We start from the raw sequence: 57,671 nt of genomic DNA, 5'->3' as shown, positions 1-57,671 counted from the left end.
TTAAAAAATCTTGGTGTTTCAATCCCCTCGCGAGGATTAGGTTATTCCGAGCAACTCGTACACTGCATGTGAACGGTATCGAGGTGGGAAAGTTTCAATCCCCTCGCGAGGATTAGGTTATTCCGAGGCCTAAATGGGCACCCCGGACGAACACGTACACCCAGTTTCAATCCCCTCGCGAGGATTAGGTTATTCCGAGGAACTCGGGGTGGATTCTTTCAAGGCTTACCTTCCAATGCGTTTCAATCCCCTCGCGAGGATTAGGTTATTCCGAGCTACAAACTCTGATTTCTCCACCAAGTCGGAAAAGTGAAGTTTCAATCCCCTCGCGAGGATTAGGTTATTCCGAGCTCTATACACAGCGCAGCGGCGCAAATTGATTCAGTACGTTTCAATCCCCTCGCGAGGATTAGGTTATTCCGAGCTACGATAATTTTAACACGGAAGTTCTGATAGACCTTATGTTTCAATCCCCTCGCGAGGATTAGGTTATTCCGAGGATACACGACGGCAGGGAGCTTGGCAGCCCTTCAAGTCGTTTCGTTTCAATCCCCTCGCGAGGATTAGGTTATTCCGAGATTGTAGCTGAGATCGGCCAGAGCGTTAGTTAACGTTTCAATCCCCTCGCGAGGATTAGGTTATTCCGAGCATCTCCGCAACAACGGAACGCATCGCCGCAATCATTACGTTTCAATCCCCTCGCGAGGATTAGGTTATTCCGAGGCCATCTAGAGCAGATCTACATCCCGGCGGCGCTGGCCAGTTTCAATCCCCTCGCGAGGATTAGGTTATTCCGAGAGGAGAGCGGTGACACGACGGATTACTCGGCTGCATGGTTTCAATCCCCTCGCGAGGATTAGGTTATTCCGAGAGCATTCGCGCGAGCGCGGGCAGCGTCTCGGTTGCGATGTTTCAATCCCCTCGCGAGGATTAGGTTATTCCGAGCAAATCTATGCGATGGTCGCCAAACTTTACGAAGTTTCAATCCCCTCGCGAGGATTAGGTTATTCCGAGACACCGTATGCGACGGTGTAAAACGTACGCTCCAACTTTGTTTCAATCCCCTCGCGAGGATTAGGTTATTCCGAGGGAGTTACTGTATCCGATGAACACCAGAGTTGTATCTGGTAGTTTCAATCCCCTCGCGAGGATTAGGTTATTCCGAGAAAATGCAGGTGTGTGGGTAGTGGTATGGGCGAATGAGTTTCAATCCCCTCGCGAGGATTAGGTTATTCCGAGATTGTTCGTGCGCTGTCCAATGTTGAGAAGCGCAATGGTTTCAATCCCCTCGCGAGGATTAGGTTATTCCGAGATTAAGCGTTACGTTGACGTAGATGATGAGTTTGATGATTGTTTCAATCCCCTCGCGAGGATTAGGTTATTCCGAGAGCGCCCCTATTCTAGCGCATTGGGACGCCCTTGGCAAGTCGATTTGCGCGGCATGGCCAAAATTGGCCGATTTTTCCTAACGTCAGTCAAAGAAAACGGTGTTATCAGGCATTGCAGAGCCAAGCGCGGCATATTGGCCTAGGTCACATGTGGTATTGTGGGCACTTTTCCGCATCCCAATGCGCTTTTGAGCCTATTCAGACAATGTACACATCCTGGCGCTGCTCGACCGCCGGGCCGCTGCCGATGATCGCCGTCTGCTGGGCGCAGGTGGCGCACAGGCGGTAGATCCGCAGGTTGTCGCCCTCCTTCTCGCGCACAACCTTCTTCAGCTTTTTGGCCAGAAGGCCATACTCGCGCTGGTCGAGATCGCACTCGAACACGCTCCACTGCACCCGCTGGCCGAAGCCCTCCAGCAGCTTGGCCAGCTTCTGCCGCCGCCGGTCGTTCGAGATGTCGTAGGAGATGAGATAGAGCATGGTGGTGGGGTACGCCACGGCCATCGCCCCGGCGCACGGTAGGTCTAGCGGGCGGTAAACGGCGTATAGTCGCCACCCTCGCGCACGCAGCGGGCCATGCGCCGCGCCTGCAGATCCAGGCAGCGCATGTAGCTCACCTTGCCCGGGCTGCCGTCGGCCCCCTCGGGGTGGGTCAGCATGGTGCGCATGCGCTCCTCGAAGGCGGCCACGAAGCGGCGCTTGCCCGCATCCAGCAGCACGATCGGGTGGTCGGGGTCGTCGCTGGGCTGGAAGTCTTCCCGCGTGATCCGGCCATCGCCGCAGCAGCGCAGCACCAGCGAATCGACCAGCAGCGGGCGGAACTCCTCCATCAGATCCAGCGCCAGCGACGGGCGGTTGTACTCGTTGGCGTGCAGGAAGCCCTGGTAGGGGTCGAAGCCCGCCGCCTCCACCGCACCCAGCACCTTGTGGCTCAGCAGCGTGTAGCCCAGCGAGAGCAGCACGTTGATCGGGTCGGTGGGCGGGCGGCGGTTGCGGCTGTTGAAGGCCCAGCTTTCATCCAGCAGGGCGCGCAGGCCGCCGAAGTAGCAGGCTGTGGCGCTGCCCTCCACCCCCAGCAGGCTGGAGAGCTTGGTGGTGCGCTCGACGCGCGCCAGCCACTGCTCGATCTGCTGGCTGGCCTGCTCGGTGGCCTCGGGCGGGCTGGCGCGGCCACGGGCGAAGCGCTGCAGCAGCGCGCGGCAGTTGCGCAGCTTGCCCGCCACGCACTGCTGGGCGGCATGCAGCGCCCAGGCCGCGTCGTCGGCGCGGCGGTACTGGGCGCGGCGCAGCTCGACATGGGCCGAGGCGCGGCCCACCAGCCGCCCGTGGTAGCGGCCATGCACCGTCAGAAACGTGACGGTGGCCGAGGCGTCGAGCAGGCGCTTGAGCGCGGGCGTGGTGATGCCGACATTGCCGAACACCACCACGTCCTCCAGCCGAGCCAGCGGCAGGCTCTGCAGCACCGCCTCGCCGCTGCTCACGATCAGGCGCTCCCCATCGCAGTGGAGCGCGGCCCCCTGCTCGACCAGGTAGAGCGTGGACATAACGTTCTGGCTCCTTTCTGCTAGCCCTCGCGCAGGCGGGCCTGGCCCAGCCCGCGTGTGGTGGCCGCGCCCACCCCGCTGTAGAAGGCCAGATGGGCCAGCACATCCACGCAGGCCATCCAGTAGTGGTCGCGGTTGACGGCGGTGTAGCTGCACAGTCCCACTGCGCCCACCTGCATGGCCCCGGCCTTGGCGGGCACCGGGGCCGAGCGCAGCTCGAAGCGGCTGACGGCCATGCACTCGCTGGCGAAGCGCCGCACCTCCTCGGGCAGGGCCAGCGGCGCGAAGGCGTTCCACTTCTCCAGCAGGCTGCCGAACACCAGGTCGGGCGTGGGCAGCGGGGCGTTCATGCCGCGCTGGCGGAAGGTGACGGGCGCGGCGAACTCGATGTCCCAGCGGCGCGGCGGGTCGGCGGCGCGGGCCAGCGCGGGGCCGGCCAGCTGCTCGTAGCTGGCGCTGCCCGCCCAGGGGTGCTGCTCGGGCGTGCGCGCCACGGCCTCTACCTGCCACAGGTGGCCATCCAGGTCGATGGGCGGCAGCGCGGCGGCCTCCCACCCGGCGGCGGCCTGCTCCAGCTCGGGGGTGAGCAGGGTGACGCGCAGGCTGTGGGCCTGGGCGGGGCTGACGCGGGCGGTGGGGCTGCGCCCGGCCAGCCCGCTGACGCTGGAGACGGTGAGCGGCTTGGGGCCAAGCTCGTCGTGGATGCGGGCGGCCAGCGGCGGGCTGTGCTGGCCGATCAGGCGCAGCACGGCGGCGTGGGCGGCGCGGCCCAGGTGGGCGGGCACATCCGCCGCCACCTGCGGGCGGATGCTGAGGACGAGTGCGGTGGGCATGGTGTTCCCCCTTTCGAGGATTCATGTGATGGTAGGCAAAGGGTATGGGAAAAGAAGACGTTCTGGTACGGCGGGCCTGCCGTGAACAAGCTTGATTATGGCCAGTTTGCACGCGCGGCACCTTCGCCGCATGGGATGGGTGGGCGTGGGGCGGTGCGGCATTCTGCCACGCAATACCGCCCCACCCGATGGGGGCGGGCACAAAGCCTGCCCGCGCCGTGATGCCGCGCCGCGACATCGGATCGTCTATACATTCTGTGCTGTTAAGGTGCAAGCCTACCGCGACCGCTAGGCCTCGGTCAGCAGCCTGCCGACCAGCGCGTTGACCCGCTGGAACGGCGTGGTGGCGCTGGGCGTGCGCCCAGTCAGGGCCGTGAGGCATGCCGCCAGGTGCGGCAGGATCTGGGCGGCTTGCCTGCCGCCAAACGCCTGCGCCAGGTCGCTCTCGTGCACGCCCCGTAGCGAGTGGGTGAGGCCGTTGCGCAGCCGCGCCAGCCCCTCTAGCTCGCCCAGCAGCGCCATGGTTGGGCGGATGTTCTCGCCGCTGCGGCGGGCCAGGTGCTCGATCAGGCGCTCCATGCCCGTGCGGCCCAGCATGTCGGAACGAGGGCTAAAGCCCACCTGTGCGGCCCACGCCATATCGAGTTTTGCCCCATCGTCTACGGGGTTGCCAGAGAAATCAAGGAACCGAACGCCGCGCTGCAGGCACATGGTGCGAAACGCGTTCTCCTGAAAGCGCACCACCTGGGTCAAGAAGTCGGCCCAGGCGCAGGTGTCGAAGCGCGCCGCCGCGCCGTAGAAGACCTCGGCCAGCGTGGTCTCGCGGTCGGGGCGGGCCACCTCGTGGTGCAGCGCCAGCAGCTCGGCCCGCCAGCGGCCATCGCCCGCGCGGTCGACCCCGCCGCCCAGCGCCGCGTGCGCCCCTGGGAAGTCGAAGTTGAAGCGGCAGGATGCGTAGCCCAGCAGCGCCTCCAGCGCCTCGGCGGCGCCGGTGTGAAGCCTATCGGTGATGCTGCCCCGGTGCTCCTTCAGCAGCGCCAGCGCCGCGCTGTAGTCGTAGCTGCGGGCGTGGCTGCGCAGCGCCGAGCGCAGCGGCCCGGCGGCCAGGCGGCGGCTGGTGTTCAGCGTGGCGGGCTGCTCGTAGCGCTCTTGGATGTACAGCGCGGTGGCGCGGTCGCCGAACACCGCGCTGCCCGCGATCAGCAGGCCGATGCTCATGGCCGGGGTGCCGCCCGTCACCTCTAGGTACACCGGCCCCTCGGGGTGCTGCTGCGCCAGGGCGGGCAGCTGCGCCTCTAGGAATCGGCGCACGCCGTCGTAGTCCGACGGGTCGCGGCCCTCGTCGCCCGCGCCGATCAGCCACACCGCGATGCGCTCGGGCACGATCGGCGCGCAGCCATCCACGCCCATGGCCAGCAGCCGCGCCAGCGCCTGCGCGATAAAAATGGTGTCCGACTCCCAGGCCTTCCGGTCGCCCTCGCTGGCAGGCGCGTCGCCCTGGTCGGACGCGATCAGGATGACCTGGTCAATGGCTCCTTTTCCCTGGATAGAGCGCAGCGCCTTGCCAACCATGGGTAGCCGCACGCGCGCGGCCAGCGCGTCGAGCTGCGCCAGGAGCTGCTGGCCGCTTGCTCGCGAGCTTCTGCCGGTGATCTCGGGCAGCTTGTTCCACGCGATGTCGCGGCTGCCGATATTGCAGAGAAGGATGGTCATAGCATCGCCTCGATCAGCTCCCTACAGAGCGCATTGACTTGCCCATAGGCGAAAGTCATATCATCATGTGCGTTAAAAGCCGCATGGTAGGCTGTGTGCATTGCCTGGATGAGATCTTCGATAGCGCACTCAGCCTTCTGCTCGATCTCCTTCTGCGAGACTGGCGCGAAGCGGTGGACAATGTTATGCCGTAGCCCGATTGGTCGCCCGACTACATCCAGCGCCGCAATCAGCGTATCGGCCCGCCCGGCATCGGTGGCGAAGAGCTGCACTACCACTTTCAAAACCTCGCGGTCGATTTCGCGCTCCTCGTTTGTGAAGGAGCTTTTGGTCTCAACCTGTTCGCTATGTTCTTTCCACCAGCTTTTGTGGAACTTCTTGCGGCCTTTATCATGCCACCGAACCCCAGCAGCCTCGGCGGCAAGCTGAAGGCTGCCCTCGGAGAAGCGGTGCAGCCGCGCCAGCAGGCTGGCCCAGTCGCCAGTCTGCTTGGCGATCTCGGCAAGGTAGATGGTCTCGCGCAGGCAGACCCGCTCGTCATTGCTATCGATCGCATTCTGTAGATGCTCAAGCGCGGGGCGATGTTTCGGCAGAGCCTTGATCGGCTCTCTCAGTTTTTTGATAGCCTCATGGAAGGCAAAGTTTCGGCGCAGATCGGCGTATTCGAGCACATCGATCAAATATCTGGCCTCGGGCTGGGCAAGCTGCGCCGACACCACCAGATCGCGGGCGCTAGTGTAGGCATAGGTTTCAAGCAGCGAAAGGAGGTTGCGGCGCAGTGTTGCCCCCATAATCTGGCGGGCGATGTCAAGCTCAATGGCGCGATTGCTCTCCTCGGAGACATACAGCGGGTGTGCCTGGGCCTCGAACTGCTGGCTGCCCAGAAAGAGCAGCATCGTGTTCATCTGCTGAGTGCCGCCCACCACCAACAGAAAGACAGCATCCCCAGCGTGGATGTTTTTCGCGATCTTCGGCAGGCTGGTGCTGTAGAAGGCGTGCATAAGATCATAATCTGAAGGCCGTTCCTGCGCAGTCTCGATAAAGATATCTTTCTTCTTGGCGAGCGTGTACCGATCAAACAGCAGTTCGCGCATAAGGTGCGCAAAGGGTAGCGTGTCGTTGTTGCGGTAGTGATCTTGTACGGTCTCGGGCTGATCGGTGGCGAACAGCACGATTTTGAGGTCGCTCCCCTCGCCCTTCTCTGCCCTGCGCGGCACATCAAGGTAGCGCAGGGCCTTTTCGATCATGGGCATGGTGATCTGTCCCTGGGATGCTTTGTAGATCTCAGGTTTGAGGAGATAATCGCCTAGCTTCCTCGCCCAGAAGGTTTTGCCATTACGCAGATCATCGGGAAGCTCCGTGTCGTGCACCTGCACATCGCGGGTGCCAACATTGGCCAGCAGCCATGTGGTCATCGCGCCACCTCCGCCACATCCACGCGCACCCAGCCGAGGGGTTCGCTAAGCACGTTAGCATCGTTTTTAATCAGCTTGCGGCTGATGGGGAAGATATCACCTGGCTTAATCGCTTTTCCTCGTTTGAGCTTATAGTCCTTATAGTTGGCAATCTCGTTAAACTCCTCTGTATGTTCGGTGAGTCGTTCATCGAGTGTTTTGCTATGCCATCCTGTACCCCAGCCGATTTGAAGCATAAAGCTGTTTGGATCAAGGCGTTGTGCTTTTTGTGAAAGATCCTGATAGAAGCTGGCAACGTTTGGCAACGTTTGCTTTCTCTCATTATAAAAAGCAAGCTCATGCTCAATAAGTTGCATGCCTCGTTCTCGACAAGCTGCGACAAAGTTTGTGAGAAGCTCGGCTTTGCTGCTGAAATCTTGCCTTGTACCATGTGGGAGAAGGGCATAGCGATCAAATTGAAGATGCATGGTGCATTCAGCCAGCTTGGGAATGGTCTCGATGTCGGGCAGCGGGATTGGCTTTCGGTGATTTTGTACGTTGGTGCTGCTCCTCCACCGGTTGCCGAGCTCGGTAGGTTGGGAGCTGTCGGTGGTACTCCCAACCTGCCGAAGAAGGAGTTCTTTGGTGATCGGTGTGCTATCGCTGATGCGCATTGCGCGTAGCACATCGGTGTGCGCATCGCTTGGTGATCCGTTGCTGCTTTCGCTATGAAATAGCTGCTGCTCATAGTTCTGCGCTGCAAACTTTGCAATAGGCAACGTCCCGTTCACTCTTAGCGCGGCAAGAGATACATCCAGATTGCTGTTTGGAAACGCACTCCAGGCCAGCGCGGTACGGATCGCGCCTTTCAGTGATGATCCGGGGATGTAGGCACGGTCAAACACATCCTTGATTTGCTCAAGGAGCGGCTGAAACGGCGAGTTTGTCTTGCTAGAAGGTGCTCCCGTCAGCATGTAGCGAACAAGTGGGAGGCCTTCAACTTCGAGCGTTGGTGCGTTTTGCCGTGTTGGTTTGATACCTGCCTTTTTCAGGATGTCGCTCAGTGATAGCCATTCTGGATGCTCCTCATCCTCTAGCAGATAGGCAACAGCGTTATCGTTGAGTACAAAGGATGTCTTATTGCTCGATGCATCATAGAGAAAATCGACATCTCGTGTGAGCGTATTGCCGCTGCTGATATGTACATGAGAAAGAGCGGTGATCGTGAGCTTGAACGTGGGATCCCTTTTATCGTCGGCCACGTTTTTTCTCCTTACTCTTGCTTGCCCCCCCAGCGGTGTTATTGTTTTGAGATGAGTTTGTCGTTCCAGCGCGGTTATTGGTTGTAGGTGGCACAACAGGCACGGTGAGCGCTAGACCGCTGCGTAGCACCGGATGTGATGGGTATTCTGGTGAGATCCGCACATCCACCACCTGCCCTCGTACTCGTTTGGCAAGCACAGAGCCTTCAGAGAGCATGGTTATAGGTTTTCGGAGAAATGATGCCCCTTCGTGTGTTAGCGCCCAGCCATCAATATCGCTGAGCTGGTAGCTTGAGTTAGGGTCTTGGATGGTGGCAATTTCGTTGTCTTGTGGCAGAAAGCGAGAGAGGGTTACCACACGTCCCCCGTTGAAGTCAGGAAAAGTTAATAATGGCCCTCGTGCCCACGAAAACTGACCATAGCCGATGGAGCGCCGTCCGCCTATCCCGCTGTTTCCCAGCAGATCCAGTAGTTGTTCGAAGAAGGCTTCCCACTCTTGGCGTAGACTGATGATAAGGCCCAGCCCGCATTGGTCTGCAAAGCTGAATCGGCCTGTTTCATAATAAGCCGATGTGCTACTGCTGCGGTCAACAGCTACATGTGGTATAGACTCTTGTTTCCATAGCTCTTTTGCTCGGATTGTGGCTTGTTGTTCTTTGCTATTGGGATCTTGCACCTTCCAATCTTTTGGAAGCTGTGCAGTCTCTTCTGCACTGATCCATACTTCGCCATGTTGGAGTGTGATATGGTTAAATGCATTGAGTTCCTGTTGCATGCATACTGCATTGAACAGTATGGGTGAGAGCCAGCGCACTTTCTTAAATCCCTTGCCGATGTTGTTAATTGTCTCCTTGTCTTTATCATCAAATGGGAGCTTTATCATAGGACGTGGTAGCAGAATCATGGTGCCGATGCGTGGAAACAGCGAGCTGTGGCGTAGCGGTGGATTTGCCCCTTTCATTTCATCAATGAAATGTATTCCTTGGCTGCCCATCAGCGCGGCCTGAGCAACCAGCGCAGCAAACAGCGAGTCCGATGGCCATGTGCCTCTGGCGTTTTCTAACCCTATTCCTGTGATGCCAAAGTGAGGAGATAGGGGGAGTTGGTTTGTGGGGCCTGAGAGCAGGTATGTCTTGAGCGTTGGCATAACCAGCTCCTACTATGATTGGCTGTCGGTATCGGCAAAATGCTTCGCAAGCCTTTGTGCGAGTTTGGTTCGATCAATCTGGTGTATTTCGAGCGTATTAGAATCAATGTCTTCGGAGAGTGGGATAATGGTTTCGCGGCCATATCCTTCGTTCCCTATTTTGCGGGTGGTTAGTTTCAAATTGATAAGTTTCACCCTCCCATTGCCTCGCGTGCCCATGCCGCCCAGATAATCATCCTCCAGGTGCTCAAGCGCTTCGATGACGTGCTCGAACCAACTTGCTACCTCTGGAGCTTTCTCATCATTACCGACATACACGCTGTAGATCAGTTTGGCTGGTCCAAACACCATGCCTGCAGGTACGCGCTCGATCTGGCGTGGCGACGCAGCAGATGTCACGCGGTCGATGCTGGCTTCCCATTTCACTTCGCTGTAGGGCAGATCCGTAGCGACGCGCTTGGGGTCGAACATTTTGACACTATCTTCGCTTAATGCGATATCACACACAACAAGTCGTGTAGGCGTACCGATGCTAAACTCAGTTTTTCCCTCGGTGCGAGGTTTGACTGTGGGTAGGCTCCCAAAGATCTTGCTGATAGGAAAATCCTTGTATTCTTCCGGCGAGGTGGCAAGGTGCATAAAGACACCGTTTGCCTCATTGATGGGGAAATTCTGGGGCGCATGGCGTGCCTTCTCCATCAGTGAGCGCATTTTGCCTTTGAGCGAGGAGCCAGGGATATAGGGTTGGTTGTTGAGTGGATTCCGGATGACGGGTTTGTCGAGTCCGCCGATCTCCATTGCCGTTGCCGCGCCGCCAATGTGGAGGCCTGAGAGGAGCTGTATATCGAACGACAGGAAGATTCGGCCTGCAAGCTGGATCTCTTTGATAGTCATAGCATTCTCCTAACTATTCTTGCCACCGTAGTATCGATGGTAGGCGAGGATCGCTTCAAAAAAGCTCACGAACCGCTGAAATGCTGCTGCATCGTCATTGACAATGGCGACAGCATTGGAGAGGACTTGCTGGAGGATACCCATCGCGACTTTTTGATTGTCTTTCTCTTTTCCGCGCTTATCCTCGCCTCCGGTTCGCCCATATTGATAGGCGAGCTTGGGACGCAGCAGGCGGAGTTCTGTATAAACCGGAAGCGATAGCTTGGATTTGATGGACTCCTCGCTTGAACCATTTTTTGTATCAACATCTGGTACATTAACCATCTGCTCAATGGTTCGAACGCGTCCAAAAACGGCCCTGATTTGTGATGTTGTAAAGTTGAGACTGTGTAGTTCCTGGCCAATGATCTCGGCAGTCTGATCCAATAGCTCTATTGCTTTGGATGATTCCTCAGTCAAGATCTGCTTAAGTGTTGTATCTGAGACTTTCGTTTTTACCCATTGAGAGCTTGCAGCTCGTTCATCGGACATGCTTTTCTCCTTATCTTTTATCTTCGCCTCGGAGCAGGAGCTGCGCCCAGCGCGCAGCCATGCCTGCGAGGATGATGGGCTGATTGGCCGAATGTTCCTTCAGCGGGTGGCGGATGTAGTGGATGAGATCTTCGATCTCTTTTCTCGACTTCTCTCCCCCTTCGCGCTTGCCGACGCGCTCGGCCAGCCGCGTGAGCATGTAGGCACCGCGCCACATCCACGGGCCGTGGCTGGCCTGCGGCCTACCGTCGCGGTTGAAGCGCTTGGGCCGCGCCTGCTGGGCCAGGGATTGCAGCGTGATCAGCAGGGCGGTAGGTGCGCCCTGTTGCACCAGGTCGTAGAGCTGCCGCTGTCGCTGCTGCAGCTCGGCGTAGTCCTCCCAGCCGATGGTGATGCCCAAGAAGGTCAGCGCGTCCTTCGGTCGGCCCTTCTTCTCACCCTTTTGGGCTGGCCGCGTGAATGCCTTAGCGGCCTCCAGCGCCTCGTGGGCCATGTCGGCGGCCTGGTAGATCGGGAACTTGCTGGTGTGCAGGGTGATGCCAGCCGAGAGCGTGATGGTCGACTCGATGTATGCGCCGCCCTCGCTGGTTTTCCCCGTCACATAGCGGGCAAATTCCTGCCGGATGGTATAGGCCAGATCGGGCAGCAGGTGCCACGACCCGACGATAAACAGGTCGTCGCCGCCGCTGTAGACAGTGTAGATGCCGCCATCTGGCTCTTCCTTGCGGCTGATCGCACTGTTGATGTTGCGGCAGAGCGTGCCCACATAGCCCTCGAAGAAGCGGCCCAGCGCCGCCGAGAGCGCCGCCGTCTCGGCCAGATCGGCGATGCTGCGCTCGGCCTTCTCGCGCCCACCAAACAGCGCGCCCAGGTCATCCACATCCATGCGCAGCACGCCCAGCCGCTTGATGCCCTGGCTCTGCTCGGCCAGCATGCCGAAGGGCTTTGGCTCGCCCTCGCGCGGCTCATCGCCGGGGATGTACGCCTGCTCGTCGTGGGTCTGCGCGAGGTCGATGGCCGTCACCAGCGGCACCTCGTTGACCGTGTAGCGCCGCCCGAGGGTGCCGCTTTGGCCGAGCTTGTTTCTTGCCACCTCCTCCTCTTCTGGTGTGAGATCGCGCATGGCTCGTAGGCGTGAGGGTCGATCATCAGGCGTACGCTGCTTAAGCTGCTCCTGGCTCTCTGTGCGGAGGCCGCTGCGAAAGGCGTTCAGCACGTGATGCCAGTGCGTTGGTACGCGCTGCATTTCAGGGTGTTCGTAGCGATTGATTTTCCAATCCCGAAGATAGAGCGCCTGGCCGACTTTTCCGCCCATTTCTGCGATGGATCGTCCAAAAGCATCCGTTTCAGCCTCGCCGAGATCGGGCTGTGGCTGGTGCTGCTCGCGCGGGGTGAACAGCAGATTTTGCAGCGTTTCTGTCTCTAGGTCGGCGAACTTGCGCTGCTTGGCCTGGTTGATCTGCTCATGCAGCTTCTCCCAGAGCTTGCTGTAGTCGCCTGCAAGCGGCTGCCAGCCCAGCGCCAGGTAGGGCGCGACGCCGTGACGCTCCAGCAGCACTTGGGCGATTCTTGTTTTCATCTCGTCCAGCTTCTCTTGTTTGTTCGGCAGCACCGCGTAGAAGCGCCCGCCGCCGCAGTAGAGCAAGCAGACCTCGGGCATGCCCAGCTCGCCAATGATGTAGCGGGCGATGGCCTCGGACAGCAGCTGGAGGTAGAGCGAGCGCCCGCGCAGCTGCTTGGCCGCGCCCTTGGCGGGGATGGTGTAAATGAAGTCCTGCACGCCCGAGACATCGCCGCCCACCAGCAGCGTCGCCCCGCCGTGCGCCCGGGCTGCTGCCAGCGCCGCATGCACGCGGGCGAAGTCGTAGAGCGGGATGCCTGGCAGCGGCGAGGGTAGGCACCACGCCTCGCGCTCCAGCAGGTCGGCCAGCGCGGTCAGCTGCTGCGGCTCGGGGGACGCCGCGATGATGCTGGCAGCGGCCTGGTTCAGCCGCTGGCGCTGCGCAGTCGGGTCGTTTGGTTCGGTTGTTGGGAAGATGGTCTCCCCGCTAACGGTCAGCGGCGCTGGCCTGACATAGGTTAGCTTCTTTTCCTCACCAGCATCTTTGGGGAGCTGGCTAAAAATGCTGGTGAGGCGTGGCTCGACGGCCTTACGCCTGGTAAGCTCTGCGAAAATCGTTGGGGAGGGCACCGGATCGGGCGGCTGGCCCGCATAGGTGGCCCAGTAGCGCAGCACCTCGCAGGCTGCGCCCATTGGATCGGCAGAATCGGCCATTGCTTCTCCTTTTGCTTAGCGGTCTTACCCGACTATAGCACGCGGGATAGGGCACAAACGCGCCCTAGTGAACATGATTTTGCGCTTATGTGCGATCAAGCTCCTTTTGCTCGCTGATATTGCCAGACTATAGCATGTGGGGTAGGGCACAAATATGCACACGGGCTGCATCGTTTGCAAGCGATCATCTCCCGTACGTGGGTGGCAAGATTATGGCGGTGCTCCCCGCGCGATTCCTCTCAATCTATTGCAGCGCTGACTATCCTATATGATCTGGCCTGTTCTGTAAAATAGACGCCGCTGCGAAGGTTAACGCCGCAAAGACCTGTCGTATAATAGCTGGCGTCTCCATGTATCCACCCTACACTCAAAGGATCGCTATGCGCATCGCTCTCCGCGCCCTGCTGTGCCTGCTTGTGGGTGTCTTCGCCCTGCCGCTGCATATGCTGACCCACCCTCCGACTGCCGCGCTGGCTGCAAGTGACTGCACATCGGATCTTCCCTTTGGCGAGACGCTGCTCTGCGCGCTCGCGACGGCGGGCGAGGTCGATCAGTTTAGCTTCGCTGCCAGTGCGGGCGACCGGGTGTTTGTGCGGGTTGCGAGCCGCACCAGCGGCCTATACCCGCAGGTGCGGCTCTACGCGCCGGATGCCACGCTGCTCTGCCAGTCACCCAACTATGGCGCTCTGGCCGATATCGATGGCTGCATGCTGCCCACCACGGGCACCTATAGTGTGGCGGTGAATGCCTACAGCGGCACGGCTGCGGGCAACTATGGCATCTCGCTGCAGCGCCTGAATGCGCCAGTGGCTGCGACCGCGCTGGCCTTTGGCACGCTGGCATCGGCCTCGCTGATCGCTGAAGGCGAGATCGACACCTATACCTTCAGCGTCGATGCCGATGATGTGCTCTTCGTCGCCGCGACCAGCAGCGCCAGTGCGCTGCGGCTCGCCGTGCGGGTGTACCGTCAGGATGGGAGCGCGCTCTGCCAAGATTCCACCTACAGTGTGGTGCTTGAGCTGGAGAGCTGCGCCCTCGCGGCGGGCCAGACCTATACCCTGCTGGTGCTATCGTTTAGCAACGCTGCGATGGGCAACTATGGGGTGGTGGCCCAGCGCACGCGAGCACCGGGGAACAGCGCAACACTGCCGCTGGGGGTGCCGGTGGCGGCGACGCTGGCGGGCATGGGCGAGGTGGACACCTACAGCTTCAGCGCGTCGGCGCAGGATATGCTGCTCGTGCGCATGGGTACCAGCGGGTTCCAGCCGCGCTTTCGGCTCTATGGCCCTGATGGGGCGCTGGTATGCTCCTTATACCGCTATGGGGTCGAGGTGGAGCAGGATAATTGTCTGCTGCCGAGCACAGGCATATATACCCTGCTCGTATCGGTATTTAACCAGGCGCTGACGGGAAGCTATGGGGTCGAGGTGCAGCGTGTCAACGCGCCAGCGCGCGCCGTGCCGCTGCTGCCGGGCGTGCTGGCCACGGGCGCATTTACCGTGACCGGCGGGCTGGGCACCTATGCGGTGGCAGCCACGGCGGGCGACGCGCTGGTGGTGCGCATGGGCGCGACCACGGCGGGCATGCGGGCGCAGGTGCGGGTCTTCGGCGACGATGGCGCGAAGCTCTGCGACAATGCGTCCTCCGCAGTGATCGCGCAGGCGGGGCCGTGCCTCATCCCGCGCACCGGCAGCTACACGGTGGTGGTGACGCCGTGGAGCCGGGTGCTGATCGGTGAGTTCGGGGTGTCCTTCCAGCGGCTAAATGCTCCGGAGCAGGCGCACGAGCTGTACTTCGGGCGCGCGGCGAGCGCCGCGCTGGCCCACGCGGCGAGCCTGGACACGTGGACGTTCCACGCGGCGGGCGGCAGCACGGTGCTGCTGCGCATGGGCGTCACCTCCGGCGCGGCGCGCCCGCAGATCTCGCTGTTCGACCGCGATGGGACGAAGCTCTGCTCCAATGCCTCAAGCTACAGTGCCACCACCGAGATCGGGCGCTGCCTGCTGCCAGATGACGACACCTACACGGTGGTGGCCGCGAGCCAGAACGGCGGGGTGGGCAGCTATGCGCTGAGCCTAGCCTGCCTCAGCGATACCTGCGGCGGCGTGGTGCCCCCCGAGGAGCGGGTGTTCCTGCCGTTGCTCCAGCGCTAGGTAGGCTTGGCCTGCGCTGCGGCTCCCTGCATTCGATGAAATTGTGGGAGTCTGCTATAATTCGTCAGGATTTCCCGTTTACATAGATACCCACAGACAAATGTCTTGAAGCAGCGTTGGCCTGGCGATGGTTCTCGCACTGTCGCTACTGATGCTGAAGAGGATAGGGCATGCCTCAGACATACGGCCATGTCATGGTGCCTTGTACATATCTTTCGGTGTCGCTCACTCGATCGGTCTTGGTATACATAACACGTTAATGGCAGAGACAGACGTTCCGCGCTGGGTTTCCCAGACGCGGTGTTTTCCATGGGCGCTGTGCTCTTCTCGTGATCTTTGATGGGAAATGAGATATGGATACGGCTGACCTCGACGCACTGAAGCAGCAGCGAGATGGGATGGCTCGGCGGCTCCGTGAGTTTGAGCGGCAATCCGCGTATACGGGCTTGAGTACGGAACCCCATATCACGTTGCAGATTCAGGATCTCAAACGCGAACTCCGTCTGATCGATAATCAGATCTGCGAGTGCCTTCCCCGCGATGCGCGGCGGCTTGCGCTGGCGACCTACGCCGGGGGACTCCTCGCCGATCCACTGTATACAGCGTTTGACTGGTCTGGGTCTTTCCCGGAGGGCCGCCCCGCCGCGACGACCTGGACTGGTGGCCTCTGGGCCGACCTGCGCGGGCTGAAGCAGCAGTGCGATCAGCGTGCCCAGACGAAGCTGGCGGTGCATATGAAGGCGCACCTCAGCGTCGGGCTGGCATTCGGTTTTCTCTTCTCGCAGCAGACCACCTATGATCTCTGGATCGCTGCGGGGCAGGGGCAGTGGTGGTGCACGAGCAGCCAGCCGGATGCGGATGATCGGCTCGTGTGGGACCGGCAGGTGCTTGATCCGGAGCAGCCGGATGTGAGCCTGGAGATCTGGGCATCGTCTGCCCGCAATGATGCGATCGACCGCTGGCTCGTCGAGCGCCCGCTGCCGCTGCGGGAGCGCCATTGCTGTGCGCTGGAGCCTGCGAAGGTCATGGGCAGCGCGCATGCGGTGGCGATCGCCCTGGCGATCGGCACGTACATCCGCTCGCATCTGCGCGTGGCCCAGCGGACGCCGCGCCGCATCCATCTGTTTATGGCGGCCCCGATCCCCCTCGCGGTGATGATTGGTCGGATGCTCAACGCGTGCGGGCCGGTGCAGTGCTACGACTACGACAAGCTGGACGGCACCTATGTCCCTGCGTGTGAGCTTAAAGGATAATGCGCTATGACCGAGACGTCTTTTGCCCAGGCGGTGACGGCCTGCCTGCTGTGGGGTGCCGCTGACCGCTCATCGGCGCATGAGGGGCGCGTGCGGGCCGTGGTCGAGCAGGTGCTGGGAGACAACGCCGATCCTGACCGCGCGCAGCTCCAGGCGCGGCTCGATCAGATTCACGCGGTGCTGCCCGAGGATCAGGCGCAGATCGCGCTGGTGATGGGCGGCGCGACCAAGATCAAGGGCTATGTGTTTGAGTCGCCCAAGCTCCCCGAGATACGCGGGGCCAGTGCGCTGCTGGACTGGGTGAATGAGGATGCCGTTCCGCAGCTGTGGGCCGGACGGCTCGGGGAGGAGTTGGGGCAGGCGTGCGTCATCTACGCCAGCGGCGGCGGCTTTCTGGCGTTTGCCCCCGCCGCGCTGGGCGAGGAGCTGGCTGCCGCCGCCGAGCGGTGCTATACCACCACCACCCTGACGGCGAACAGTGTGTTTGTGACCCACACCGTTCACCTGCTGGAGCTGCGCTATGGGCAGCTCGCGATTCGCGATGGCGCGATCGCGTTTTGGGTCGAGGAGTTTCTGCAACAGTGGAGCCAGAACGAGCTTCAGAAGCGCCTTGCGACCTACTACTATGCGCAACCAGCAGATCCTGTGGATGCGCCAGAGCAGCGCTTCTTTCGCCGGAAGACCTTTGGCGAGCTGGTGACCCTCCTCGCGACGATGACCACGCGCCGCCGTGAGGAGCGCTCGTTCGGCGGCGACACGCGCAGCATCCCTCACTACCCCATTCTCCCCTGGGCTGAGAAGTGCGACAGCAGTGATCTGCGCCCGGCGGTCTGGAGCGGCATGGTGGTCGATGAAGAGCGGAAGCTGAGCGAGCCGTCGGCACGCAAGCGCTACGTGGGTCAGCTCCTCAAGCGCGATGCTGCCCACACCCGATGGTATACCGATACGTTTGCATGGCGAGCACCAGATGCGCTCGCAGAGCGCTCCTGGGAAGCGCAGTGGCGGGCGTTTGTCCAAAACCCCGCGCACGTGTCTGCGCAGCTCGCTCAGCACCCGCAAGCGCAGCGTGCGACGGCGGCCAGCGATGTGCAGGAGATCGCCCAGGCGTCGCGCCCGGATGGCTTTATCGGGGTGATCTATGCCGATGGGAATAATGTTGGGCGATTGATTGCGACCCTGACGACCCCGGCGCGCTACCAAGCGGTCTCTGCGACCTTGAGCGCTGCGGCGAAGACGGCGGTGTTTCATGCCCTGGGACGCCATGTGGTGCCGATCGAGATTGATGATCTCCGCTCAGCGACGCCTGGTCAGAAGAAGTGGGTCTATCCCTTTGAGATCCTGACGATTGGCGGCGATGACCTCTTCATCATCGTGCCCGGCAGTAAGGCGCTGGAGATCGCCGAAGCGATCAGCGCCTCATTTGAGCAGTGTATCGCGGAGCGCCTCCGCGCAATCGGCGACCTGAATGGGCCATCGGCGATCACGGATGACCTGTATTCGCATCGGAGCAAGGCTGCGAGCGCTCATGAGCCGTTTGAGCCGCTGGTGGGCCTCTCCGCCGGGGTGATTATCGCGCCGGAGACCACGCCGATCTTTTTCCTGCGCGACCTGGTGGAGGAGCTGCTGAAGAGCGCGAAGAAGAAGGCCAAGCAGCATACTGCGCACGGCTTCTATGGTGGGGCGGTCGATTTCATGGTCCTAAAGTCTATCTCGATGGTGACGGATAATATCCAGAGCTTTCGGCGGCAGGCCCTGGGCATGGGGGGCGACCGGCGGCTGACGGCGCGCCCCTACACCTGGCGAGAGTTCTCCGCGCTGATCACGACCGTGCGCGCGCTCCAGGATGAGCAGGTGCCGCGCTCGCAGCTCTATCGCCTGCGCCGCATGTTGGATGAGCAGCCGGGGGAGACAATCGTCACCAGCGTGATGGAGTATTTCTATACGTGCGCCCGCAATGAGCGTATGGCGGGCGTGCTGAAGACACATGTGCAAGAGCGGTGGTGCGAATCGCTGCCCCCGTGGCGGGCGGTTGAGGCGGGAGCGTGGGAGACGATCTGGGCCGACATGCTGGAGATCTATGACATGGTGAAGGACCAACAATGAGCGTACTGACCGTTGATCTGACGATCCAGCTGGAGACGGCGCTGCGCATCGGGGCGGGCGGGAGCGCCGGGACGCTGGCCAATACGAGCATCGTGCGCGATGGCTGGGGGCGACCGATCATCCCCGGATCGCAGGTGAAGGGCAAGCTGCGCTGCGCCGCCGAGCAGCTGCTGCGCGGGGTCGGGCACGCGGTGCCGTTTCCCAACGATCTCGATACGGGGTCGCTGATCCAAGACCTGTTTGGTAGCGCGACGCGCCGCGCGGCCCTGCGCTTTGCCGATCTGCCGAGCACGCTGGTGGACGCCCCGCAAGCCCCTGAGTTCCAGCGGCGTCTGACCCAGATCCGCCCGTCGGTCTCGATCAACCGGCGGCGCGGGACGGCGGAGGACGCCCGCCTGCTCTACCAGGAGGTGGCGCATGAGGGGATGGCCTTTCAGCACCAGCGCGCGATCATCGGGGCGTTTGACGAGGTGGCTGCCGTACGCCGGAGCGCCGCGCTGCTGGCCGCCGCCATCCAGCTGACCGATCGCTGGGGTGGGGCGAAGTCACGCGGCCTCGGCTGGGCGCGGGCGGACGTGCGGCTGTGGGTCGACGACACCCCGCTGCCCCTCGCGGATCTGGCCGACGACCTGCGCGCGGTGCTGACAGCGGGGGGGCTGCGATGAGGTATCTGCCGATCACGATTGAGGCGCGCGGCCCGCTGGCCTTTCCCGAGCGCAAGCCGGGGGTGCAGTTCCGCGCGAGCCTGCCCTATGTGCCGGGGGCGGTGCTGTATGGCGCGCTCGGCGCGCGGCTGGGCGGGCGGCAGGCCCATACCCCCGAGGAGCTGGCGCGGCTCTTCCGCGCGGTTCGCTGCCATAACGCCTACCCCGCCCTCGCGGGCGACCCCTGGTCGCGCCCGCTGCCGATGACGGCGCTCCGCCCCAAGGGCGATGAGCAGATCACCCATGATGCGCTCTACGACCGGGTGTGCTGGGAGCAGCAGCGCCCGCCCGCGCTGATCTATGCCCCGACGGATGCGGAGGGCCGCCCCTGGGAGGCGGTTGGGCGGGCCTTCTACACGCGGGATCAGAAGACGCATACCCCCGTCTTCCGCAGCGTGCAGCAGCGGGTGCTCACCCGCGTGGCCATCAACCGGCGGCGCGGGACGACGGCGGATGGCCAGCTGTTTTCGCCGCTGGTGATCAGCGAGGTGATGGAGCTGGACGGCGAGCTGGTTCCAACCCGCTTCTTGGGCAGCGTGGCGGTGCCCGAGGACGTTCCGGATCTTGTGGGCCAGCTTGCGGCGATCTCCCTGCTGGGCGGGCGGCAGACCACGGGCAGCGGTGAGGTCAGCATCCAGGTGGGCGCGGAGCTGCCCGCTGAGGATCATGTCGCCGATCTGCGCAGGCGGATCGATGCGATGAGCGCGCGTTTCCGCGATACGGCCACGCTGTATGAGGCCATGGGCGGTACACCCTGGACACCTGGCACCATCTTCACCGTGAACCTCCTCTCCGACGCGCTCTTGACCGAGCAGGGTTGGCTGCCGACGAATCAGCTGAGCCCGGCGATGCTGAAGGAGCGGACGGGGATCGATGCGCGGCTGGTGCGGGCCTGGGCCACCACGAGCGCTGTGGGCGGCTGGAATGTCTCATGGCAGCGCCCCAAGCCCACAGCGGTGGCGACGCAGATGGGCAGCCTGTTTGTCTATGAGGTGCCGGGTCGGCTCGACGATGCGCAGTGCCAGCGGCTGGTGGCGCTGGAGCACGATGGGATCGGGGATCGCCGCGCCGAGGGCTACGGCCAGGTCCGTATCTGTGATGAGTTTCATCTCTAAGGAGGCAGCATGAGTGACCTTGATCCTGCGACCCTGCGTCGCGATCTGCTGATAGAGCAGGGCATCGAGCGCCAGATGGATACGCTAGTGCGCCAGGCGAATCAGAGGGTGGTACTGTTGAAAAATAACTCCGAAATGGAGGAGAGCCAGCTGCGCAATCTGTTGAATGCGGCGATTGAGTCGCGCTCACAGGAGGTGGTGATCAACTTTATCCGCTACCAGATCGCGCGCAAGGGTAAGGCCTGGGGGGAGATGCCAGATAGCTTCGGCCATAAGGTGATAGAAGATCTGACACATCAGCTCCCACAGTGGCACACAGCGGTCTTGGAATTTGTACGAGATCGGGAGTCTCCGCCGACACTTGAGGAAGCAGATCGTGATCGTGCGAAGGTCAAGCTGATGCAGCTCTACCTGGGCTACTTGAACCGAGCGTTCTACTACGCGAACAAGATGAAAGCGTTTGATACGTTGACATCTCCTACCCTTTCCTCTGCTGCACCGACGGAGGCTCCCCGTGGAAAGTGAATCGATCTTCTCATTCGCGGCGCTTCAGAATCGGCTGAGCGTGCGTGGGATGTTAGTCGCTCAGACCGCGCTGCGCATTGGTGCTGGCCGATCCCTTGATGTAATCGGCAGTGACCTTCCAGTATTGCGTGATGTATGGGGAACTCCGTATGTGCCTGGCGCATCGCTGAAAGGCGCGTTTCGCGCGCAGATTGAGGCGCTGATACGCACGGTGCAACCCGAGCAGGTTCGCGACTTTCACCAGCTTGAAGAACATGAGCGCGGGACAATTGCGCCGCTCGTGCAGTCGGAGAATAATGAAAAAAAAGATAAGAGCAAGGAGATTTGGAACGAATCCACACTGATCGATCTCACCTTTGGTGCGCCATGGGTGGCTGGACGGATCTTCTTCAAGGATGCGTTGGTTGACCGCTCAATCTGGTTTGATCAGTTTGAGATCCGCAATGGGGTGGCGCTCAACCGTGATACGGAGACCGCTGAGCAGGGTTTGCTGTATGACTATGAGGTCGTTCCTGCGGGTGTTCGGTTTCATTTCGAGCTGCGGCTTGAGAACGCGGCACCGTGGCAGCTTGGGATGGTCTTGTTGGCGCTGCGCCCCTGGCAGCAGGGCGGCGTGCAGATCGGCGGGTTCCGCTCGCGCGGCCTGGGGTACGTGCAGCTGGATGAGCTGTCTGCTGTCTTCCAGACGATTAAGAACGCCAATGATGTCCTTGCGCTCCTTGGCTACGGCGATGGAAGTATGCTTGAGCTTCCGCTCTCAGCGCCAGATGATGTGATGCAGACGTGGTTTGCGGCTTTTCGTGCGGCGCTTATGGACCCGACGGGCGTGATTAGCCAAGGAGCGAACCATGCATAAGGCGACCTTCTTTGCGGGGACGTTATCCTTCACCATTGTGCCTCATGGGCCAATCCTGGTGAAGGCTGGCGAGAGCAGCGGTGCCGATCCGACGCTGCCGGATATGCGCTTTGTGCGCTCTCAGGGCAAGATCTATATTCCGGGCCCCTCGCTTAAGGGCGTGGTGCGCGCCCAGGCCGAGCGGATCTGCCGCTCGCTGGATAGTGAGCTACTCCAGCAGCAGAAGCAGCATGTGCGCGAAGAGGCGTTTGGGAAGAATGAGCCACTCATCCCTCTCGCGGATAACCCTTTGGGGAAGGGAACGGAGTACCAGGGTTTAGCTGATATCAGCTATAGTTCAGGTAGGGCTATTGAAGAGATAAAACGGGACAGCACAACGGATTACACTGCCACAGTGTATCGTCGTTCGTCGTTTGTCAGCCAGATCTTTGGTCATACTAGCCTTGCTGGTCGGGTGCGTTTTGCCGATGCCTATGATAAAGACTTTAAGATGGAATATATCGAAGAACGCAACGGTGTGGCAATTGATCGAGTATATGGGTCTGCAATACGAGGCGGTCTTTTCAATTATGAGGTGGTGGTCGGTGGTTCATTTCGATCACAGATTCATTTTGAGAACCTGACACTGGCGCAGCTTGGCCTCCTGGGTCTTGCGCTGCGTGATGTGGCTGATGGTCGTGTAGGCATCGGGTTTGGGAAATCACGTGGCTTAGGGCAGGTAAGTGTAACGTTTGAATCGATGGAGCTGCGCTATCCAACCTGTGAGCTACAAGAACAACACCTCAAGCTCCTGAATGGCCAGACCATATGTACCGAACACGAGTTTGCGGGGCTGGGAGCCTTCTGTGCTTCTGAGGCGTATCGCTCCTATGCGTTGCCGAAAGAAGATCTTGCACCACTTCCGGAAAAGATTAAGTATCAGAACGATATGTTTCTTGGGGTGCAGTTGACAGCACTTGGTGATGCGCAGGTACGCAATATGTGGCGTGCATGTATGCCTGCTTGGAAGCGAGAGCTTGGTCTATGAGCGAAGGTACCAGCTATATCTATCGGGTCTACCCGGCCAGCGTCGCGCAGATCCGCACCCTGATTACTGCCCATGTGGGGGGGCAAGGCTTCTGGTTTGGTGGGGTGGCGCTGTGGCTTGATGGCGCGCCCGCTCCTCAGCTCCAGCCGGTGACTCCCTTTGCCACCGCTGATGAGGTGGTGGTCGCTGGCGATTTTGGCCACGCGTTCTCCCAGTCTGCCGAAGTACGCTGGAAGCGCTACGATGAGACCACCTACGATGTGCTCGTACTCTGCGAGCATCCTGCCGAGGTCGCAGGCGGCGTGCCGCTCTGTATTCCTCACTGGAATTCCCAGACGCAGGTGTGGGAGGATGGCACATGGTTTGTGTGCAAGCACGCAAAGGCTATGCTCAGGGAGACAGGCTCCTCGAATATCAACGTGGCCTATACCGAGTATCTTGCCCCTAATGGGGCAGTACAGTTCCAGCGCTTACGAGAGGTGAGGGTAGATAATGACTGATGAAACGCATCGCGAGAAGCCTTATGATTTTGTTCCGATCTCATCCACGGCGAAGAATAGCCTGGCAGCGGGGCATCATCTGGCCATAGGTTCAAGCCACGCCCGATTGTTGACAGGGATGCTATCTGCCAAGATTATCAGTGAATCTTTGGTTCATGTAGGGTCCGGTTATGTGGTTTCTACATCTGATATTCTTCGCTATGGTGATGTAGATCGGTCAACGATCAAAGATGATACGCTGGTTGCCTCGCACGTGCGAAGCCAGGGGAAGCGATATATTCCTGGATCGACGTTGAAAGGCGTTATCAGAAGTGCGGTAGAGGCGATCACCTTGCCCGGGATTGAGTTTTCTGTAGAATCTTCGAAGAAGACGGTTCGAGGGGTGCACGTTCAGCAGTTGCGCATGAAATACAGACAACAAGAATTACATAAGTCCCCTGCCGACCCAATCATGCCCCTTGCCAATCGATTGTTCGGGCTGACAAGCGCGGATAATTCGTATCAAGGGCAATGCTCTTTTCTTGATGCTTACCAAGTATCAGGAAACGCAATGTTGTTTCGTCGCCTACCGTTATATCGGCCACAACCTGATTATAGTGAGGGCGATCCTTCTATTACCACTGGTTGGGAAAAGTATTTTCTAGATCGTAATCGTAGTCGGGTAAGAGGTCGTAAGTTCTACCGAAGTGGCGACTCGCGAGAAGTTGAGCGGCCATATACGGCGGTAGAAGCGTGCTCGATAGGCTCCGAGTTTCACATGCAGATCATGTTCCGTAACCTGACTATGGCTGAATTAGGTATCATCCTGATTGTGTTTGGCGCTGATCAAGATATTCTTCGTCTGAAGGTGGGTGGAGGGAAGCCGGTATCAATGGGAACGATACGGTTTACTGATATTGCGCTATCAGTGGTCGATTATGCAAGCTATACTGATTTTGAGCGCGTTGATAGCGTACTATCAGTTTCAGACTGTGTGAAGGCCGCAAATGAATCAAACGAGATAGATGAGAGTAGCCGGAAGAAGCTCGCGGAAATTATGCGAGAGCCTGCAAAGTATGTTGCTGGCGGGAGTGATAGGATTTACTAAGATGGATCAGAAAGAAATTCATATATTGGCGGAAAAATTTGCTGATGAGATTTTTAAATCTCACCTAGACCGAGGTATAGGTGAATTAGAGAAGTCATTTAAGTATTTTGTTATGGTGAGAGATCGTAGGCTGTTACTTGAGATGATATATGAGCGTGGAGAGGACACGCCATTCAGCCAGAATAGGAATACGAGTGATCATTATCGAAAGATATTTCTGTTAATAGGCTCATTTTTGAAAGTGCATAAAGTTTCGGATGATGATTTTGCGCAGATTTTAGGATGGTCATATCGTCTTGCAAAGTATCGTTCAGAGAGTACACAGCTAAGCCAGGAGAATGGATTTGGTCTTAGCAGTAAAAAAGGTGTAAGTCGTAGTGAATTATACGAAGAATATGTTAAAAAGAAAAAGGAGAGGTCTCTTCCAAACATAGGAGATGGCTTTACTGGCCGTATTACAGGGATACATCCAGAGTTTATACAGATAGCTATTCCCGACTTTCCGGAAGATGAAGCGATAGGTGTACTGAAAGCTGAGATGCTCGCGGGCAAAAAGACATCAAGTTTCCGTGAGGGAAACTCTGCCCGTGTTGAGGTGATCAATGTGGTCACCAACCGAAAGACGGGTCGGCTTGTCGTGGATCTGAAGTGGGTTCCACTCAAGGCTAAGATGTAGCATGGTATGACAATTCGTGCGTGAGAGAGAGGGAGCAACCCTTGGTTTTTTGGCTTATCTGGTCATGATCATGGGCAGGCCAAGCACCAGAGGTGTCTCTGTCAGTGCGTTGATCTTGGTGGTAGGGAGAGTGTGAGGCAGCGTTTGCCGTAGCCTGCGTTGTGGATACCGGCGCTAGCGCAGTTCAGCTATGTTTTCTGGCTGCCATGGGGATTGTGTTGGTATCGAGTCTTCCCTGGGTCGTGTTCTGTCACACCAGCGGCAGTGCTAAGAGCGAGATGATGAAATTCGTTCCGCCCCTTGTCTACGGCCTGGTGGGTAATGGTCCCACATAGTTTCTCTGAGTTGGTTATTGGCAAGTCCTTATTCCCGATTTGAGGTCAAATTCTCCATCGTGAAGCGAGTGTACTCAGCCATCAATGCCCTGTGGTGTCTGCCAGCGTTGCGTATTGATAGGTGGCCTGGCCGAACATGCCGCTGAGCGCGATCTGCTGTGGCTGCTGGTCGTATTCTGTGCCCCATCCTAAAATAGGGATACTCCGCCCCTCCGCACCGATCCGCACCGTGCCTCATAGGGTACGGTGCGGCATCTGCTCACCAGTGTCACCAGGTCGATACCACTCCATAGCGGCAACCAAAGCGGGTCTACGTGGTCTATAGAGTATGTGGCCATGTCCCGCACCACGTTGGTGTAGGTGCCCACAGCGATCTACATGCCATCATGGGCGATGGCTTGGTTCTCCGGCTCGGCGCTGGTGATGAGCACCACTGCGTGTTTGTCGACCGGGATATGTGCGCTCCTCCTTGGGTGCTACCTGCGGTTTATGGGCAGTTGGAGCACCAGGTCACCATGGGCGATATCGATGCCACCCTCAGCGCTGAGACTCAGCCCCAGATCGACCACAGCCTGCTCGATATCCAGCTTTTGGCTCAACTCACCCCAGGTGGCCGCACTGATGAGCAGCGGGCGCACTAATCGATAGCCAGCTGCACTTTGGCTGCGATGCGCGTTGTAAGTCATTCGCAGTATAGATACTAGTGGGATACACAGCAGCCAGTGTGAAGTTTAGGTGCTCAACCAGTGAGCATAGGCTTGGACGTCAATCATGGGCACCGTTCCGCTAAACTGAAGCTGCGAAATGAGCTTGAATAGGAACGCTGTCGCTGGCTTGCCTCCTATAGAGATGTCGTATGCATCTGATGTTGCATCCCATTGGAAGTGCCCGCAGGCAGCAATACACCCTATATCAAGACGCCCTTCTTGTTTCCCTCGTAGGAGCGCTGATTCAAGCGGTGCACCACAAGGCGGCTTCCAATCACTCTCGAAGGTGAGGATACCTCCTATGATAGGGATGAGCGGCTTTGGCGGATATTGCCCGCCAGCATGAGGAATCGGTAAGCTGGTGCGGTGGAGCTTCCGAACACTTGCCACTTTGTTTTGAGCATAGTTGATTTGATCGGCGTTAATGCTCTGTTTTGCCTCGAACACAGCATAGACACTCTCGGCTGGGATGATCTTCTGCCCTTGATACTGGAAGATGAAGGGGGAGTATTGCCGATCAAACACGACGACATCGATTTGGTCGCTGAACACACCCTGGCTATCAACCACATGAGCCGTTGCTGCCTCATAGCGCTTAGGGAGATATGTTTGCAACAGCTGTAACCATACCGTTTCGCTCGCATCACCTTTCGTTCCTGGGTGTCCAAAGCTCTTGCGGCACGTTTCTAACTGTTGTTGGATATCATCGTGGAGTCCGGCTAGGAGTTGCGACAGAGACCAGTTTGCCATAAGAATTTCTCCTCGTACAAATAGCGCTCTCCCTGGGTGAGGATTTGGTCATTCCAAGCTTGGGTATCTCCGAATGCTTCGGAACCGCGTAACTGAGGCGTTTCCATCTCCTCACGAGGATTTGGTCATTTCGACCTGCCCACCCTCGTAAGTTTGGAAAGCGAGGCTATCACGATTTCCATTCTCTCATGAGGATTCGGTTATTGCGAGACGCCCGAGGGCACCCTCACCATCAAGTTCAACAAGTTTCCATTCCCCTCATGAGTATTTGGTCCTTCCGAGGACGCGCACTGAACTGCTTGGCAAAGAGATTACGATGCCACTTATATTTCTCCGCGAGAATTTATTTTTTCCAAACATCGAGAATTACAAGCTCGCGGTTGGGGCAACAATGTTTCCATCCCCTCACGAGGATTAGGTGATTCCGAGACCTGTGCAATGGCGCGCTGAGCATCGTGCGCTTTACTGTTTCAATCTCTTCACGAGGATTAGGTGATTCCGAGTCAACTTTAAACTACTGGGGGATGATCGTTTAATCTACGTTTCAATCCACGAGGATTAGGTGATCCCGAGATTCTCGTAGACCGCCGCGCCGATGATCAGGCCGTAGCCGTTTCAATCCCCTCGCGAGGATTAGGTGATTCCGAGCGAGCGTTGGATCTTCGTCGAGGAGAGCATCCGCATGTTTCAATCCCCTCGCGAGGATTAGGTGATTCCGAGGAAAAAGAGATCTACAATATCATGGCCGATCATGGGTATACGTTTCAATCCCCTCGCGAGGATTAGGTGATTCCGAGGCAAATACGAAGGCACGCTTAAAGAGCGTATGGCGCAAGGTTTCAATCCCCTCGCGAGGATTAGGTGATTCCGAGAGACACTATATACCGCATTCCAATGCATCATATCTGAGTTTCAATCCCCTCGCGAGGATTAGGTGATTCCGAGGCGCGGTTGTTTCAACCTTGACCGCCGATATGTTCTACTTGTTTCAATCCCCTCGCGAGGATTAGGTGATTCCGAGGCACCTATCGCGACGAAAGCGGTAAGGTCGTCACACCGTTTCAATCCCCTCGCGAGGATTAGGTGATTCCGAGCTTTGTACTCATGGGCGGCGCAGCAGCGCGAATCTCAGGTTTCAATCCCCTCGCGAGGATTAGGTGATTCCGAGCTAGATCCTTCCTTGTGAGAAGGAAACCATAGTTTCAATCCCCTCGCGAGGATTAGGTGATTCCGAGGGTGGGGACGACCTAACAGCTGGCCGCGCAACTTATACAGGTTTCAATCCCCTCGCGAGGATTAGGTGATTCCGAGGCCGCCGGTAGTGGTCGAGGTGGCAGCAGTGAACCCGGCGTTTCAATCCCCTCGCGAGGATTAGGTGATTCCGAGTGCTCATCGTCGACGACCCGCAGCGGCGCAAGGTCTACAGTTTCAATCCCCTCGCGAGGATTAGGTGATTCCGAGACTAGAGCGCGGAGAGCGCGGAGGAACTATGCCACTCCAGGGTTTCAATCCCCTCGCGAGGATTAGGTGATTCCGAGCGCCGATCAGATGGACTGGCCCGCGCTGGCCGCATATCTGTTTCAATCCCCTCGCGAGGATTAGGTGATTCCGAGCCCGTAGAACCACTAATCTCATCAAATACATCATCACCTTTTGGTTTCAATCCCCTCGCGAGGATTAGGTGATTCCGAGCATCATAGTATCAATTACAGGCGGTGCTGCTTGATACCGTTTCAATCCCCTCGCGAGGATTAGGTGATTCCGAGCTACGCCCGTCGCACTTACCCGCCCGCTGGCCTGCGTTTCAATCCCCTCGCGAGGATTAGGTGATTCCGAGGTCGTTGATCAGCATTTCCAGCGAGATCGGCAGCACGCGGTTTCAATCCCCTCGCGAGGATTAGGTGATTCCGAGCACAACGCCGTCACGCGATGATTTGCGGCGCGCCATTGTGATTTCAATCCCCTCGCGAGGATTAGGTGATTCCGAGCTACTCGCCATCCTCCTCGATGGTCACATCCTCCAGCTCGGTTTCAATCCCCTCGCGAGGATTAGGTGATTCCGAGCCAGCAAAAAAAGGAGCAGCACCATGACCACGTACACCTAGTTTCAATCCCCTCGCGAGGATTAGGTGATTCCGAGCGCCCCCGGTATCCGCTGGCCCGCCGCCCACCCCAACGTTTCAATCCCCTCGCGAGGATTAGGTGATTCCGAGTGCACATACGCCAGAGGATGCCGTCATGGGTCTTACGAGTTTCAATCCCCTCGCGAGGATTAGGTGATTCCGAGCTACAGTGTGAGCGATCTCCTCGCGAACACGGTCATGCAGGCGTTTCAATCCCCTCGCGAGGATTAGGTGATTCCGAGCTTGTTAATTCGGGCACCGCTACCGATATTGCGTTTCAATCCCCTCGCGAGGATTAGGTGATTCCGAGTTCGACAAAGTAGAGGCGGGCGGCGCCGTCTTGCTGAGTTTCAATCCCCTCGCGAGGATTAGGTGATTCCGAGGGGGAAGGTCGGGGCGTGTGGCGTGTGCGCGAAGTCGGTTTCAATCCCCTCGCGAGGATTAGGTGATTCCGAGAGATGATGCTGTTGCGGTACAGTTTATTGTTGCGGCTTTAGTTTCAATCCCCTCGCGAGGATTAGGTGATTCCGAGCGCAAGGCAGAGCGCCTTGAAAAGGATCTTGCATGGGCACGTGTTTCAATCCCCTCGCGAGGATTAGGTGATTCCGAGATGTAATCGCTACGATGCGGGCGGATACGGTCTGGGGTTTCAATCCCCTCGCGAGGATTAGGTGATTCCGAGGGTTAAGAAGGCGCTCCGCGAGCTTGAGGCATTTGCGTTTCAATCCCCTCGCGAGGATTAGGTGATTCCGAGTCGAATTATTGAACTGGGTGAATCGCCGGATAATGCAGAGTTTCAATCCCCTCGCGAGGATTAGGTGATTCCGAGCGTAGGCATCCAATCATCGGCATCACAAAGGCCGAATCCGTTTCAATCCCCTCGCGAGGATTAGGTGATTCCGAGCTATGTATGACAACCTCGTTCAGACCGCGCTGTGTTTCAATCCCCTCGCGAGGATTAGGTGATTCCGAGCCTTAACACGCTCATCACGTGTCGGCTGCGTGCCTTTCTTGGTTTCAATCCCCTCGCGAGGATTAGGTGATTCCGAGCTCTTTGCGGGCGGTCGATGCCAGGTCGCCCTCATCCGTTTCAATCCCCTCGCGAGGATTAGGTGATTCCGAGTATGGCGGCTATCCCTTTTTCCCAGAGCTTGACAGACGCGTTTCAATCCCCTCGCGAGGATTAGGTGATTCCGAGCATAAAAACTCACGCTTGACAGATCCTTGCATAGTGTGCTGTTTCAATCCCCTCGCGAGGATTAGGTGATTCCGAGGTGTACTGGCTGCGCTCGGTGATCGTGAAGGCGCTGGGGGTTTCAATCCCCTCGCGAGGATTAGGTGATTCCGAGAGTCGTGTCAATTTGCTCGGTAGTTGACCAGACTTATAGAGTTTCAATCCCCTCGCGAGGATTAGGTGATTCCGAGGGTTGGCTCCCGTCGAGCCAAACGAGCCGCTTCTGTTTCTGTTTCAATCCCCTCGCGAGGATTAGGTGATTCCGAGGAGAAGTACGCCGAACAGGCCAAGGCCAGCATCTGGGAGTTTCAATCCCCTCGCGAGGATTAGGTGATTCCGAGCAAGGTCTACGAAGGAGATGCGCAGGATGTCACCGAGAACGTTTCAATCCCCTCGCGAGGATTAGGTGATTCCGAGCAAAACACTAGATGAGGCACGGAACAGGATTGATATCGGTTTCAATCCCCTCGCGAGGATTAGGTGATTCCGAGGACGGTATCCACGCTGATCACCGCGATCAGCGCGGTCATAGTTTCAATCCCCTCGCGAGGATTAGGTGATTCCGAGTGCTTACCTGCGGGGCCTTGCTTATTGACTTGTCTATAGTTTCAATCCCCTCGCGAGGATTAGGTGATTCCGAGGACTTCACAATCATCGGCTCGACAAACACGAATGCAGTTTCAATCCCCTCGCGAGGATTAGGTGATTCCGAGCTCGGTGTGTCGGTGCGAGAGCTGTTTACAGATGGGGAAGAGGTTTCAATCCCCTCGCGAGGATTAGGTGATTCCGAGAAAACAACGATGTGATCATCAGCAACGCCAGCACGGTTTCAATCCCCTCGCGAGGATTAGGTGATTCCGAGAGCGGCCATATGTGCCGCCTGACGCGCACAAAGAGATCGTTTCAATCCCCTCGCGAGGATTAGGTGATTCCGAGCCGTGGCAAGACTTTGTGGAGCGCCATGCCTGGGTGCGTGTGTTTCAATCCCCTCGCGAGGATTAGGTGATTCCGAGTGTGCTGTTTGGCTTCGTGGGTGTGCCGCTCTCTGGGAGGTTTCAATCCCCTCGCGAGGATTAGGTGATTCCGAGTATTACATGGCTAACAGACAATGGTAGAAGTGACGGTTTCAATCCCCTCGCGAGGATTAGGTGATTCCGAGTTCTTAGACCGCATCTTTAAGGCAGATGCAGAGCGTTTCAATCCCCTCGCGAGGATTAGGTGATTCCGAGGCACCAGCACGCGCATCGGGGTGCCGTCCGGGAAGGTGTTTCAATCCCCTCGCGAGGATTAGGTGATTCCGAGCTCGGACTATATCTGGGCCGAGGGCGAGCGGCCCCGCCGCTGGAGTTTCAATCCCCTCGCGAGGATTAGGTGATTCCGAGATACGCGAAGGCCGCTACCGCGCGACCCTCGGCGAAGCGGACCAAGTTTCAATCCCCTCGCGAGGATTAGGTGATTCCGAGATCGTCTAGGCGGCAGGCCCACGGCCACACCCAGCGCAGCCAGTTTCAATCCCCTCGCGAGGATTAGGTGATTCCGAGCGAGAAGCGCGCCGACCGACGGCCTATGCTGGCCGTTTCAATCCCCTCGCGAGGATTAGGTGATTCCGAGCTGAACATCCTCACCACCCCTAAAAATCTTATAGGTGTTTCAATCCCCTCGCGAGGATTAGGTGATTCCGAGGGACTAGGCAGTCGGTTGGATGAGGCGCGGCGGCGGTGTGGTTTCAATCCCCTCGCGAGGATTAGGTGATTCCGAGCTGGACGTTGGCGTGCTCGGCGCGCTTGTGGAAGGGTTTCAATCCCCTCGCGAGGATTAGGTGATTCCGAGGGCCGCGTCTAGCTGCGCCTGCGCCTGGTCAACGGCCCCGGCGTTTCAATCCCCTCGCGAGGATTAGGTGATTCCGAGCTCTCATCTGCACCGGCGGGGGAAAATGCCCTGCTATCTCGGTTTCAATCCCCTCGCGAGGATTAGGTGATTCCGAGCATATGGCGCGTTTAGCACGAAGCTGCGGCGTGTAGATGGCGTTTCAATCCCCTCGCGAGGATTAGGTGATTCCGAGCCTGTCAAGAGCGCCGACGGGATTATATGGGTGCCAAACGTGGTTTCAATCCCCTCGCGAGGATTAGGTGATTCCGAGTGCCGGGGGATGGAGTTTGGCCGCTCGCCCCCGGCGCTGTTTCAATCCCCTCGCGAGGATTAGGTGATTCCGAGACATCGGGCGGACGTACCGCCCGACACACGAAAGGAGTTTCAATCCCCTCGCGAGGATTAGGTGATTCCGAGTCCTGGGCATCGCGCAGCTGGCCGTGCGTGAGGTTGCGCCGTTTCAATCCCCTCGCGAGGATTAGGTGATTCCGAGGCTCTACACCGAGCTGAAGTGGCTGAAGCTGCTGTACGCGGTTTCAATCCCCTCGCGAGGATTAGGTGATTCCGAGTAATCTCACCTTCTGTGATTATAAGTACTTTAGCTCGGAAGTTTCAATCCCCTCGCGAGGATTAGGTGATTCCGAGGATCTTGTCCTTGACCTCGTGCAGCAGGCTGATAGCCGGTTTCAATCCCCTCGCGAGGATTAGGTGATTCCGAGTAGCTGTGTTTGCGGGACTGGACACCGCCTGCGAAGCAGGTTTCAATCCCCTCGCGAGGATTAGGTGATTCCGAGCATTAAGCGCTGGTACTGGCAGCACAGTCTGCCGCTGCCGTTTCAATCCCCTCGCGAGGATTAGGTGATTCCGAGAAACGAGTTGGAACGCTGGCAGGTCATCCGCGACTATGAGCGTTTCAATCCCCTCGCGAGGATTAGGTGATTCCGAGGATCTCAAAGCCGATGGTGTGTGTCGAGTTCCTCATGAGTTTCAATCCCCTCGCGAGGATTAGGTGATTCCGAGCATACCATGTTTTTCGCGGATAGAATCACTTATTTTTAGTTTCAATCCCCTCGCGAGGATTAGGTGATTCCGAGTGTGTGGGATGTAGGCTTAGAAGCAGCCATCATTTAAAGTTTCAATCCCCTCGCGAGGATTAGGTGATTCCGAGGGTGGTATATCGCCGCTACCGACTCTATCGAGAAACTAAGTTTCAATCCCCTCGCGAGGATTAGGTGATTCCGAGGCAAAAGTACGCTTGCAAGGCGTATTCTTGCAAATCAGTTTCAATCCCCTCGCGAGGATTAGGTGATTCCGAGCCTTTCGCTTCAGTGCCATGACGGCATCAGAAGCCAGTTGTTTCAATCTCCTCGCGAGGATTAGGTGATTCCGAGCATCGCCGCGTGCGGCCGCACGTCGGGCAGACCACGGTTTCAATCCCCTCGCGAGGATTAGGTGATTCCGAGCGTAAGTTATCATTCCGTAGAGTGTCGGTTCCCGCATGTTTCAATCCCCTCGCGAGGATTAGGTGATTCCGAGTTTTGGCGGTGTTTGTGATCGGCGTACTGCTGTTTCTGTTTCAATCCCCTCGCGAGGATTAGGTGATTCCGAGTATTATAGGTTATAGTGGCGTCAGCGCTGTACTTTCCCGTTTCAATCCCCTCGCGAGGATTAGGTGATTCCGAGATACCAGGCAGTATCCTCAGTATATCAAGTATCGCTGGTTTCAATCCCCTCGCGAGGATTAGGTGATTCCGAGAATGCCTTGGACACCAGGACAACCACTCTACCGCATGTGTTTCAATCCCCTCGCGAGGATTAGGTGATTCCGAGCGTGTAAGGAGTAAGATCATGGGCTACTACACAACGTTGTTTCAATCCCCTCGCGAGGATTAGGTGATTCCGAGTGGCTGCCCGGCTGGCCGTAGCCCACCGTCGCCTCGGTGAGTTTCAATCCCCTCGCGAGGATTAGGTGATTCCGAGATTGATGCGTTTCTGAAGGGGATGAGGTGGTAATGAGCGTTTCAATCCCCTCGCGAGGATTAGGTGATTCCGAGGCCGTCTCGCTGTACGTGATGTATCCAGCATAGTACATCGTTTCAATCCCCTCGCGAGGATTAGGTGATTCCGAGCTAAAACCCATCCTCATCATCCGGCGCGTTCATCATCTGTTTCAATCCCCTCGCGAGGATTAGGTGATTCCGAGGCTTCGTAGCGGTCTGGGGGATCGTGTTTGGATGAAGCGTTTCAATCCCCTCGCGAGGATTAGGTGATTCCGAGACTCTGGCTTGCGCTGAGGCAGCCGGGTTTATCGAGGAAAGTTTCAATCCCCTCGCGAGGATTAGGTGATTCCGAGGGATAGCACCGATTTTACCACAGCCGACGAGATCGTCGGTTTCAATCCCCTCGCGAGGATTAGGTGATTCCGAGGGCCTTCGTCCTGGATACGTGCCTGCTCTGCCTTCAGATACGTTTCAATCCCCTCGCGAGGATTAGGTGATTCCGAGACGGGCATGAGTTTTCGTAACATCGCAGCGCAGATGGGGTTTCAATCCCCTCGCGAGGATTAGGTGATTCCGAGCGCCCGTGTGCGGTTTCTGTCGTGTGAGCCGCTGCTGGGGGGGGGCAATCCCCTCGCGAGGATTAGGTGATTCCGAGCGTAATCGGCGATGAGCTACCCCTTGGTGCGTTCATGCGGTTTCAATCCCCTCGCGAGGATTAGGTGATTCCGAGCATGTTGGGTGATTGTATTTGCTGAAATGCCAACAAGGTTTCAATCCCCTCGCGAGGATTAGGTGATTCCGAGGTTGGTATGTGGTGGCTCGTGATCGCTCTATTCGTCCTGGGTTTCAATCCCCTCGCGAGGATTAGGTGATTCCGAGAAAAGATTGCCCGTATTGCAGCAGCGTGTTTGCATCATCATGTTTCAATCCCCTCGCGAGGATTAGGTGATTCCGAGTCGCGCGCGAGCATTGTTTCCAACGTAGCGGGCGGGGGTTTCAATCCCCTCGCGAGGATTAGGTGATTCCGAGACGCAAGGCGGCGGCGAGATCGGGTCAGATCTCGCCGGTTTCAATCCCCTCGCGAGGATTAGGTGATTCCGAGTCTCGGCCTCGATATCCTTTCGCTCCTGATTGTAGTCGGTTTCAATCCCCTCGCGAGGATTAGGTGATTCCGAGTCCTGAAGGAGATCTGACGATGGCGACAATAACACCTAGTTTCAATCCCCTCGCGAGGATTAGGTGATTCCGAGACATCGACGCCCAGCACCAGGACGATGTGCAGGCTATGGGTTTCAATCCCCTCGCGAGGATTAGGTGATTCCGAGGCGCGAACCAAGCCTATGAGGCCGCGCGCGCCGTGGCCTGTTTCAATCCCCTCGCGAGGATTAGGTGATTCCGAGACCGAGACGCGCCAGGAGCTGTTCGAGAGCCTGCGCCGCGTTTCAATCCCCTCGCGAGGATTAGGTGATTCCGAGCTTGCACAGAAATCGACCATATCAGCAACAGCGACGCCCAGTTTCAATCCCCTCGCGAGGATTAGGTGATTCCGAGCCTGAGGTGATGAACCGGATCGCGCTCGCGCTGGGCCGTTTCAATCCCCTCGCGAGGATTAGGTGATTCCGAGTTACCGCTTCAGGGCCACACGGCGAATTACCTACACTGTTTCAATCCCCTCGCGAGGATTAGGTGATTCCGAGTGTATCTATTGAGTTTCATGGTTGGAATGCAACATTTCACAGTTTCAATCCCCTCGCGAGGATTAGGTGATTCCGAGCCTCTCACACCACGCCCGCACCATCGTAGACCCCGGTTTCAATCCCCTCGCGAGGATTAGGTGATTCCGAGCCTGGTGCGGCTCACATGGAGGCCCAGCAATCCTGACTGTTTCAATCCCCTCGCGAGGATTAGGTGATTCCGAGCCAGGCTGCACCTTAAAAAAGTTGCACAGCCCGTTGTTTCAATCCCCTCGCGAGGATTAGGTGATTCCGAGACACTGTCGACGTACCCGAGTTCGGCGAGGGTGCGCAGTTTCAATCCCCTCGCGAGGATTAGGTGATTCCGAGTGATGCCATTAATGTATTAACACATCAATCAAACGGTGGTTTCAATCCCCTCGCGAGGATTAGGTGATTCCGAGAACTCGACCCCCGCTCGGTTGAAGCGTTTACTAAAAGTTTCAATCCCCTCGCGAGGATTAGGTGATTCCGAGGGTTATCTGGGTTGCGGATCATAACGGAACGGGCATCACCGTTTCAATCCCCTCGCGAGGATTAGGTGATTCCGAGGGGCGTCCCTATTTTAGCGCATTGGGACGCCCTTGGCAAGACGGTTTGCGCGGCATGGCCAAAATTGGCCAATTTTTCCTAACGTCAGTCATTGAAAACAGTGTTATCCAGCATCACAGAGCCAAGCGCGGCATATTTGGGGTGGGCCACGCGCTGTATAGGCGCGTGGGAGGTGGGTTCTGCCGCATCCCAATCGGGTATATGGCCTGTGGGTAAGGGCTATCAATTCGGCTGTTAAGGTGCGCTGGTGCGGTTGGGATGGAGCGCTGTCGTTGGGGGACAGTTTACCACCAAGATCGCAAGACGCCAAGCGGCAGAGGAGGGCGAATAGCGCCTGTGCGTTCTCACCCAGCAGAACATGTTCACTACCAAGAATCCAAGACGCCAAGGGGCGAAAGACCCTATATCACCGCGAAACGACTGCATCCGATGTTGCCCAAGCGTTTCCATCGCTAACGCATAGACTCTGAGCGCACGAATACCACGAAGGTGTGAGGGCGCGAAGGCTGCCGATCCGTCACCAAGACATCAAAGCGCCGCATGGGCATAAGCCATGTCAATGGGCCAGCTTTAGCATTTGGTACACCCTCCAGCGCAGTGAGCGGCGCTCGACACGCTGCCCGCTGCGCTGAGGAAGCGAGCTAGGACTGCAGCTTCCACTGCTGGCACGCGTTGCTCAGCCAGCCCCACTGGCGCACGTTGGTGCCGTCGGCGGCGGCGCAGTTCTCCACATCCAGCACCTTGCCGCTGTAGCGGTTTACGATCCGCACATAGCCGCCGTCGGTGGCCACCAGGCTCCACTGCTGGCAGCTGTTGCTCAGGTTGCTCCACTGGCGCACGTTCGCGCCGTCGGCGGTGGCGCAGTTCTCCACATCCAGCACCTTGCCGGTCGCCGCGCTCACGATCCGGTAGTAGCCGTCGGCGGTGTCTTGGAAGCTCCAGCGCTGGCAGCTGTTGTTCAGGTCGCTCCACTGGCGCACGTTGGTGCCGTCGGCGGTGGCGCAGTTCTCTAGGTCCAGCAGCTTGCCGCTGTTGCGGTTTACTAGCTCGAAGCTGGTGACGGCGGCGCCGGTGTCGCCCGAGGGCAGGGTGAGGGCCGCGCTGGTGGCGGCGGGTGTGCCGAACTTGGGCGTGCCGTCGCTGTTCCAGCTGATCTTCTGGGCGCGTGCCGAGCGCGTGCCGCCGCAGCCCTGGCCGCTGGCCACGTTGGCGTGGTAGACCACCCAGTCCTCGCTGCCGTCGGGCGACTTGAAGAAGCCGTTATGCCCCGGCCCGTACACGCCGTTGGCATCCGAGCGCTGGAACACTGGCGAGGACGACTTCACCCACGAGCTGGCGCTCAGCACCGTGCCGCCGCTGTAGGTGAGCATGCCCAGCTTGTAGTCGGGCGTGTTGCAGCTGCTGGCCGAGTAGATGATGAAGGTCTTGCCGCCGCGCTGGAGCGCCACCGGCCCCTCGTTCACGTTTGCGCCCACCTGCTCCCAGCTGTAGGTGGGCGTGGCGATCCTCACGGCGCTGCCGCTCACCGTCCACGGGTTGCTCAGCGCGATCATGTACACGTTCTGGTTGGCCCCCTCCCACGCCGAGTAGAGCAGGTAGTACTTGCTGTTGAGCGTGAGGAGGCTGCCGTCGATGGCCCAGCCGGGCAGCAGCTGGCCCTTGTAGCTGTATGGCCCCAGCGGGTCGCTGCCCGCGCTTTCCAGCACGTGCAGCCGCTGGGTGTCGCAGCACGCGCCGGATGTGCCAGCGGTGTAGTAGATGTACCAGCGCGTGCCGTTGGGGCCGCTCAGCTGGTGGAACTCGGGTGCCCACATGGCGCAGCAGCGCGACGCGGTGGTGTCGGTCCAGATCTGCACCGAGGGCGCGCTCGCGAGGCCCGCCAGCGAGCTGGCGCGGCGCATGGTCAGCTCGGATGACCACGTGGTGGTCATCAGGTAGTAGGAGCCGCCGTAGTACTGCAGCCAGGGGTCTGCGCCGTTCTGCTTCAGCGGGTTGGTGAAGGTGGTGGCGGCCATGCCCGATGCTGCGGGGACGAGCGAGGCGGCCATGATGCCGATCAGCAGGGCCAGCCGGATCCAGCGTGCGGGGTGGTCGCGCCACGTCGTTGTGCGTTCCATCGCGTGAAACTCCTTTGTCTTCTGCATGCGAGGCACGGTCGCGATTGGCCTGATCAACGCGCTTCAGAACATTCTAGTGAAAAAGAGAAACAGTTGATCAGAAAAAGATAGAATTTCTACTGATTATGCGAGGAAATATAGGGCAATGTTCTAGAAGAGTCAATACGCGTTTTTATGACCAAGACACCAGCAAGAGAGACGAATACCACGAAGACGCAAAGGCACGAAGGGGGATCGATTTACCGCCAGGATCCCAAGGAGAAAAGCGATTGGTGGTATACTGCACCTTGTTAAAAGAACATATGTGCGATTTTGGAGGGGCTATGATCGAGATACCGTGCGCCGTGCCAGGGCTTCGCTATGCGGCAGAATATCTCTCCGCCCCCGAGCAGCAGGCCCTGCTGGATGTGGTGGATGCCCAGACCTGGCTGGCCGACCTGCGGCGGCGGGTGCAGCACTACGGCTACCGCTACGACTACACCCGCCGCACCGTCGACCGCAGCCTGGCGCTAGGGCCGCTGCCGCCCTGGGCCGCCGAGCTGGCCGCGCGGCTGCACCGCGAGGGCTGGGTGGAAGCGCTACCCGATCAGGTGATCGTGAACGAGTACATGCCGGGGCAGGGCATCGCCAGCCATATCGACTGCACGCCGTGTTTTGGCGACACCATCGTGTCGCTCAGCCTCGGCTCGGCCTGCGCCATGGTGTTCAGCCACGCCCGGCGCGAGGAGGCCCACGAGCTGCTGCTCGCGCCCGGCGGCCTGGTGGTGATGCGCGGCGAGTCGCGCTACGACTGGCGGCACGGCATCCCTGCCCGCAAGAGCGACGCCCTGGGCGGCCAGCGGATCGCGCGCGGGCGGCGGGTATCGCTCACCTTCCGCACGGTGATCCTGGCCGACTGAGCTGCTTTTTTACCACCAAGACACCAAGACGCCAAGGACGAAATATCCTTGGTGTCTTGGTGTAAGGCGTCGTTTTGGAAAATGACAGCGGTTTCCTAGTCGGCTAGGATGGGGGCCTCGGCTGGTGCCGCGCCAGCGGCGGGGCGCAGGCTGTGGCGGTTGAGCCAGAACACCAGGGCGGCCAGCGCGAAGGCGGCCAGGATGCCCCAGGCCGCGATCTGCAGTGTGCTCTGGGTGCCCAGCACAATCGCGGCGGGCGCGGCGGTCTCGGTGGAGCTGCCGCCCGCCGATGCCACATAGCCCGCGAACAGCGCGCCCATCAGCGGGATGCCGGTGGTCTGGCCGATGGTGCGCGAGAGCGCCAGCAGGCCCGAGGCCACGCCGATCTGGTCGCGCCGCACCGCGTTCATTACCGCGCTGTTGTTGGGCGACTGGAACACGCCGATGCCGATGCTGATCGGCACCATGCGCACAAAGTAGCCCGCGATCCCCACATCCTGGCTGAGCGTGGCGGCCAGAAAGTAGCCGCCCACCATGATCGCCAGCCCGATCAGGCTGATGATGCGCGACCCGTAGCGGTCGGAGAGCCAGCCCGAGAAGGGCGCGATCACCGCCGTGACCACCGGCACCACCGCCAGCATCAGGCCGGTCTGGGTCACGCTGTAGCCCATGCCCTGCTCTAGGAAGAACGGCATGATCAGCGTGTTGCTGGCCAGCACCACAAACACGATCACGCCCAGCGCCAGGCTGAGGCTGAACAGCACGTTGCGGAACATGCCGAGCTGGATCATGGGCTGCGCGACCTTGGACTCGACCACGATGAAGGCCACGATGCCCACCAGCGACGCGGCCATCAGGCCCAGGATGAGCGGGTCGGCGAGGCCGCGCTCCTGCACCAGCGTCATGCCCAGGGCGTAGCACACCATGGTGGCGGTCAGCACCAGCGCGCCCACCACGTCGAAGCGCTGGCGCACGGCGGCGGGCGGCGTGTTCGGCACGGTGAGCGAGACAATGGCCACGGCCAGGATGCCGATCGGCAGGTTGACCAGGAAGATTGAGCGCCAGCCTGCGGTGCCCAGCAGCACGCCGCCCAGCGACGGCCCGATGGCCACGCCCACCGACACGGCGCTGCCCACGATGCCCAGGGCGCGCCCGCGCTCGCGCGGCGGGAAGGCCTCGGTGACGATGGCCGTGCCGAGCGCCATCACCATCACCGCGCCCATGCCCTGCACCGCGCGGAAGGCGATCAGCCAGCCCACGTCGGATGCGATGCCGCACAGCAGCGAGCCAAGGGTGAAGATCGCCAGCCCGGCGGTGTAGATGCGCTTTTTGCCCAGAATGTCGCCCAGGCGCGCCACCCCCAGCAGCAGCGCCGTGATCACCAGCAGGTAGCTGAGCACCACCCACTCGACCATGGCGAAACTGGTATGCAGCTCCTGCACTAGGGTGCGCAGGGCAATATTGACGATGCTGCCGTCGATGGTCGACATCAGCACGCCAAGACTCACGCCAAATAGAATCCACCAGCGTTTTGGCGACGCCTGTTCCTCGGAAGACATACAAAAACCTCTTTGCCAGATAGTGCAGATTGCGCGTGTCGCCATTGGACGAGGGATCAACTTTGACCATGAAAGTATAGCATTTTCTTTTGACCTGTCAAAGGTTGAGCGGTCATACAAAGGGCCGATTTCTTGGCCAGGTCGGTGTTTAGCCCTAAAAAGCCCGATTGTGACAAAAAGTTAAAAATGAGTTGGATAGTGACGAGCCTCGTAACGCTTGCCGTGACGCTTACGTGACATTGGCCACCTAAGATAGAGCGAGATTCCCGCATTGGCATCGTACGAGGAGGTGCAACACACCGGGGTGCAGGAAGAGACAATAGCATGGGAGAACAACACGTCTCTTGGCTCTTTTGTAAGGAGGTTCTCGCAGAGAACGGTGCCCTTGAGATAGCGTGGAGAACATAGCGCCCCTGGCGGGGCATCTGGGACAATCAAGAAATCGTTCACACTCTTTGTTGCTTTTGCTGGTAGGAGAAACCCTATGGTTCGGTTCCGTAATTGTTTTCTGGCGATGACGGTCTGCGCGGTGGCGCTGGGCATCCTGCCCTCGCAGGGTACGCAGGCGGCGACCACATACAACTATGCCGAGGCCCTGCAGAAGGCGATCTACTTCTACGAAGCCCAGCAGTCGGGCGTGAAGCCCAGCTGGAACCGCGTGGAGTGGCGCGGCAACTCGGGCCTGACCGACGGCGCGGATGTGGGCAAGGATCTGACCGGCGGCTGGTACGACGCAGGCGACCACGTGAAGTTCGGCTTCCCGATGGCCTCCTCGGCCACGCTGCTGGCCTGGGGCGCGGTCGAGTACCGCGACGCCTACACGCAGAGCGGCCAGCTGACCCCGCTGCTGAACAACCTGCGCTTTGTGAACGACTACTTCATCAAGGCGCACACCGCACCCAACGAGCTGTATGGCCAGGTGGGCCTGGGCAACACCGACCACCAGTGGTGGGGGCCTGCCGAGGTGATGCAGATGGCGCGGCCATCGGCCAAGATCAGCGCCAGCTGCCCCGGCTCGGATCTGGCAGGCGAGACGGCGGCGGCCATGGCCGCGTCGTCGATCGTGTTCCGACCGACCGACCCGACCTACGCCGACACGCTGCTGACCCACGCCAAGCAGCTCTACAGCTTCGCCGACACCTACCGCGGCGCGTACAGCGACTGCATCACCGACGCGGCCACCTTCTACAAGTCGTGGAGCGGCTACAACGACGAGCTGGTGTGGGGCGCCGCATGGCTCTACCGCGCCACCGGCGACGCATCCTACCTGACCAAGGCCAAGACCTACTACGCCAACCTGGGCACCGAGCCGCAGAGCACCACCCGCTCGTACCGCTGGACGCAGGCCTGGGATGACAAGAGCTACGGCAGCTATGTGCTGATGGCCAACCTCACCGGCGAGCAGCAGTACAAGGATGATGCCGAGCGCTGGCTGGACTACTGGAGCGTAGGCGGCGGCACCCGCACGCCGGGCGGCCTGATCTATGTGGACCAGTGGGGCTCGCTGCGCTACGCCGCGAACACCGCCTTCATCGCCTTCGTGTACGGCGACAAGCTGACGGATGCGACCAAGAAGCAGCGCTACCACGACTTCGCGGTCAAGCAGATCAACTACGCGCTGGGCGACAACCCCCAGAAGCGCAGCTACGTGGTGGGCTTCGGCACCAACCCGCCCACCAAGCCGCACCACCGCACCTCGCACGGCTCGTGGCTGGATAGCATGGGCGATCCGGTTGAGAGCCGCCACATCCTCTACGGCGCGCTGGTGGGCGGCCCGAACGCCAGCGATGCCTACACCGACAGCCGCAGCGACTATACCGCCAACGAGGTCGCGACCGACTACAACGCTGGCTTCACCAGCGCCCTGGCCCGTATGTACCAGGAGTACGGCGGCACCGCGCTGGCTGGCTTCCCCAGCAAGGAGACCCGCGACGACGACGAGATGTTCGTGCAGGCCGCGCTGAACCAGTCGTCGAGCACCAAGTTCACCGAGGTCAAGGCCCTGATCATCAACAAGTCGGGCTGGCCCGCGCGCATGCTCGACAAGGCCTCGTTCCGCTACTACTTCACGCTTGAGCCGGGCGTGACGCCCAGCCAGATCACGGTCAGCTCGGGCTACAGCCAGTGCACCAGCATCAGCGGCCCGACCCAGTACGCCGGCTCGATCTACTATGTGACGGTGGACTGCGCTGGCCAGAAGATCTACCCCGGCGGCCAGTCGGCCCACAAGCGCGAGGTGCAGTTCCGCATCGCCATCCCCGATGGCAACACCACCGCCACCTGGGATCCGACCAACGACTGGTCGTATGCGGGCATCCCCACCACCTCGGGCGCGACCCCGGTGAAGGTCTCGAACATCGTGCTGTACGACAACGGCGTGAAGGTGTGGGGCAATGAGCCGAGCGGTACCCCGGTGACCCCGACCGCGACCGCGCTGCCGACCAACACGCCGACGACTGGCCCGACCAGCACGCCGGTGCCGCCGACCGCGACGCCGACGACTGGCCCGACCAGCACCCCGACGCGCACGCCGACGACTGGCCCGACCAGCACGCCGGTGCCGCCGACCGCGACGCCGACCACTGGCCCGACCAGCACCCCCACCACGGTGCCGCCCACGGCGGTGCCCGGCGCGTGCCAGGTGACCTACACGATCACCAACCAGTGGAACACCGGCTTCCAGGCCGACGTGACGATCAAGAACACCGGCACCAGCGCGATCAGCGGCTGGACGCTGGCCTGGACCTTCGCGAACGGCCAGACCGTCACCCAGTCGTGGAACAGCACGCTGACCCAGACGGGCGCGGGCGTGAGCGCGGTGGGCGCGGGCTGGAACAACAACATCGCCCCTGGTGGGACGGCCAGCTTTGGCTTCATCGGTGCCCACAGCGGCACCAACGCCAAGCCCGCCAGCTTCACCGTGAACGGCACGGCCTGCACGAGCAACTAGGTAGCCTGGGAGGGCGCGGGGCCTTGGCTCTGCGCCCTCTCTCGCGCTGTTTTGGCGAAAGAAAAGTAAAGCTGATTGTTTGTACCCACGTTTGCTAGGCAACTTGATACTCAGGAGGACGGCCATGCTCCGTCGTATGGTTTGGGTGAGGGTGGTGCTGGTGCTGGCGGTGCTGGCCACGGCGGTAGTGCTCGGCGGGCTGCGCGCCTCGGCGCAGACAGCCTCCGCGCCAGGGTTTGTCTACCGCTGCGGCATCCACTTCTGCCTGGATGGCTCCTACTACTACTTCGCCGGGGCCAACACCTACGACATGTTCACCTACGGCGGCAGCTATGGCGACACCGAGACCCAGTGGATGGACAAGGCGCGGATCAACGCCCACTTCGCCCGCCTGCAGGCCGACGGCGTGAAGGTGCTGCGCCTGTGGATGTTCAGCCACGAAGAGTGGCACGGCTTCGAGAGCGCCAAGGGCGTCTACTCCGAGCCGCAGTTCGCCCTGTTCGACTACATCATCGAGTCGGCGCGGGCGCACGAGGTGAAGCTTATCCCCGTGTTCGAGAACTACTGGGAGGCCTACGGCGGCATTGACACGCGGCTGGAGTGGGAGGGCATCACCAGCGGCGAGCTGAACCGCTGGAAGTTCTTCAACAAGGCGCAGTGCCCGGGCTGCTTCACGCAGTATAAAAACTATGTCAGCTACGCGCTCAATCGCGTGAATCACTACAGCGGGATCGCCTATAAGGATGACCCAACGATCTTTGCGTGGGAGCTGATGAACGAGCCGCGCTACCGCAACGCCACGCCCGATGAGAATACCACTGGCACCACGCTGCGCGCCTGGGTCGACGAGATGGGCGCATATATCAAGTCGATCGATAGCAAGCACATGCTCGGCACGGGCATGGAGGGCCAGGAGACGCGCTACGGCTACGGCGGCGACTCGGGCAACCCGTTTGTTTTCATCCACCAGTCGCCCTACATCGACTTCACCTCGTCGCACCCCTACCCCACCGAGCCCTGGGCCAACCTGACGATCGCGCAGACGCGGGCGCTGGTGCGCACCTGGATCACCGAGTCGCACACGCTGGTGGGCAAGCCCTTCTTCATGGGCGAGTTCAACAGCCACACCGGCGTGCGCGCCGACTGGTGGGCGGCCTTCTACGACGAGATCGAGCAGAGCGGCGGCGACGGCTCGGCCTTCTGGTGGTACGACGACCGCACCCCGACCTCCGACGGCAAGTTCGGCGTGGATGCCAGCTCGCCCGAGCTGGCGGTGTTCCGCCAGCACGCCCAGCGCATGCAGGCCAAAAACGTGTACGCAGGCCCCACGGCCACGCCCGGCGGCCCGACGAACACGCCCACGGCTACCCGCACCGCCACGCCCACGGTCAACCCGGCCAGCATCCTGCGGGTGCAGCACAAGCGCTACAACACCGACCCCGCCGACGGTGTGGTAGGCCCAGATCTGCAGGTGGTAAACACCAACCTGAACCTGACCGTGCCGCTGAGCGAGCTGACCATCCGCTACTGGTTCACCGCCGACGGCCCGCAGGAGCTTTCATCCTCCTGCCTGTGGTCGCAGGTGGGCTGCGGCGCGGTGAGCAGCAAGGTGGTGCGGCTGGCCTCGCCGGTGGGCGGCGCGGACAGCTACCTTGAGGTGACATTCCCGACCAGCAGCTTCATCATCCAGCCCTACGGCGCGACCGGCGAGATCCAGCTGAGCGCGCACAAGAGCGACTGGAGCGCCACCAACGAGCTAGACGACTACTCGTACACCACCAACGACAGCTTCGCGGATGCCAGCCACATCACGCTCTACCGCGCTGGCCAGCTGGTGTGGGGCAGCGAGCCGACCGGCGCGGCGCTGACCAGCACGCCGACGCCCACCCGCACCGCCACGCCCACCCGCACCGCCACGCCGAGTGCAACCGCTACCACGGGCACGGCCACGCCCACCAGCATAGCCACCGCCACCGTAGGCACGGCCACGGCCACGGCCACGCCCACCCGCACCGCCACGCCCACCTGGACGCCCACCGTCACTGCTACGCCGGTGGCTGGCGTGGCCTGCCAGGTGAGCTATGTGGTCAACCAGTGGACCACCGGCTTCACGGCGACGGTGTCGGTGAAGAACACCGGTACGAGCGCGATTGGCGGCTGGACGCTGGCCTGGACGTTTGGCGGCAACCAGAAGATCACGAACGCCTGGAGCACCACGCTGACCCAGACCGGCGCGAGCGTGAGCGCCAAAGATGCGGGCTACAACGCCAGCATCCCGGCGGGCGGCAGCACCAGCTTTGGCTTCCAGGCCAGCTACAGCGGCACCAACAGCGCCCCAGCGGGCTTCACGCTGAACGGAACGGCGTGCGCGCTAGCACCGTAGCAACAGCCGACGCTGCAGGCCGCGTATGGCGTGGCCTGCGCGAGGATAAGAATCAAGGAGGGCACGATGAAGGGCTTTCGTGATTCAGGTATCCGACTGGCGGTTTTGTTCACGATGATCGGCATTGAGGTTGTGATGGCAAAGACGGCTGTTGCGATGGGCGGCGTACCGATGCAGTACCCGCCAAACTATATAGCGATGGAGGGCGGCGCTCACCCGCTGGCAGCTGCGCTGTCCGCCACGGCCAGCGCGCCTGCGACGCCCACGCCTGCGGCCACGCCGCCGCGTACCGCGACCATCCCGCCGTGGCGCTGGTCGCCTACGCCCACGCCAACAGCGCCGAGGACAAGTGTCGCATCACCGACACCCACGCCGACGCCGCCCTACGCCACCTATACGACAACGCCGACTCCGCCGGAGACGCCGACGCCGACATCGATCTACGCGACCTATACGGTCACGCCTGAATATAGCTGCGCTGTCTCGTACACCATGGTCAGCCAGAGCGACAGCACGTTTGAGGCATACGTGTATATGCGGAACACCGGATCAGTCACCATTCCATCTTGGCGGCTGGAGTGGGATTTCCCGGGCGATCAGCAGATGACATGGCATTCGTCGAGCATGATCGGCGGTCAGAGCGGTCGCCATGTCGCGTTTTATGGGGTGTTCTCATTTCAAGATCTGTATGTCCACGATGCCCGTGGGGCGCATATCGGCGGGACATACAGCGGCACGAACGACCCGCCAGCCCGTTTCACCATCAATAGCGTGCCCTGCCAGATCGAGTAGCCCACACGCTGTGTGGCTCCCACTGCGGTGAGCCAGCCAGCGCCGTTTGAGGAATGGGATCAAAGGAGACGACCATGTGGAATGTTCCAAAGAAGGCGAACCGCATTGTGGCCATGGTGGCCCTGGTGGGCGTCGCTGCGGCGAATCTCGCCGCGCCTGCCTCGGCTGCGCCCACAGGCGAGCGCCTGCGCAACCTGGCGGGCGACTTCCTGATCGGCTACGCGGCCATGAGCAACTTCAACACCGCCAGCGACGCGGCCCAGTACCAGGAGGTGGCACGCACCGAGTTCAACTTCGTGACGCCCGAGAACGCTATGAAGTGGGACGCGACCGAGTCATCGCAGAACAGCTTCAATTTTGGCGGGGCCGACACGCTGGTCAACTTCGCGCAGGCGAACAACCAGAAGGTGCACGGCCACACGCTGGTGTGGCACAACCAGCTGCCCAACTGGGTGGCCAACGGCAGCTGGAACAGCACCACGCTGACCAATGTGATGTACAACCACATCGACAAGGTGATGAACCACTGGTCGGATGGCCAGATCTACGCCTGGGATGTGGTGAACGAGGCGTTTGAGGAGAACGGGACGCGGCGGGCCAGCGTGTTCCAGAACGTGATCGGCAACTCGTACATCGAGCTGGCGTTCCGGCGGGCCAAGGCCGCCGACCCGGTGACCAAGCTGATCTACAACGACTACAACATCGAGTCGATTAACAGCAAGTCGAACGCGACCTACAACATGATCGCCGACTTCAAGAATCGTGGCGTGCCGATCGACGGGGTGGGCTTCCAGATGCACCTCACGAACGGCGGGATCGACTACAACAGCCTGGCGCAGAACATGCAGCGCTTTGCCAATATCGGTGTGGAGATCTACATCACCGAGATGGACGTGCGCTTCCCGACGCCCACCAACAGCAGCGATCTGGCCAAGCAGGCCACCATCTACCAGGGTGTGCTGGATGTCTGCCTCAAGCAGCCGATGTGCAAGGCGCTGCAGGTCTGGGGTATCCCCGACAAGTACTCGTGGGTGCCCGGCACCTTCCCCGGCACCGGCGACGCGCTGATCTTCGACAACAACTACAACCCTAAGCCCGCCTACTACTCCATCCAGTCGCGCCTGGCCAGCCGGGTCACAACGCCCACGCCGGTGACGCCTACGCCGGTGACGGTGACGCCCACGCCCATCACGCCCACGCCTATCACGCCCACGCCGGTGACGGTGACGCCCACGCCTATCACGCCTACCCCGGCTGGTGGCTGCCAGGTGAGCTATGTGCTGAACCAGTGGAACACGGGCTTCACTGCCGAGGTGGTAGTGAAGAACACCAGCAGCACGCCGATCAGTGGCTGGACGGTGGCATGGACCTTCGCGGGCAGCCAGCAGATCTCGAACGCCTGGAACGCCGCCGTGACCCAGACGGGCAGCAGCGTGAGCGCCAGGAATATGCCCTACAACGCCAACATCGCGGCGGGCGGCAGCACCAGCTTTGGCTTCCAGGCCAGCTACAGCGGTAGCAACGCCGCGCCCACCAGCTTCACGCTGAACGGCACGGCCTGCTCGCTTGCGCAGTAGGATACTAGTTAGGCGGGGTGCTTCGTCCAATGAAGTGCCCCGCCTGCGGAGATGGCGGAAAGGTGAGGATGAATATGCGCAGCACTGGCTATCGGGCGCTCTTGGCGACCATCCTTCTTGGGCTAAGCCTTACGGCGGCGGCCTACCAGAAAACCTCTATCGCACAGGCTCATGACGGCACCACGTCCTTCATCCCCGTGGCCCGCGCCCAGTCGGCAGAGGCCACGCCCACAGCTGCCCCCTCGGCCACGCCGACAGTGCCGCCGCTGCCCACGCCGACAAGCTCGGTCTCGGCCTCGGCCACGACGGTGACGGTGGGCGAGACGCTCACGGTGTACGCAACCTCGAACCTGGGCTTGCCGCGCTACTACCTCACCATCTTTGATGCGAGCACCGGGCAGGAGCAGTCGCAGACATCCCCGATCTTCAGCCCCGCCAAGCCCGATCCCATCCAGGTCTCCTACGGCGCGGTCAGCTGGTCGCTGACCGCCGTGCGCTCGGGGACGGTCTACTTTGGCCTGGGGGTGAGCGGCGAGGTGTGCGCGCGTAACCTTTGCACCTGGGGCTACAGCGGCGCGCGCTCGGGGAACGTGCAGGTGATCGACGCCCCCACGCCCGATCCCTCGATCACACCCACGCCGACGGCCTCGCCAGGCTGCGCGGTTCGCTATGCGGTGAACCAGTGGGGCACCGGCTTCACCGCCAACATAACGATCGCCAACACCAGCGCCGCGCCGCTGGACAGCTGGACGCTGGCCTGGGCGTTTGGCGGCGACCAGCAGATCTCGAACGCCTGGAACGCTGCCGTGACCCAGACGGGCAGCAGCGTGGTGGCCAAGAGCATGCCCTACAACGCCAGCATCGCGGCGGGCGGCAGCACCAGCTTTGGCTTCCAGGCCAGCTACAGCGGCAGCAACGCCGCGCCCGCCAGCTTCACGCTGAACGGCGCGGCCTGCGACATTCTTCCGTAAGTGGGTTCGCTGGTGCGGTGCTGGGCGACCAGCGCCGCACCGTTCGGATAGGTTTAGGAGCACAGTATGCGCTATCGTCCTTTTTTTGTTGCGGCGATGTTGGGAGCAGTCCTAACCATGGCAGTCGGCCCGCAGGCCTTCCAGGCCCAGGCCAGCCCCACCAACCCGTACCTGTTCCCGTACAACCAGGGCACGAACATCAGCTACAACATCAGCGATGTCACGGCGGCCTGGCAGCAGTGGAAATCGACCACGATCACATCCAACAACGCGGGCGGCGGCGGTCGGCTGCGCGTGATGGGCGGCACCGACAGCGGCAGCACCGTGTCGGAGGGCCAGGGCTACGGCATCCTGTTCTCCTCGATCTTCGACGAGCAGAGCACCCTGGATGGCCTGTGGCTGTTCGCCCGCGACCACCTAGACAAGTACGGCCTGATGCACTGGCACATCGGCAGCCCCGGCCAGCTGATCGGCGAGTACGCCGCCACCGATGGCGATGAGGACATGGCCCTGGGCCTGATGAACGCCTGTATCAAGGTGCGCAAGGGCGCGTGGTCGAACAGCCCCTATGGCATCGACTACTGTTCAGCCGCCACATCCATGATCAACGCGATCTACCAGTACGAGGTGGACAAGCCCGGCAGCGAGCCGCCTGCGGGCCTTTCCAACAACCAGGGCGGCGAGCTGCTGCCCGGCGATGCCTGGCTGCTCACGCGCGACTACCCCGAGGGCATCGTGAACCTGTCGTACTTCTCGCCGGGCTACTTCACGGCGTTTGGCAAGTTCACCGGCAACACCAGCGGCTGGAACACGGTGAACGCCCGCAACTACGCGATCACCAACCTGGCGCAGGGCAAGGCCGGCAACTGCTCGAAGCTGATCTCGAACTGGAACCAGTACGACGGCGACCCGCAGACCGTCTCGTGGCAGCCCGACACCTCGCACTACTGGGGCTGGGATGCGGCGCGCTTCGCCTGGCGTATAGCGGTGGATAAGGCCTGGTACAACACCGCCAACGCCCGCGAGACCATGAATGAGGTCGGCGGGTTCTTCAGCAGCGTGGGCATCAGCAACGTGCGTGCCCAGTATCGGCTGGATGGCACCTCGATCGATAGCTACCACAGCACCTACTTCGTGGCCCACGCCGCCTCGGCGATTTGGGCGGCCCCCAGCCCCAACGCAGTGAACTGCGGCGCGGCCACCGGCTCGCTCAAGACCAGCCCGCAGCAGGCCTACAACGAGGTGCTGAACACCAAGGAGCAGGGCGGCGACGGCGTGTACTACAACAACTCGTGGCGGCTGTTCGCCATGCTGCTGATGACCGGCAACTTCCCCAACTTCTACGAGATGGCCAACAGCACCACCCCGACGGCCACGCCGGTGGTGCCGACGGCCACACCAGTGGTTCCCACGGCCACGCCGGTGGTGCCGCCCACGGCCACGCCGGTGGTGCCGCCCACCGCTACCCCGGTGGTGCCGCCCACGGCCACGCCGGTGGTACCGACGGCCACGCCGGTGTCTGGCGCTTCCTGCCAGGTGAGCTATGTGGTGAACCAGTGGAACACCGGCTTCACCGCCAACGTGACGATCAAGAACACCGGCAGCAGCACGGTGAGCGGCTGGACGCTGGCCTGGACCTTCCCCAATAGCCAGCAGGTGACCAACGCCTGGAACACCACGCTGACCCAGAGCGGCGCAAGCGTGACGGCCAAGGACGCTGGCTGGAATGGCACCATCGCCCCCGGCGGCACATCCAACTTTGGCTTCCAGGCCAACTACAGCGGCAGCAACGCCACGCCCAGCAACTTCACGCTGAACGGCGCGGCCTGCAGCGTCGCTCCCTAGTGCTACCCGCGCCCGCCTGCCCCACGCGGGCAGGCGGGCGAACGTCTCCCCCAAGGAATGGTTGAGAAAGGACTGTTGCAATGCGGTTCCCTGGAAAAGTGGCAGCGGTGGCACTGGCCGTGGGAATGCTGCCAAGCATCGCAGGCTTGGCGCATGCGGCTCCGCTTCACGTAGCATCGACGCCGTACAGCTGGAAGAATGTGGAGATCGCCGGCGGCGGATTTGTTCCTGGCATTATTTTTAACACCAAAGAAAAAGATCTGATCTACGCCCGCACCGACATCGGCGGCGCGTACCGCTGGGATCCTGCGGCCAAGCGCTGGGTGCAGCTGCTGAACTGGGTGGGAGCCGCCGAGTGGGGCCTCTCCGGCATCTCTAGCCTGGCGACCGACCCGGTAGATCCCAACCGAGTCTACCTGGCGGCGGGCACGTACACCAATAGCTGGGAATCGACAAACGGCGCGATCCTGCGCTCGACCGACCGTGGCAACACATGGCAGCGCACCAGCCTACCCTTCAAGCTGGGCGGCAACATGCCTGGGCGCGGCATGGGCGAGCGCCTAGCGATCGACCCGAACAAGAACAATATTATCTTCTTTGGCGCGCCCAGCGGCAATGGCCTGTGGAAGAGCAGCGACTACGGCGTGACCTGGGCCAAGGTGACTAGCTTCCCCAACCCCGGCAACTATATCGCCGTGCCCGGCGATGCCTACCAGGGCGACACCCCCGGCGTGCTGTGGGAGACCTTCGTGCCCAGCACGGGCGCGGCGGGCAGCGCCACCCAGACGATCTACGCGGGCGTGGCCGACACCGCCAGCAGCATCTACCGCTCGACCGACGGCGGCGCGACCTGGGCGGCGGTGGCGGGGCAGCCCACCGGCTTCCTGCCCCACCACGGCGTGCTGGCCGCCGACGGCAACCTCTACATCAGCTACAGCAATGGCGGCGGCCCCTACGATGGCACATCCGGCGATGTCTGGAAGCTGAACACCGCCACCGGTGCGTGGACGCGGATCAGCCCGGTGCCCTCCACCAGTTCGGATCTGTACTACGGCTACGGCGGCATCGCCGTGGATGCGCAGCACCCCCAGACGATCATGGTGGCCGCGCTCAACTCGTGGTGGCCCGACACTATCATCTTCCGCAGCACCGACGCGGGCGCGACTTGGACGCGGATCTGGGACTGGACCAGCTACCCCAGCCGCTCGCTGCGCTACACCATGGATATCAGCAGCTCGCCCTGGCTGAACTTCGGCAACACCAACCCGGTCGATCCGGTGCCTGCGGTGAAGCTGGGCTGGATGGTGGAAGATCTGGAGATCGACCCCTTCAACTCCGACCGCATGATGTACGGCACCGGCGCGACGATCTACGGCACCGATAACCTCACCAACTGGGACGCTGGCACCAAGATCACGATCAAGCCGGTGGCCCATGGTATCGAGGAGACCGCCGTGCTCGATCTGGTCAGCCCGCCGAGCGGCACGGCGCACCTCTACAGCGCGCTGGGCGACATCGGCGGCTTCCGCCACGACGACCTCACCAAGGTGCCCTCGGCCATGTACTCCATCCCGTTTGCTGGGTCGAACACCAGCATCGACTATGCCGAGCTGAAGCCAGAGTTCCTGGTGCGCGTCGGCAACGGCGACACCGCCAGCGGCGTGCAGAGCTCGGCGTTCACCTACGACGCGGGCGGCAACTGGTTCAAGGGCAACAGCGACCCGTCGGGCATCTCCGGCGGCGGCACGGTGGCGGCGGCGGCGGACGCCAGCCGCGTGGTCTGGGCACCGGTGGGCGCGTCGGTCTCCTACTCGACCGACAACGGCAACACCTGGATCGCCGCCACCGGCATCCCCTCCGGCGCACAGGTCGCATCCGACCGCGTGAACCCCAAGAAGTTCTACGGCTTTGCCAACGGCACGGTCTACGTCAGCACCAACGGCGGCGTGAGCTTCACGGCCTCGGCGCAGGCTGGCCTGGCCACCGCAGGTAAGGTCAAGGCCGTGCCCGGCATCGAGGGCGACGTGTGGCTGGCAGGCACCACCGGCGGCCTCTGGCACTCGACCGACAGCGGCGCAACCTTCACCAAGCTGGCGAATGTCGACGCCGCCGATGTGGTGGGCTTCGGCAAGGCCGCCCCTGGGCAGAGCTATATGGCCATCTACATCTCGGGCAAGATCGACGGCGTGGCGGGCTTCTTCCGCTCGGATGACGGTGGCGCGTCGTGGCTGCGCATCAACGACGACCAGCACCAGTACGCATCCACCAACACCGCGATCACCGGCGACCCGCGCATCTACGGGCGCGTCTATATCGGCACCAATGGCTACGGCATCGTGTACGGCGACATCGCGGGCAGCACGCCCACCAGCACGCCGGTGACCAGCACGGCCACGCCGACCGGCGGCACGCGCACGGCCACGCCGACCTACACCGCCACGCCGACCGGCGGCACGCGCACGGCCACGCCGACGTATACGGCCACCACCACGGCCACGCGCACCGCCACGGCCACGGCCACGCGCACGGCTACGCTGACGCCCACGCGCACCGCCACGGCCACGCCCACCGTCACGCTCACACCCACGGCCGTGACGCCAGGCACCGCCAGCTGCCAGGTGACCTACACCGTGGCCAGCCAGTGGGGCAGCGGCTTTATCGCCGATGTAGTGGTGAAGAACACCGGCAGCACGGCGATCAGCAGCTGGTCGCTGTCGTGGGCCTTCCCCGGCGATCAGCAGGTCAGCAACTCGTGGAACGCCGTCTCGTCGCAGACCGGCGCGGGCGTGGTGATGACCAACGCTGGCTGGAACAGCACGATCGCGGCGGGCGGCACGGCCACGTTTGGCTTCCAGGCCAGCTACAGCGGCACCAACACCGCGCCCGCCAGCTTCACGCTGAACGGCACGGCCTGCACCGTCGCGCCGTAGCGCTCGATGGGCTGGTGCGATGGTCGGGGCTGATCTGCCTATGAGGGCGAGCGCGGGAACCGCCAAAAAACACCTGCGCACTCGCTCGGCCAGAGGCCCGGCAGCTTCGACCGTCGCCCTTGCCCCGGCGCTGCCATAGCGGCCCGCTATGGCAGCGCCACCCTTGGAACTCGCACGATCGCTTTCGCAATCTCTGCTTGGGTATCTGCCGCGCTGATTCAGAAAGCCAATGGCGGCTGCAGCGGGGGAGGTTGTGGGGCCTCTTTTGGAGCGAAATGAGAATGCCTATGAAATGGCTACAGCGAGCATCTCTTTTTTCTATTGCGCTTGTTACCGCACTTGTTAGCTCGTTTCCGCAGGCCCAGGCCCAGGCGACGCTGCCCTATAAGAACGCGCAGCTTCCCGTGGCCGACCGCGTGGCCGACCTGCTCTCGCGCATGACGCTGGATGAGAAGATCGGCCAGATGACCCAGGCCGACAGCAGCGCCGTGCCAAACCCAGGCGACCTGACGACCTATGGCCTCGGCTCCATCCTCAGCGGCGGCGACTCGACCCCATCCAGCAACACGCCCACCGCCTGGGCCGACATGGTCGACCGCTACCAGACGGCGGCCATGCAGAGCCGCCTGGGCATCCCCATGCTCTACGGCATCGACGCGGTCCACGGCAACAGCAAGGTGGTGGGCGCGGTGATCTTCCCGCACAACATCGGCCTAGGCGCGACCCGCAACCCCGATCTGGTCAAGCAGATCGGGGCGGCCACCGCCGAGGAGGTCTACCCCATCGGCGTGCGCTGGACCTTTGCGCCCTGCCTGTGCGTGGCCCGCGACGAGCGCTGGGGCCGCACCTACGAGTCGTTTGGCGAAGATCCCGAGATCGCCACATCCATGGTGCCGATCATCGACGGCTACCAGGGCACCAGCCTGAGCAGCCCCAACACGGTGCTGGCCAGCGCCAAGCACTACCTGGCCGACGGCGGCACCGCCTGGGGCAGCGCGAGCACCGGCCTCGATCAGGGCAACGCGACCATGAGCGAGTCCGAGCTGCGGCGCATCCACCTGGCCCCCTTCGTCGAGGCGGTCAAGCACAACGTCGGCACGATCATGCCCTCGTACAGCAGCTGGAATGGCACCAAGATGCACGCCAACGCCTACCTGCTGACCGATGTGCTGAAGGGCGAGCTGGGCTTCAAGGGCTTTGTGATCTCGGACTGGGCCGCCATCGACCAGATCCCGGGCGACTACGCCAGCGATGTGCGCACGGCGGTTAACGCGGGCGTGGACATGGTGATGGTGCCCGATAAGTACCCCACCTTCATCAGTACGCTGCGCTCCGAGGTGCAGGCTGGCCGTGTGACCACCGCCCGCATCAACGATGCGGTGAGCCGCATCCTCACCAAGAAGTTTGAGCTGGGTCTGTTCGAGAAGCCCTACGCCGACCGCACCAATATCGGCAATATTGGCTCGCAGGCCCACCGCGACCTGGCCCGCAAGGCGGTGCGCGAGTCGCTGGTGCTGCTGAAGAACGCCCAGAGCCTGCTGCCGCTCTCGCCCTCGGCGGGCAAGATCTTGGTGGCCGGGAAGAGCGCCGATGATATCGGCATGCAGTCGGGCGGCTGGACGATCAGCTGGCAGGGCAAGAGCGGCAACATCACCCCTGGCACCACCATCCTGCAGGGCATCCGCAGCGCGGCCTCCGGCAGCCAGGTCACCTATGTGCGCAACCCCAGCTCGTCGCAGGTGAGCGGCTACAACGTGGGCGTGGTGGTGGTGGGCGAGTCGCCCTACGCCGAGATGCACGGCGATGACGCCGACCTCTCGCTCGACGCCGAGGATACCGCCACGGTGCAGCGCGTGTGCGCGGCCATGCCCTGCGTGGTGGTGCTGGTCTCGGGCCGCCCCATGATCGTGAACACCCAGATCGACCAGTCGCGGGCCTTTGTGGCGGCCTGGCTGCCCGGCACCGAGGGCGCTGGCGTGGCCGATGTGCTGTTCGGCGCGGCCAACTTCACCGGCAAGCTGCCCATGACATGGCCGCGCAGCATGAGCCAGATCCCGATCAACGTGGGCGATGCCAGCTACGACCCGCTGTTCGCCTATGGCTACGGCCTGAGCTACAGCACCGCGCCCACCGCCACGCCCACCAGCGTGCCGCCCACCGCCACCAGCACCGCTCTCCCCACAGCGACGCCGGTGCCGCCCACGGCCACGCCTACCGCTACCCGCACCAGCACGCCCACCGTCGCGCCGGGCACGCCCACCAGCACCAGCGTGCCACCCACGGCCACGGCTGTTCCGCCCACCGCTACGCCTATCCCGCCCACCGCCACGCCGGTGCCTGGCACCTGCGGCACCGCCAACCTGGCGCTGGGGCGCACCGCCAGCGCCTCGACGGTGGAGGACACCAGCACCTACGCGGCCTCGGCGGCGGTCGATGGCAACGCTACCACGCGCTGGTCAAGCGCGTTTAGCGACCCCCAGTGGCTGCAGGTCGATCTGGGCAGCACCCAGAGCCTCTGCCGCGTGCGTCTGGTCTGGGAGGCCGCCTACGCCACCGCCTACCAGGTGCAGGTGTCGAATGACGCCAGCAGCTGGACCACCATCGCCAATGTGACGGGGAATGTGGGCGGCACCAACGACCTCGCCATCAGCGGCAGCGGGCGCTACCTGCGCGTGTACGGCACCGCCCGCGCCACCGCCTACGGCTACTCGCTCTACGAGCTTGAGGCCTATGGTACGGGCAGCGCGCCCACGGCCACGCCCGTGCTCCCCACGGCCACGGCGCAGCCCAGCACCCCCACGGCCACGGCGCAGCCCAGCACCCCCACCGCAACGCCGCAGGCGGGCGCGGGCTGCCAGGTGGCCTATGTGATCAACAACCAGTGGGGCCAGGGCTTCACGGCGGATGTTACAATCAAGAACACCGGCGTGAGCGCGATCGGCGGCTGGACGTTGGCCTGGACGTTTGGCGGCAATCAGCAGATCTCGAACGCCTGGAACACCACGCTGACCCAGACCGGCGCGAGCGTGAGCGCCAAGGACTACGGCTGGAACGGCAGCATCGCCCCCGGCGCTACGGCTACGTTTGGCTTCCAGGCCAGCTACAGCGGCACCAACGCCAAGCCCACCAGCTTCACAGTCAACGGTGCCGCCTGCTCGGTCGCGCCCTAGGTATCGGACATGCAGCCCGCTGCCCACGCTGGCAGCGGGCTGCGCAGATCTTTCCAAGAGTAAAGAAAGAAATCCATGCGACGACACACAACCTCCGCCATTCGGCTTGGCGCTACGCTGCTGGCCACATCGCTGCTAGCTGGCGCGCTGCCGGGCCACATGGCGCTCGCCGCGCCCGCCGCCGACCCGGCAGCC

Annotated in this window: 34 protein-coding genes, 1 pseudogene and 2 CRISPR repeat arrays (2 of these 37 cut by a window edge); of the genes and pseudogenes, 21 read left to right on the top strand and 14 right to left on the bottom strand. The window is 61.0% G+C overall.

What is annotated here, in order from left to right; all coding sequences use genetic code 11:
* Positions 1–1,388: direct repeats of the CRISPR family, unit length 36 nt; unit sequence GTTTCAATCCCCTCGCGAGGATTAGGTTATTCCGAG; it reaches 3,492 nt to the left of the window's first position.
* Between the two features lie 198 nt (positions 1,389–1,586).
* From cas2 to F8S13_02640, 10 genes are all read right to left on the bottom strand, one after another.
* Complete coding sequence (cas2, locus tag F8S13_02685) at positions 1,587–1,868, bottom strand: CRISPR-associated endonuclease Cas2 (protein KAB8146093.1); 282 nt, start codon at positions 1,866–1,868, stop codon at positions 1,587–1,589.
* Between the two features lie 44 nt (positions 1,869–1,912).
* Positions 1,913–2,932, bottom strand: a complete 1,020-nt coding sequence (cas1, locus tag F8S13_02680; protein ID KAB8146001.1) for a CRISPR-associated endonuclease Cas1 — start codon at positions 2,930–2,932, stop codon at positions 1,913–1,915.
* A gap of 20 nt (positions 2,933–2,952) precedes the next feature.
* Positions 2,953–3,765: a CRISPR system precrRNA processing endoribonuclease RAMP protein Cas6 gene (locus F8S13_02675; protein ID KAB8146000.1), complete on the bottom strand. Its 813-nt coding sequence runs from the start codon at positions 3,763–3,765 to the stop codon at positions 2,953–2,955.
* Between the two features lie 288 nt (positions 3,766–4,053).
* Positions 4,054–5,478 carry a hypothetical protein gene (locus F8S13_02670; protein ID KAB8145999.1) on the bottom strand — a complete coding sequence of 475 codons (1,425 nt, stop codon included), beginning with the start codon at positions 5,476–5,478 and terminating at the stop codon, positions 4,054–4,056.
* Positions 5,475–6,893 (bottom strand): hypothetical protein, encoded by a 1,419-nt coding sequence (locus F8S13_02665; protein ID KAB8145998.1) that lies wholly within the window; start codon positions 6,891–6,893, stop codon positions 5,475–5,477. Before F8S13_02665 ends, F8S13_02670 begins: the two co-directional genes overlap by 4 nt.
* Positions 6,890–8,233 carry a type III-A CRISPR-associated RAMP protein Csm5 gene (gene csm5 / locus F8S13_02660; protein ID KAB8145997.1) on the bottom strand — a complete coding sequence of 448 codons (1,344 nt, stop codon included), beginning with the start codon at positions 8,231–8,233 and terminating at the stop codon, positions 6,890–6,892. Before csm5 ends, F8S13_02665 begins: the two co-directional genes overlap by 4 nt.
* Positions 8,121–9,281, bottom strand: coding sequence for a type III-A CRISPR-associated RAMP protein Csm4 (gene csm4, locus F8S13_02655; GenBank protein ID KAB8145996.1), 1,161 nt, complete (start codon positions 9,279–9,281; stop codon positions 8,121–8,123). The genes csm5 and csm4 overlap by 113 nt, the downstream gene beginning before the upstream one ends.
* A gap of 12 nt (positions 9,282–9,293) precedes the next feature.
* Positions 9,294–10,175, bottom strand: coding sequence for a type III-A CRISPR-associated RAMP protein Csm3 (csm3, locus tag F8S13_02650; protein KAB8145995.1), 882 nt, complete (start codon positions 10,173–10,175; stop codon positions 9,294–9,296).
* A 9-nt stretch (positions 10,176–10,184) separates the two neighbouring features.
* Positions 10,185–10,706 carry a type III-A CRISPR-associated protein Csm2 gene (gene csm2 / locus F8S13_02645; GenBank protein ID KAB8145994.1) on the bottom strand — a complete coding sequence of 174 codons (522 nt, stop codon included), beginning with the start codon at positions 10,704–10,706 and terminating at the stop codon, positions 10,185–10,187.
* Positions 10,707–10,716: 10 nt separating this feature from the next.
* Positions 10,717–12,981: a type III-A CRISPR-associated protein Cas10/Csm1 gene (locus F8S13_02640; protein ID KAB8145993.1), complete on the bottom strand. Its 2,265-nt coding sequence runs from the start codon at positions 12,979–12,981 to the stop codon at positions 10,717–10,719.
* Positions 12,982–13,361: 380 nt separating this feature from the next.
* On the opposite strand from F8S13_02640, the gene F8S13_02635 reads away from it, so the two are divergent.
* The 11 genes and pseudogenes from F8S13_02635 (at position 13,362) to F8S13_02585 (ending at position 24,980) form a co-directional block, all read left to right on the top strand.
* On the top strand, positions 13,362–15,134 hold the full coding sequence (locus F8S13_02635) for a hypothetical protein (GenBank protein KAB8145992.1): 1,773 nt from the start codon (positions 13,362–13,364) through the stop codon (positions 15,132–15,134).
* A gap of 353 nt (positions 15,135–15,487) precedes the next feature.
* Positions 15,488–16,387, top strand: a complete 900-nt coding sequence (locus F8S13_02630) for an SAVED domain-containing protein (GenBank protein ID KAB8145991.1) — start codon at positions 15,488–15,490, stop codon at positions 16,385–16,387.
* Between the two features lie 6 nt (positions 16,388–16,393).
* Entirely contained in the window at positions 16,394–18,490 is a 2,097-nt protein-coding gene (locus F8S13_02625; protein KAB8145990.1) for a hydrolase, read from the top strand.
* Positions 18,487–19,155: a hypothetical protein gene (locus F8S13_02620; GenBank protein KAB8145989.1), complete on the top strand. Its 669-nt coding sequence runs from the start codon at positions 18,487–18,489 to the stop codon at positions 19,153–19,155. The genes F8S13_02625 and F8S13_02620 overlap by 4 nt, the downstream gene beginning before the upstream one ends.
* Entirely contained in the window at positions 19,152–20,309 is a 1,158-nt protein-coding gene (gene csx10 / locus F8S13_02615; protein ID KAB8145988.1) for a CRISPR-associated RAMP protein Csx10, read from the top strand. Before F8S13_02620 ends, csx10 begins: the two co-directional genes overlap by 4 nt.
* Before the next feature lie 9 nt (positions 20,310–20,318).
* Positions 20,319–20,759: pseudogene (locus F8S13_02610) on the top strand (hypothetical protein).
* Between the two features lie 64 nt (positions 20,760–20,823).
* Positions 20,824–21,690 carry a CRISPR-associated RAMP protein gene (locus F8S13_02605; protein KAB8145987.1) on the top strand — a complete coding sequence of 289 codons (867 nt, stop codon included), beginning with the start codon at positions 20,824–20,826 and terminating at the stop codon, positions 21,688–21,690.
* Positions 21,683–22,717: a hypothetical protein gene (locus F8S13_02600; GenBank protein KAB8145986.1), complete on the top strand. Its 1,035-nt coding sequence runs from the start codon at positions 21,683–21,685 to the stop codon at positions 22,715–22,717. The genes F8S13_02605 and F8S13_02600 overlap by 8 nt, the downstream gene beginning before the upstream one ends.
* The gene (locus F8S13_02595) at positions 22,714–23,217 is read left to right on the top strand and encodes a hypothetical protein (protein KAB8145985.1); all 504 of its coding nucleotides are present in this window, start codon (positions 22,714–22,716) and stop codon (positions 23,215–23,217) included. Before F8S13_02600 ends, F8S13_02595 begins: the two co-directional genes overlap by 4 nt.
* Positions 23,210–24,304 (top strand): hypothetical protein, encoded by a 1,095-nt coding sequence (locus F8S13_02590; GenBank protein KAB8145984.1) that lies wholly within the window; start codon positions 23,210–23,212, stop codon positions 24,302–24,304. Before F8S13_02595 ends, F8S13_02590 begins: the two co-directional genes overlap by 8 nt.
* A 1-nt stretch (position 24,305) precedes the next feature.
* Positions 24,306–24,980: a hypothetical protein gene (locus tag F8S13_02585; protein KAB8145983.1), complete on the top strand. Its 675-nt coding sequence runs from the start codon at positions 24,306–24,308 to the stop codon at positions 24,978–24,980.
* An 811-nt stretch (positions 24,981–25,791) separates the two neighbouring features.
* On the opposite strand, the gene F8S13_02580 is transcribed toward F8S13_02585, so the two are convergent.
* The 3 genes from F8S13_02580 to F8S13_02570 all read right to left on the bottom strand — a co-directional run bounded on the left by F8S13_02580 (position 25,792) and on the right by F8S13_02570 (position 38,400).
* A complete protein-coding gene (locus F8S13_02580) occupies positions 25,792–26,001 on the bottom strand; it encodes a hypothetical protein (GenBank protein KAB8145982.1) in 210 nt (69 codons plus the stop codon).
* Between the two features lie 45 nt (positions 26,002–26,046).
* Complete coding sequence (locus tag F8S13_02575) at positions 26,047–26,772, bottom strand: hypothetical protein (GenBank protein KAB8145981.1); 726 nt, start codon at positions 26,770–26,772, stop codon at positions 26,047–26,049.
* 393 nt (positions 26,773–27,165) lie between these two features.
* Positions 27,166–36,283: a CRISPR direct-repeat array (repeat unit 36 nt; unit sequence GTTTCAATCCCCTCGCGAGGATTAGGTGATTCCGAG).
* Between the two features lie 641 nt (positions 36,284–36,924).
* Complete coding sequence (locus tag F8S13_02570; GenBank protein ID KAB8145980.1) at positions 36,925–38,400, bottom strand: family 43 glycosylhydrolase; 1,476 nt, start codon at positions 38,398–38,400, stop codon at positions 36,925–36,927.
* Between the two features lie 323 nt (positions 38,401–38,723).
* Here F8S13_02570 and F8S13_02565 point away from each other — a divergent pair, with 323 nt between their 5' ends.
* Positions 38,724–39,299 carry an alpha-ketoglutarate-dependent dioxygenase AlkB gene (locus F8S13_02565; GenBank protein ID KAB8145979.1) on the top strand — a complete coding sequence of 192 codons (576 nt, stop codon included), beginning with the start codon at positions 38,724–38,726 and terminating at the stop codon, positions 39,297–39,299.
* Between the two features lie 95 nt (positions 39,300–39,394).
* On the opposite strand, the gene F8S13_02560 is transcribed toward F8S13_02565, so the two are convergent.
* Positions 39,395–40,858 (bottom strand): MFS transporter, encoded by a 1,464-nt coding sequence (locus F8S13_02560; GenBank protein ID KAB8145978.1) that lies wholly within the window; start codon positions 40,856–40,858, stop codon positions 39,395–39,397.
* Between the two features lie 484 nt (positions 40,859–41,342).
* On the opposite strand from F8S13_02560, the gene F8S13_02555 reads away from it, so the two are divergent.
* The 9 genes from F8S13_02555 to F8S13_02515 all read left to right on the top strand — a co-directional run.
* On the top strand, positions 41,343–43,808 hold the full coding sequence (locus F8S13_02555; GenBank protein KAB8145977.1) for an endoglucanase: 2,466 nt from the start codon (positions 41,343–41,345) through the stop codon (positions 43,806–43,808).
* Positions 43,809–43,932: 124 nt separating this feature from the next.
* Entirely contained in the window at positions 43,933–46,191 is a 2,259-nt protein-coding gene (locus F8S13_02550; protein ID KAB8145976.1) for a cellulase family glycosylhydrolase, read from the top strand.
* A gap of 135 nt (positions 46,192–46,326) precedes the next feature.
* Complete coding sequence (locus tag F8S13_02545; GenBank protein ID KAB8145975.1) at positions 46,327–46,983, top strand: hypothetical protein; 657 nt, start codon at positions 46,327–46,329, stop codon at positions 46,981–46,983.
* Positions 46,984–47,978: 995 nt separating this feature from the next.
* On the top strand, positions 47,979–48,560 hold the full coding sequence (locus F8S13_02540) for a hypothetical protein (GenBank protein KAB8146092.1): 582 nt from the start codon (positions 47,979–47,981) through the stop codon (positions 48,558–48,560).
* A 74-nt stretch (positions 48,561–48,634) separates the two neighbouring features.
* Entirely contained in the window at positions 48,635–49,531 is an 897-nt protein-coding gene (locus tag F8S13_02535; protein KAB8145974.1) for a hypothetical protein, read from the top strand.
* Between the two features lie 66 nt (positions 49,532–49,597).
* The gene (locus tag F8S13_02530; protein ID KAB8145973.1) at positions 49,598–51,376 is read left to right on the top strand and encodes a glycoside hydrolase; all 1,779 of its coding nucleotides are present in this window, start codon (positions 49,598–49,600) and stop codon (positions 51,374–51,376) included.
* Positions 51,377–51,456: 80 nt separating this feature from the next.
* Complete coding sequence (locus F8S13_02525) at positions 51,457–54,306, top strand: xyloglucanase (GenBank protein KAB8145972.1); 2,850 nt, start codon at positions 51,457–51,459, stop codon at positions 54,304–54,306.
* A gap of 281 nt (positions 54,307–54,587) precedes the next feature.
* Positions 54,588–57,476: a beta-glucosidase gene (locus F8S13_02520; GenBank protein KAB8145971.1), complete on the top strand. Its 2,889-nt coding sequence runs from the start codon at positions 54,588–54,590 to the stop codon at positions 57,474–57,476.
* A gap of 75 nt (positions 57,477–57,551) precedes the next feature.
* A protein-coding gene (locus F8S13_02515) for a glycosyl hydrolase family 5 (protein KAB8145970.1) crosses the window boundary here: on the top strand, positions 57,552–57,671 show its start. The gene runs 2,514 nt beyond the window's last position; only the first 120 of its 2,634 coding nucleotides appear in the window; its start codon is at positions 57,552–57,554; its stop codon lies off the right edge, out of view.

This window comes from Chloroflexia bacterium SDU3-3, from assembly GCA_009268125.1.
Taxonomy (GTDB): Bacteria; Chloroflexota; Chloroflexia; order Chloroflexales; family Roseiflexaceae; genus SDU3-3.
The sequence above is the reverse complement of the archived record's forward strand: the minus strand, read 5'-3'. Positions and strand labels throughout refer to the sequence as shown.

Coding starts and splice junctions, on each gene's coding strand:
- cas2 (KAB8146093.1), bottom strand. CDS start 1,868: ATGCTCTATCTCATCTCCTACGACATCTCGAACGACCGGCGGCGGCAG.
- cas1 (KAB8146001.1), bottom strand. CDS start 2,932: ATGTCCACGCTCTACCTGGTCGAGCAGGGGGCCGCGCTCCACTGCGAT.
- F8S13_02675 (KAB8146000.1), bottom strand. CDS start 3,765: ATGCCCACCGCACTCGTCCTCAGCATCCGCCCGCAGGTGGCGGCGGAT.
- F8S13_02670 (KAB8145999.1), bottom strand. CDS start 5,478: ATGACCATCCTTCTCTGCAATATCGGCAGCCGCGACATCGCGTGGAAC.
- F8S13_02665 (KAB8145998.1), bottom strand. CDS start 6,893: ATGACCACATGGCTGCTGGCCAATGTTGGCACCCGCGATGTGCAGGTG.
- csm4 (KAB8145996.1), bottom strand. CDS start 9,281: ATGCCAACGCTCAAGACATACCTGCTCTCAGGCCCCACAAACCAACTC.
- csm3 (KAB8145995.1), bottom strand. CDS start 10,175: ATGACTATCAAAGAGATCCAGCTTGCAGGCCGAATCTTCCTGTCGTTC.
- csm2 (KAB8145994.1), bottom strand. CDS start 10,706: ATGTCCGATGAACGAGCTGCAAGCTCTCAATGGGTAAAAACGAAAGTC.
- F8S13_02640 (KAB8145993.1), bottom strand. CDS start 12,981: ATGGCCGATTCTGCCGATCCAATGGGCGCAGCCTGCGAGGTGCTGCGC.
- F8S13_02635 (KAB8145992.1), top strand. CDS start 13,362: ATGCGCATCGCTCTCCGCGCCCTGCTGTGCCTGCTTGTGGGTGTCTTC.
- F8S13_02630 (KAB8145991.1), top strand. CDS start 15,488: ATGGATACGGCTGACCTCGACGCACTGAAGCAGCAGCGAGATGGGATG.
- F8S13_02625 (KAB8145990.1), top strand. CDS start 16,394: ATGACCGAGACGTCTTTTGCCCAGGCGGTGACGGCCTGCCTGCTGTGG.
- F8S13_02620 (KAB8145989.1), top strand. CDS start 18,487: ATGAGCGTACTGACCGTTGATCTGACGATCCAGCTGGAGACGGCGCTG.
- csx10 (KAB8145988.1), top strand. CDS start 19,152: ATGAGGTATCTGCCGATCACGATTGAGGCGCGCGGCCCGCTGGCCTTT.
- F8S13_02600 (KAB8145986.1), top strand. CDS start 21,683: ATGCATAAGGCGACCTTCTTTGCGGGGACGTTATCCTTCACCATTGTG.
- F8S13_02595 (KAB8145985.1), top strand. CDS start 22,714: ATGAGCGAAGGTACCAGCTATATCTATCGGGTCTACCCGGCCAGCGTC.
- F8S13_02590 (KAB8145984.1), top strand. CDS start 23,210: ATGACTGATGAAACGCATCGCGAGAAGCCTTATGATTTTGTTCCGATC.
- F8S13_02585 (KAB8145983.1), top strand. CDS start 24,306: ATGGATCAGAAAGAAATTCATATATTGGCGGAAAAATTTGCTGATGAG.
- F8S13_02580 (KAB8145982.1), bottom strand. CDS start 26,001: ATGACTTACAACGCGCATCGCAGCCAAAGTGCAGCTGGCTATCGATTA.
- F8S13_02575 (KAB8145981.1), bottom strand. CDS start 26,772: ATGGCAAACTGGTCTCTGTCGCAACTCCTAGCCGGACTCCACGATGAT.
- F8S13_02570 (KAB8145980.1), bottom strand. CDS start 38,400: ATGGAACGCACAACGACGTGGCGCGACCACCCCGCACGCTGGATCCGG.
- F8S13_02565 (KAB8145979.1), top strand. CDS start 38,724: ATGATCGAGATACCGTGCGCCGTGCCAGGGCTTCGCTATGCGGCAGAA.
- F8S13_02560 (KAB8145978.1), bottom strand. CDS start 40,858: ATGTCTTCCGAGGAACAGGCGTCGCCAAAACGCTGGTGGATTCTATTT.
- F8S13_02555 (KAB8145977.1), top strand. CDS start 41,343: ATGGTTCGGTTCCGTAATTGTTTTCTGGCGATGACGGTCTGCGCGGTG.
- F8S13_02550 (KAB8145976.1), top strand. CDS start 43,933: ATGCTCCGTCGTATGGTTTGGGTGAGGGTGGTGCTGGTGCTGGCGGTG.
- F8S13_02545 (KAB8145975.1), top strand. CDS start 46,327: ATGGCAAAGACGGCTGTTGCGATGGGCGGCGTACCGATGCAGTACCCG.
- F8S13_02535 (KAB8145974.1), top strand. CDS start 48,635: ATGCGCAGCACTGGCTATCGGGCGCTCTTGGCGACCATCCTTCTTGGG.
- F8S13_02530 (KAB8145973.1), top strand. CDS start 49,598: ATGCGCTATCGTCCTTTTTTTGTTGCGGCGATGTTGGGAGCAGTCCTA.
- F8S13_02525 (KAB8145972.1), top strand. CDS start 51,457: ATGCGGTTCCCTGGAAAAGTGGCAGCGGTGGCACTGGCCGTGGGAATG.
- F8S13_02520 (KAB8145971.1), top strand. CDS start 54,588: ATGCCTATGAAATGGCTACAGCGAGCATCTCTTTTTTCTATTGCGCTT.